The 56,084-nt window shown below is 73.0% G+C and carries 52 protein-coding genes and 3 pseudogenes (2 of these 55 only partly in view); 29 read left to right on the top strand and 26 right to left on the bottom strand.

Going from position 1 to position 56,084, the window contains the following annotated elements:
• Positions 1–1,021, bottom strand: partial view of a diaminopimelate decarboxylase gene (lysA, locus tag GXW83_RS23665; protein WP_182445064.1) — the 5' portion only. Its footprint begins 272 nt before the window's first position; the window shows 1,021 of its 1,293 coding nt (coding positions 1–1,021); the start codon lies at positions 1,019–1,021; its stop codon lies beyond the left edge, outside the window.
• A gap of 138 nt (positions 1,022–1,159) precedes the next feature.
• Here lysA and GXW83_RS23660 point away from each other — a divergent pair, with 138 nt between their 5' ends.
• On the top strand, positions 1,160–2,776 hold the full coding sequence (locus GXW83_RS23660) for a helix-turn-helix domain-containing protein (protein WP_182445063.1): 1,617 nt from the start codon (positions 1,160–1,162) through the stop codon (positions 2,774–2,776).
• A 10-nt stretch (positions 2,777–2,786) separates the two neighbouring features.
• Here the strand turns inward: GXW83_RS23660 and GXW83_RS23655 are convergent, their stop codons facing one another.
• From GXW83_RS23655 to GXW83_RS23645, 3 genes are all read right to left on the bottom strand, one after another.
• The gene (locus tag GXW83_RS23655; RefSeq protein ID WP_182445062.1) at positions 2,787–4,388 is read right to left on the bottom strand and encodes a serine hydrolase; all 1,602 of its coding nucleotides are present in this window, start codon (positions 4,386–4,388) and stop codon (positions 2,787–2,789) included.
• Positions 4,388–5,881 carry an APC family permease gene (locus GXW83_RS23650; RefSeq protein ID WP_182445061.1) on the bottom strand — a complete coding sequence of 498 codons (1,494 nt, stop codon included), beginning with the start codon at positions 5,879–5,881 and terminating at the stop codon, positions 4,388–4,390. The genes GXW83_RS23655 and GXW83_RS23650 overlap by 1 nt, the downstream gene beginning before the upstream one ends.
• A gap of 222 nt (positions 5,882–6,103) precedes the next feature.
• Positions 6,104–7,105 (bottom strand): alpha/beta fold hydrolase, encoded by a 1,002-nt coding sequence (locus GXW83_RS23645; protein WP_182445060.1) that lies wholly within the window; start codon positions 7,103–7,105, stop codon positions 6,104–6,106.
• A gap of 106 nt (positions 7,106–7,211) precedes the next feature.
• Here GXW83_RS23645 and GXW83_RS23640 point away from each other — a divergent pair, with 106 nt between their 5' ends.
• Complete coding sequence (locus GXW83_RS23640; RefSeq protein ID WP_182445059.1) at positions 7,212–7,649, top strand: cytidine deaminase; 438 nt, start codon at positions 7,212–7,214, stop codon at positions 7,647–7,649.
• A 15-nt stretch (positions 7,650–7,664) separates the two neighbouring features.
• Here GXW83_RS23640 and GXW83_RS23635 read toward each other — a convergent pair whose 3' ends face one another.
• Positions 7,665–8,591 carry an NADP-dependent oxidoreductase gene (locus GXW83_RS23635; protein WP_182445058.1) on the bottom strand — a complete coding sequence of 309 codons (927 nt, stop codon included), beginning with the start codon at positions 8,589–8,591 and terminating at the stop codon, positions 7,665–7,667.
• An 82-nt stretch (positions 8,592–8,673) separates the two neighbouring features.
• Between GXW83_RS23635 and GXW83_RS23630 the strand changes: the two genes are divergently transcribed.
• Positions 8,674–9,243: a TetR/AcrR family transcriptional regulator gene (locus tag GXW83_RS23630; protein WP_182445057.1), complete on the top strand. Its 570-nt coding sequence runs from the start codon at positions 8,674–8,676 to the stop codon at positions 9,241–9,243.
• Here GXW83_RS23630 and GXW83_RS23625 read toward each other — a convergent pair.
• The 3 genes and pseudogenes from GXW83_RS23625 to GXW83_RS23615 form a co-directional block, all read right to left on the bottom strand.
• Positions 9,236–9,415 (bottom strand): annotated as a pseudogene (locus GXW83_RS23625) (aldo/keto reductase); the annotation flags it as partial. The gene GXW83_RS23630 and the pseudogene GXW83_RS23625 sit on opposite strands and share 8 nt — an antisense overlap.
• Positions 9,416–9,456: 41 nt before the next feature.
• Entirely contained in the window at positions 9,457–9,876 is a 420-nt protein-coding gene (locus GXW83_RS23620; protein ID WP_182445056.1) for a cupin domain-containing protein, read from the bottom strand.
• A 52-nt stretch (positions 9,877–9,928) separates the two neighbouring features.
• A pseudogene (locus GXW83_RS23615) lies at positions 9,929–10,174 on the bottom strand (aldo/keto reductase); the annotation flags it as partial.
• Between the two features lie 210 nt (positions 10,175–10,384).
• Here GXW83_RS23615 and GXW83_RS34375 point away from each other — a divergent pair.
• Positions 10,385–10,544 (top strand): annotated as a pseudogene (locus GXW83_RS34375) (transcriptional regulator); the annotation flags it as partial.
• 119 nt (positions 10,545–10,663) lie between these two features.
• Positions 10,664–11,698 carry a GNAT family N-acetyltransferase gene (locus GXW83_RS23610; protein WP_182445055.1) on the top strand — a complete coding sequence of 345 codons (1,035 nt, stop codon included), beginning with the start codon at positions 10,664–10,666 and terminating at the stop codon, positions 11,696–11,698.
• A 31-nt stretch (positions 11,699–11,729) separates the two neighbouring features.
• Here GXW83_RS23610 and thpR read toward each other — a convergent pair whose 3' ends face one another.
• Positions 11,730–12,317, bottom strand: a complete 588-nt coding sequence (gene thpR, locus GXW83_RS23605; protein ID WP_225447208.1) for an RNA 2',3'-cyclic phosphodiesterase — start codon at positions 12,315–12,317, stop codon at positions 11,730–11,732.
• A gap of 426 nt (positions 12,318–12,743) precedes the next feature.
• Here thpR and GXW83_RS23600 point away from each other — a divergent pair, with 426 nt between their 5' ends.
• Positions 12,744–13,577 carry a hypothetical protein gene (locus GXW83_RS23600; RefSeq protein WP_182445054.1) on the top strand — a complete coding sequence of 278 codons (834 nt, stop codon included), beginning with the start codon at positions 12,744–12,746 and terminating at the stop codon, positions 13,575–13,577.
• A gap of 98 nt (positions 13,578–13,675) precedes the next feature.
• Here the strand turns inward: GXW83_RS23600 and GXW83_RS23595 are convergent, their stop codons facing one another.
• The 11 genes from GXW83_RS23595 to GXW83_RS23545 all read right to left on the bottom strand — a co-directional run bounded on the left by GXW83_RS23595 (position 13,676) and on the right by GXW83_RS23545 (position 26,558).
• Positions 13,676–14,557 carry an aldo/keto reductase gene (locus GXW83_RS23595; RefSeq protein ID WP_225447207.1) on the bottom strand — a complete coding sequence of 294 codons (882 nt, stop codon included), beginning with the start codon at positions 14,555–14,557 and terminating at the stop codon, positions 13,676–13,678.
• Positions 14,554–14,799: a response regulator transcription factor gene (locus GXW83_RS23590; protein ID WP_370466756.1), complete on the bottom strand. Its 246-nt coding sequence runs from the start codon at positions 14,797–14,799 to the stop codon at positions 14,554–14,556. The genes GXW83_RS23595 and GXW83_RS23590 overlap by 4 nt, the downstream gene beginning before the upstream one ends.
• A gap of 218 nt (positions 14,800–15,017) precedes the next feature.
• Positions 15,018–15,914, bottom strand: coding sequence for a glycosyltransferase family 2 protein (locus tag GXW83_RS23585; protein ID WP_182445052.1), 897 nt, complete (start codon positions 15,912–15,914; stop codon positions 15,018–15,020).
• Between the two features lie 55 nt (positions 15,915–15,969).
• On the bottom strand, positions 15,970–16,638 hold the full coding sequence (locus tag GXW83_RS23580) for an LmbU family transcriptional regulator (protein ID WP_225447206.1): 669 nt from the start codon (positions 16,636–16,638) through the stop codon (positions 15,970–15,972).
• A gap of 47 nt (positions 16,639–16,685) precedes the next feature.
• The gene (locus GXW83_RS23575; RefSeq protein WP_182445051.1) at positions 16,686–18,476 is read right to left on the bottom strand and encodes an AMP-binding protein; all 1,791 of its coding nucleotides are present in this window, start codon (positions 18,474–18,476) and stop codon (positions 16,686–16,688) included.
• Positions 18,473–20,389, bottom strand: coding sequence for an AMP-binding protein (locus tag GXW83_RS23570; RefSeq protein ID WP_182445050.1), 1,917 nt, complete (start codon positions 20,387–20,389; stop codon positions 18,473–18,475). Before GXW83_RS23570 ends, GXW83_RS23575 begins: the two co-directional genes overlap by 4 nt.
• Before the next feature lie 4 nt (positions 20,390–20,393).
• Positions 20,394–20,672: an acyl carrier protein gene (locus GXW83_RS23565; RefSeq protein WP_182445049.1), complete on the bottom strand. Its 279-nt coding sequence runs from the start codon at positions 20,670–20,672 to the stop codon at positions 20,394–20,396.
• Positions 20,669–22,018 carry a condensation domain-containing protein gene (locus GXW83_RS23560; RefSeq protein ID WP_182445048.1) on the bottom strand — a complete coding sequence of 450 codons (1,350 nt, stop codon included), beginning with the start codon at positions 22,016–22,018 and terminating at the stop codon, positions 20,669–20,671. The genes GXW83_RS23565 and GXW83_RS23560 overlap by 4 nt, the downstream gene beginning before the upstream one ends.
• Complete coding sequence (locus GXW83_RS23555; protein WP_182445047.1) at positions 22,015–24,303, bottom strand: peptidase domain-containing ABC transporter; 2,289 nt, start codon at positions 24,301–24,303, stop codon at positions 22,015–22,017. The genes GXW83_RS23560 and GXW83_RS23555 overlap by 4 nt, the downstream gene beginning before the upstream one ends.
• Positions 24,304–25,027: 724 nt before the next feature.
• Positions 25,028–25,963 (bottom strand): JmjC domain-containing protein, encoded by a 936-nt coding sequence (locus GXW83_RS23550; RefSeq protein WP_182445046.1) that lies wholly within the window; start codon positions 25,961–25,963, stop codon positions 25,028–25,030.
• A 106-nt stretch (positions 25,964–26,069) separates the two neighbouring features.
• Positions 26,070–26,558 carry a hypothetical protein gene (locus GXW83_RS23545; protein WP_182445045.1) on the bottom strand — a complete coding sequence of 163 codons (489 nt, stop codon included), beginning with the start codon at positions 26,556–26,558 and terminating at the stop codon, positions 26,070–26,072.
• Between the two features lie 345 nt (positions 26,559–26,903).
• Here GXW83_RS23545 and GXW83_RS23540 point away from each other — a divergent pair, with 345 nt between their 5' ends.
• The 14 genes from GXW83_RS23540 to GXW83_RS23475 all read left to right on the top strand — a co-directional run bounded on the left by GXW83_RS23540 (position 26,904) and on the right by GXW83_RS23475 (position 41,295).
• Positions 26,904–27,911 (top strand): LD-carboxypeptidase, encoded by a 1,008-nt coding sequence (locus GXW83_RS23540; RefSeq protein ID WP_225447205.1) that lies wholly within the window; start codon positions 26,904–26,906, stop codon positions 27,909–27,911.
• Positions 27,895–28,365, top strand: coding sequence for a hypothetical protein (locus tag GXW83_RS23535; RefSeq protein WP_182445043.1), 471 nt, complete (start codon positions 27,895–27,897; stop codon positions 28,363–28,365). Before GXW83_RS23540 ends, GXW83_RS23535 begins: the two co-directional genes overlap by 17 nt.
• Positions 28,358–29,602, top strand: a complete 1,245-nt coding sequence (locus GXW83_RS23530; protein ID WP_182445042.1) for a hypothetical protein — start codon at positions 28,358–28,360, stop codon at positions 29,600–29,602. The genes GXW83_RS23535 and GXW83_RS23530 overlap by 8 nt, the downstream gene beginning before the upstream one ends.
• Positions 29,603–29,655: 53 nt before the next feature.
• Positions 29,656–31,731 (top strand): aminotransferase class III-fold pyridoxal phosphate-dependent enzyme, encoded by a 2,076-nt coding sequence (locus tag GXW83_RS23525; protein WP_182445041.1) that lies wholly within the window; start codon positions 29,656–29,658, stop codon positions 31,729–31,731.
• A complete protein-coding gene (locus GXW83_RS23520) occupies positions 31,728–32,327 on the top strand; it encodes a trans-aconitate 2-methyltransferase (protein ID WP_182445040.1) in 600 nt (199 codons plus the stop codon). The genes GXW83_RS23525 and GXW83_RS23520 overlap by 4 nt, the downstream gene beginning before the upstream one ends.
• Positions 32,324–33,115, top strand: coding sequence for a carbohydrate deacetylase (locus GXW83_RS23515; protein WP_182445039.1), 792 nt, complete (start codon positions 32,324–32,326; stop codon positions 33,113–33,115). The genes GXW83_RS23520 and GXW83_RS23515 overlap by 4 nt, the downstream gene beginning before the upstream one ends.
• Complete coding sequence (locus tag GXW83_RS23510; protein ID WP_225447204.1) at positions 33,106–34,164, top strand: asparagine synthetase A; 1,059 nt, start codon at positions 33,106–33,108, stop codon at positions 34,162–34,164. Before GXW83_RS23515 ends, GXW83_RS23510 begins: the two co-directional genes overlap by 10 nt.
• Positions 34,165–34,172: 8 nt before the next feature.
• Positions 34,173–35,054, top strand: a complete 882-nt coding sequence (locus GXW83_RS23505; RefSeq protein WP_225447203.1) for a phytanoyl-CoA dioxygenase family protein — start codon at positions 34,173–34,175, stop codon at positions 35,052–35,054.
• Between the two features lie 123 nt (positions 35,055–35,177).
• On the top strand, positions 35,178–36,020 hold the full coding sequence (locus tag GXW83_RS23500) for a class I SAM-dependent methyltransferase (RefSeq protein ID WP_182445038.1): 843 nt from the start codon (positions 35,178–35,180) through the stop codon (positions 36,018–36,020).
• Positions 36,017–36,784, top strand: a complete 768-nt coding sequence (locus tag GXW83_RS23495) for a class I SAM-dependent methyltransferase (protein ID WP_182445037.1) — start codon at positions 36,017–36,019, stop codon at positions 36,782–36,784. The genes GXW83_RS23500 and GXW83_RS23495 overlap by 4 nt, the downstream gene beginning before the upstream one ends.
• A gap of 54 nt (positions 36,785–36,838) precedes the next feature.
• Entirely contained in the window at positions 36,839–38,098 is a 1,260-nt protein-coding gene (locus tag GXW83_RS23490; RefSeq protein ID WP_182445036.1) for a cytochrome P450, read from the top strand.
• Positions 38,095–39,078, top strand: a complete 984-nt coding sequence (locus GXW83_RS23485) for an aminoglycoside phosphotransferase family protein (RefSeq protein WP_182445035.1) — start codon at positions 38,095–38,097, stop codon at positions 39,076–39,078. The genes GXW83_RS23490 and GXW83_RS23485 overlap by 4 nt, the downstream gene beginning before the upstream one ends.
• A gap of 194 nt (positions 39,079–39,272) precedes the next feature.
• Positions 39,273–40,823, top strand: coding sequence for a methionine--tRNA ligase (locus GXW83_RS23480; protein WP_182445034.1), 1,551 nt, complete (start codon positions 39,273–39,275; stop codon positions 40,821–40,823).
• 265 nt (positions 40,824–41,088) lie between these two features.
• A complete protein-coding gene (locus GXW83_RS23475) occupies positions 41,089–41,295 on the top strand; it encodes a hypothetical protein (RefSeq protein ID WP_182445033.1) in 207 nt (68 codons plus the stop codon).
• Between the two features lie 27 nt (positions 41,296–41,322).
• On the opposite strand, the gene GXW83_RS23470 is transcribed toward GXW83_RS23475, so the two are convergent.
• From GXW83_RS23470 to GXW83_RS23460, 3 genes are all read right to left on the bottom strand, one after another.
• Positions 41,323–41,769: a hypothetical protein gene (locus GXW83_RS23470; protein WP_182445032.1), complete on the bottom strand. Its 447-nt coding sequence runs from the start codon at positions 41,767–41,769 to the stop codon at positions 41,323–41,325.
• Between the two features lie 74 nt (positions 41,770–41,843).
• Positions 41,844–42,929: a helix-turn-helix transcriptional regulator gene (locus GXW83_RS23465; protein ID WP_182445031.1), complete on the bottom strand. Its 1,086-nt coding sequence runs from the start codon at positions 42,927–42,929 to the stop codon at positions 41,844–41,846.
• A gap of 378 nt (positions 42,930–43,307) precedes the next feature.
• Positions 43,308–44,906, bottom strand: coding sequence for an AMP-binding protein (locus tag GXW83_RS23460; protein ID WP_182445030.1), 1,599 nt, complete (start codon positions 44,904–44,906; stop codon positions 43,308–43,310).
• 560 nt (positions 44,907–45,466) lie between these two features.
• On the opposite strand from GXW83_RS23460, the gene GXW83_RS23455 reads away from it, so the two are divergent.
• The 3 genes from GXW83_RS23455 to GXW83_RS23445 all read left to right on the top strand — a co-directional run bounded on the left by GXW83_RS23455 (position 45,467) and on the right by GXW83_RS23445 (position 47,654).
• Positions 45,467–45,964, top strand: coding sequence for a helix-turn-helix domain-containing protein (locus tag GXW83_RS23455; RefSeq protein WP_182445029.1), 498 nt, complete (start codon positions 45,467–45,469; stop codon positions 45,962–45,964).
• Between the two features lie 116 nt (positions 45,965–46,080).
• Positions 46,081–46,605, top strand: a complete 525-nt coding sequence (locus GXW83_RS23450; protein WP_182445028.1) for an SRPBCC family protein — start codon at positions 46,081–46,083, stop codon at positions 46,603–46,605.
• The gene (locus GXW83_RS23445; protein WP_182447518.1) at positions 46,605–47,654 is read left to right on the top strand and encodes an LLM class flavin-dependent oxidoreductase; all 1,050 of its coding nucleotides are present in this window, start codon (positions 46,605–46,607) and stop codon (positions 47,652–47,654) included. The genes GXW83_RS23450 and GXW83_RS23445 overlap by 1 nt, the downstream gene beginning before the upstream one ends.
• 455 nt (positions 47,655–48,109) lie before the next feature.
• On the opposite strand, the gene GXW83_RS34920 is transcribed toward GXW83_RS23445, so the two are convergent.
• Positions 48,110–48,244 carry a hypothetical protein gene (locus GXW83_RS34920; RefSeq protein WP_255431319.1) on the bottom strand — a complete coding sequence of 45 codons (135 nt, stop codon included), beginning with the start codon at positions 48,242–48,244 and terminating at the stop codon, positions 48,110–48,112.
• Positions 48,245–48,418: 174 nt separating this feature from the next.
• Here GXW83_RS34920 and GXW83_RS23440 point away from each other — a divergent pair, with 174 nt between their 5' ends.
• The 4 genes from GXW83_RS23440 (at position 48,419) to GXW83_RS23420 (ending at position 52,012) form a co-directional block, all read left to right on the top strand.
• Complete coding sequence (locus GXW83_RS23440) at positions 48,419–49,294, top strand: MmgE/PrpD family protein (protein WP_225447202.1); 876 nt, start codon at positions 48,419–48,421, stop codon at positions 49,292–49,294.
• Positions 49,295–49,356: 62 nt separating this feature from the next.
• A complete protein-coding gene (locus GXW83_RS23430) occupies positions 49,357–50,052 on the top strand; it encodes an MBL fold metallo-hydrolase (protein ID WP_182445026.1) in 696 nt (231 codons plus the stop codon).
• Positions 50,053–50,128: 76 nt separating this feature from the next.
• Positions 50,129–51,097, top strand: a complete 969-nt coding sequence (locus GXW83_RS23425) for a LysR family transcriptional regulator (RefSeq protein ID WP_182445025.1) — start codon at positions 50,129–50,131, stop codon at positions 51,095–51,097.
• A 180-nt stretch (positions 51,098–51,277) separates the two neighbouring features.
• Positions 51,278–52,012, top strand: coding sequence for an HNH endonuclease family protein (locus GXW83_RS23420; protein ID WP_225447536.1), 735 nt, complete (start codon positions 51,278–51,280; stop codon positions 52,010–52,012).
• Between the two features lie 219 nt (positions 52,013–52,231).
• Here the strand turns inward: GXW83_RS23420 and GXW83_RS23415 are convergent, their stop codons facing one another.
• Entirely contained in the window at positions 52,232–52,966 is a 735-nt protein-coding gene (locus tag GXW83_RS23415) for an oleate hydratase (RefSeq protein ID WP_255431318.1), read from the bottom strand.
• 14 nt (positions 52,967–52,980) lie between these two features.
• Positions 52,981–53,163 carry an oleate hydratase gene (locus tag GXW83_RS34915; RefSeq protein WP_255431317.1) on the bottom strand — a complete coding sequence of 61 codons (183 nt, stop codon included), beginning with the start codon at positions 53,161–53,163 and terminating at the stop codon, positions 52,981–52,983.
• A gap of 312 nt (positions 53,164–53,475) precedes the next feature.
• Here GXW83_RS34915 and GXW83_RS23410 point away from each other — a divergent pair, with 312 nt between their 5' ends.
• Positions 53,476–55,008 carry an amino acid permease gene (locus tag GXW83_RS23410; RefSeq protein WP_182445023.1) on the top strand — a complete coding sequence of 511 codons (1,533 nt, stop codon included), beginning with the start codon at positions 53,476–53,478 and terminating at the stop codon, positions 55,006–55,008.
• A gap of 64 nt (positions 55,009–55,072) precedes the next feature.
• On the top strand, positions 55,073–56,084 hold the 5' portion of the coding sequence (locus tag GXW83_RS23405) for an arginine deiminase (protein ID WP_182445022.1). Its footprint extends 221 nt past the window's final position; the window shows 1,012 of its 1,233 coding nt (coding positions 1–1,012); its start codon is at positions 55,073–55,075; its stop codon lies beyond the right edge, outside the window.

Raw genomic sequence — 56,084 nt, 5'->3', positions numbered from 1 at the left:
CGGCTGCCTCGAAGCGCTGCTGGTACAGGGAGACTTCGAGGTTGTCGCCCATGCCGCCGTCGACGGCGACGAAGGTGTGGCCTCCGCCGCGCTTGACGGAGACGACCCGGTACAGCGAGACGCCGGACTCGGCGACCATCGAGCGGCCCGGCTCGATGAGGATGCGGGCGTCGGCGGGCAGCAGGCGTCGGGCGGCGTCGGTGACGGCGTCGAGGTACGCCTCCACCGTCGGTGGTCGGTCGGCGTAGGTGTAGCGGGAGCCGAGGCCGCCACCCAGGTCGTAGACGGCGAACTCGCCGAGTTCGGCGACCGCCTCGACGGCCTGCGCGAAGGGTGCGAGGTCCACGATCTGCGATCCGACGTGCACGTGGATGCCGTCCAGCCGCAGCCGGTCGCTGCCGCGCAGCCGCGCGATCGCCGCCCGGGCCTGTGGCAGGGGCAGACCGAACTTGGAGCCGTTCTGGCCGGTGGACACGGCCTCGTGGGTGTCGGGGCGGATGCCGGGGGTGACCCGGACCAGCACTCCCTGCTCCGCCGCGGTACCGGCGAGGATCTTCTCCAGCCGGTCGATGTCGTCGAAGTTGTCGACGACGACCGTCCCGGCGCCGGCCTCGACGGCGAGGCGCAACTCCTCCTCGGTCTTGGCATTGCCGTGGACGACCAGGCCGGCCGGGTCCGCGCCTGCGGCGAGGGCGAGGGCCAGCTCGCCGCCGCCGGCCACGTCGATACCGAGGCCCTCCTCCGCGAGCAGCCGGATGACGGCGGTGCAGGGGAAGGCCTTGGAGGCGAAGACGGCGCGGGAGTTCGGCCAACGCGCGGCCAGACCGTCGGCGTACCGGCGGGCGCGGGCGCGGACCGACGCCTCGTGCAGGATCAGCGCGGGAGTGCCGTAGGACTCGGCGAGTTCGGCCGCCGGTACGCCGCCGATCACCAGTCCGCCGTCCGCGTCCCGGGTGGTCCCGGGCGGAAACAGCCCCAGCAGTTCCAGTTCCCGGCCTGCCTGCGTCTGCGTCGTTGCCATCCGCGCTCCTTGTGCCACTCGTCCGTCCCGCTCTCCCGCCATGCTCCCGCTACGATCACTCCGGATCATCGTTGACATCGTCAATACCGCTCTCCCACACTTGACGCCCACAACAGTCCTTCGAGTCGGGAGTGCACCATGCGGGAGTCCGGCGCCCGGGGCCACCTGCCCGTCCGTCAGCTCGTGGACAACATCGGCCCGGCGCTGCTGCGCCTGGTCCAGGAGGGGACCCGCAACGGCGGGCCGCTCACCGACATCGTCATCCACGCCCCGGGAGCGCCGGCACAGCTCGGACCCGGGTGCGTGGTGCTGGGGGTCGGCGTGACCACGGAGGCCGAACTGCGCGAGCTGACCGCGGCCATGCGGCAGGCCGGCGCGGAGGTGCTGGCGGTGAAGGCCCCGGTACCGCCGTCGGCCGACGACAGGCCGGCGATCATCGAGGTCAACCGGGACGCGTCCTGGATGCACGTGGCGACGACCGTCCGTGAGCAGCTGCTCGAGCACGCGAGGACCCGCGTGCGCTCGGCCGGCAGCGGCGCGGAGCTGTTCGCCCTGGCGAACGCGGTCTACGAGGCCGTCGGCGCCCCGGTCACCATCGAGGACCGTTTCTCCGCGCTGGTCGCCTGGTCGGCGGGGCAGGACCGTACCGACTCCGAGCGGATCGAGACCATCCTGGGGCGGGCCGTGCACCAGCGGACGCTCGCCGAACAGCGCGAGCGTCAGGAGTTCGAGCGGCTCCACGCCAGCACCGAGCCGGTGTACATGGAGGCGACCGGGGCGGATCAGCTGGCAAGGGTGGCGATCGCGGTCCGGGCCGGTTCCGACGTCCTGGGGTACATCTGGGCCGCCGTCACCGGGCCGCTCGACGAAGCGGCCACAGCCCGGCTGCGCGAATTCGCGCCCGTGGTCGCGCTGCAACTGGTCGGCCTGCGCACCGAGACCAGCTACGCCCGCCGCCAGCGCGGCGAGCTGGCCGCCGCCGTACTCGGCGGGGCGGCCGACCCGGTGGAGGCGAGCCGGCTGCAGCTGGGCTCCGGCCCGGTCTGCGTCCTGGCGGCGGCCCCGCGGCTGGTCGGAAGCACAGGCTCGGACGCGCTGGACGCCGCCGGGCTGCGCCGCTTCGCCGACACGCTGGAGTACTTCCTGGCGGCCGTGCACCCCCGCTCAGCCCTGGTGGCGGGCACCGGAGCGGTGTACGTTCTGGCCGCCTGGCCTCCGGGACACGCCACGGCCCTGGAGTCGGCCGTCGCCCTGGCCCGCGACTTCCTCGCGCGGACCCCGCTGGCCGGTGACTACGTGGTCGCCGTCGGCGGCCCGGCCGGATCGATGGGCCGGATCGCCGACGTTCGGGCGCAGGCGGACGCCGCGCTGCGGGCGCTGAGGCACCCCGCCGTCTGCGGACCGGCCGTGCGCACCGTGGAGGACATGGCGCTGGCGGTGCTGCTGCTGCACCTCGCCGACGCGACCGAGGCGCTCGGCCTGCCGGACGCCGGCGGCGCGCTGCACCGGCTGCGCCAGGAGGAGGGCCAGGACGGTCCGCTGGCGGCGACCCTGGCCGCCTATCTCGCCGCCGCGGGAGCCACCGACGCCGCGGCGGAGGTCCTGCACATCCACCCCAACACCATGCGCTACCGGCTGCGCCGTATCCGCGAGGTCTCCGGGCTGGACTTCGCCGACGCCGACGCCATGCTGCTGGCGCACCTTCAGCTCCGGGTGCGCGAGCTGCGGACGGGCGCTGCCCAGAGCTACGGCTGATCGCGGAAAGCTACGGCTGATCCCGGAACGAGCGCGTGTAGCGGCACCCGTCCAGGTCGACCCAGAGCACCGCGCCGTCCAGGGCGGGGCCGGGCGTCAGGCGCTCCGGCAGCCGGGGGTCGGCTCCGATGCGGAACGTCCCGTCGTCGAGCGGGACGAGTTCCGGTTCGTCGCAGGGCGCTTCCACGCCGGTCGCGGCGATCATGTGCAGTCGTCCCGCCCGCTGCACGATGCTGAAGCTGGGATACCAGGGGGTGTAGCTGCGGTAGTGACCTGCGAGTGCATGCGGGGGAGCGGTCGGCGCGCAGGGGCCGGGGCCCAGTGACTCGGGTCCGTGGAGCCAGCGTCCGTCCAGGCGGTGGTGGTAGGCGGACCAACCTGGGTGATCGCACACCAGCCGTCCGTCCCCAGCGTCGTACAGCCTGCCGGTCACCCCGCCCGAGGTGAGCGAGAGACGGCCGTCCCCCGTGGCCTCGACGCGGATCCGGCGCGGCGCCGTTCCGTGGACCCCGACGTAGCGCCGGGCGTCGGGGATCCGCTCCGGGTCGAACAGCGCCGGGTCGGCCGGTGCTCCCTGGACGACGGCGAGCACATGGCGGGCGAAGCGGTCGATGATCTGACACTCGCCGGGTGCGTTGGTCAGCACGGCGACGCCGTGCCCGCCGTCGGTGTCGACGGCGAGGTACGAGCGGTATCCGACCATCCCGCCGGCGTGCGTCAGCCAGGTGCGGCCGTCGACCACTTCCACGTCCACGCCGAGCGCGTAGCCGGAACCGGCGGCTTCGGCAGGCACCGTGATGATCTCCCGGAAGCGCTCCGGCCCGATGATCCTGGTGCCGTCCAGGGTGCCCCGGCCCAGCAGCATGCGGGCGAACAGGCCCAGGTCGGACGCGGTCGCCAGCACGTTCCCATCGGCCGCCGAGTACTCGAAGAAGCCGGCCGGCGCGAGCGGGGCGGACGGCAGCGGCGGCCGGTCGTCGCGCAGGAACCGGTACCCGGTGGCGAGTCTGTCGATGTCCCCGTCGGCGATGTCCTCGTGAGTGATCCGCGCCGCCGAGTCGCGCATGCCCAGGGGCCGCAGCAGCCGTCCGGCCATGGCGTCCGCCAGCGGTTCCCCCGTCACCTGCTCGATGATCAACCCCAGCAGGTTGTAGCCCTCGTTGGAGTAGTGGAACAGCTCACCCGGTTCGGCCCAGGTCCTCGCGTCGCGCAGCGCGTAGCCGCGTGCGGCGGCGTCGGGCAGCGCGTCGGCCCCGGCCACCAGGCCGGAGGTGTGCTGAAGGAGGTGCCGGACGGTGATCGCGCGGGAGCCGCCGTTCGGGGCGAACCAGGGCAGGTGGTCGGCGACCGCCGCGTCGAGGTCCACCTTCCCCTCGTCCGCGAGGATGCCGAGCAGGAAGGCGGTGAAGGTCTTGCTGATGGAACCGATCTCGAACCGCGTGCCACGGGAGACCGGCGTTCCGGACTCCGCGTTCGAGAATCCCGCCGTGACGAACGCGGACTCGCCGCCCCCGTCGACGACGCTGATCGCGATCCCCGGCACCGGCCACCGGGACCGCAACCGCTCCGCAAGCCCGGAGAGCACCTCGTGCACATCCCGTTGCACATCCATCAGACGCCCGCCTTCCGCGCACCGAATCCCGCGAACCGGTCCGGACCCAGCTCGACCTGGGAGGAGTCGATCTCCGCATCCGGCCGGTCGCCTTTGACGAACCGTCGGCACAACGGGTACAGCAGCACGGCCAGCAGCGCCACCGCGAGACTCGTGCCGAACATCGCGGCGTCGTCGACCGCCGTACTCCACGCCATGTACACGATCATCGCTGTGGGCAGCATGACGACCAGGACCGCGCCGGGCCAGCCGCCGGGAACCCGAAACGGCCGGAGCATCTGCGGATACCTCCAGCGCAGGACCAGGAAGGCCGCGAATTCCAGCAGGATCGAGGCCAGGCTGAGCAGTACCGTGGCCTGCAGGATCGAGCTGAAGTCGACGGCGGAGAGCACGATGACGACGCTGGTGCTCGCCAGCAGCGCACCCACCGGCGTGCGGAACCGTCTGCTGTCCCGGGCCACCCAGCGCGGCAGGTACGCGTCCGCGGCGAGCGCCCGTGGAACCCGGGTGGTCGTCAACAGGATCGCCATGAACAGCCCCACCAGGGAGAGCGCCGATCCCAGGGAGATCAGCACCTTCAGCCAGATTCCGCCCAGGATGTCGCCGACCACGACGAAGTCGCCGTCGACCCAGTCGGCGGGCGAACCCCGGTGCAGCCCGCTGCCGATGGCAGCCATGGTGGGCAGCAGGTAGGCGGTGATGATCAGCGGAACCGAGACGAGCAGCGCCCGGGTGTAGGTCCGGTGCGCGTCGGCGATCTCGCCCAGCACGGTGCTCGGGCCGTCAAAGCCGAGGTACAGCCACACGATCACGCTGAGCGCGCCGGCCACCGACTCGTGGACGCTCTGCCCCGGCACCATGAAGGGCGAGAGCACGTTGATCCCGTTGCCGACCGCATGCCAGATGCCGAGGACCGTCAGCACCGCGAACGGTGCGAGGATCAGCAGCATCATCCCGACCGAGTACTCGCTCACCGCCTTGGAGCCGCGGTAGTTCAGGTACGCCATCGGCACGATGAGGGCGACGGTGACGATCCAGTGCAGGTCCACGACGAAACCGCCATGGAACAGGTCCACGATCACCAGCCCCTTCCCGCGGGCGATGTCCGGAACCCAGGTGGCCAGGTAGTCGACCAGCATGATCGGGTAGAGGGCGAGGTTCAGCACCGACCCGATCGAGTTCCAGGCCCCGAACACGAAGGCCGCACCTCTGCCGAGCGCGATCTTCACCCAGTAGTAGTAGCCGCCGTCGACCGGTATGGCGGCACTCAACTCCGCTGCCACCAGCGCGTTCGGCACGCCGAAGACCACCGGCACCAGGACGATCATGAGCAGGGTCATGCCCGGACCGGCACTGGAGAGCGAGGCTTCGAGCCCGAAGGGGCCTCCGGACACCGTGAAGAAGAAGATTCCGACCAGGGGCAGCACACCGAGCGTGCGCCTGCCCACCCCGGGCGACGACCGCGTGATTTCCGACGGGATCAGTTCGGTCATCCTGAGCTCCACTCTCCGTTCGCGCCTGGTCGGCACAACGTACGGGGCGTCACCGGGACCGTCCTCGTCGTGCGCGCCAAAGCCGCGACCCGTCGATTGTCGCTGCCACCAACGCCGAGCTGATCCACCCGGCTCCAGAGGCCGCTTGCAGTGCCGAGCGGCGTGCGGTGTGCGGCTGTCGTGAGTGACCCGGAAACGGGACGGGTTCGGTTCCGGTTCCCGCTACCGCGGGGGTGTCGCCACGGGCAGTGCCGCCAGCCAGGAGATCAGCAGTTCGTTGACCTGCTGCGGGCGTTCCTGCTGGATCCAGTGGCCGCAGTCGTCCAGGAGCGTCGAGGAGACCAGGCCGGGCAGCGTGGTCGCCTGGGCTTCGATGGCGCGGGACACCGAGGCGCTGGAGGCGTCCTGGGCGCCGCCGATGAAGAGGGAGGGCTGGGTCAGCGGGGCGCCCTGGTATCCGGCGAGCTCCTCCCAGTCGCGGTCCATGTTGCGGTAGCGGTTGAGAGCGCCGGTGAAGCCGGTGCGCTCGAACTCCCCGGCGTAGTGGTCGAGGTCGGCCTCGGTGAGCCAGGCCGGGAGGCCGCCGGAGGGGAAGCGGTCGCGCATGGTCCCGCCGCGGGCGACGAAGGTCGGGGCAGGTCGGTCCGGGCCCGGCGTGGTATCGGCGGACAGGGCGGCGTAGATCCCCGCCAGCCAGCCCCGCACGTCCGGCTCGATCTCGGCCTCGGCCCGGCCGGGCTGCTGGAAGTAGGAGACGTAGAACTCCTCCTCGCCGCCCATCCGCGCGAACACCTCGGACGGCCGAGGACCGCCCGGCGGAATGTAGGGGACGCTGAGCAGGCCCACCGCGCGGAACACCTCGGGGTGTAGCAGTGCCGACACCGCGGCGATGGCGGAACCCCAGTCGTGGCCGACGATCACCGCCGTCTCCTCTCCCAGCGCGTGGACCAGGGCGAGGTTGTCCTCCACCAGGGCGCGCATGCGGTACGCACCCACCTCCGCCGGCTTGGAGGAGCGGCCGTAACCGCGTACGTCGAGCGCGACCGCGCGGTACCCCGCCGCGGCCAGGACCGGCAACTGGTGCCGCCAGGAGTACCACGACTCGGGAAAGCCGTGGACCAGCAGGACCAGTGGCCCGTCGCCCTGCTCCACCAGGTGCAGCCGCCCCGCAGGCGCGTCGACAGTGCGGTGCCGCAGGTCGCCGGACGGCTTGGGCTGATGCATAGTTGCTCCTTCTCGGGTTCCACGGTGACCGCTGTATCCGTCGATCATGCAGTGTCAGCACCCCGGGAGGGCCAACGCCGCCTGAAACGACATGAAGGCAGAGAAGATGACCGCACAGACCGACTCCGTCGACCATGAACTGATCCGGGCTGCAGCGCATGTCGCGGCCACCCGCTGCCGGGGCGACAACCACACCATGGCCGCCGCGGCCCGCAGCCGGGACGGTCGGATCGTCACGGCGGTGAACGCCTACCACTTCACCGGCGGCCCCTGCGCGGAGCTGGTCCTCATCGGCACAGCTGCCGCGCAGGGCTGCTACGACCTGGACACCGTCGTTGCCGTGGGTGACCGCGACCGAGGTGTGGTGCCCCCGTGCGGCCGTTGCCGCCAGGTCCTTCTCGACTACTTCCCCGCCCTCAAGGTCATCGTCGGCACGAGGGACGGCCTCCGCACCGTCGCCATCGCCGATCTGCTTCCCGAGAGCTACGTCTGGGCGGAGCACCAGCTCGATGCCGCGGAGAACGCACCGCTCAGCACGAGTTGACGCCCCTGCGCGGACTCAGCTCGACAGGGCGATCACGATTTTGCCGTGGACGTGCCTCTCGGCCTGCGTCGTCACGGCTTCGCGGATCTGCTCGACCGGGAAGGTCGCCGCGATCGGCACCGTGATCTGGCCGGAACGGATCGCGTCGGCGATCCGCTCCAGCGTGCCCGGACGCGCGTCGAGCGCACCGGTCCGGCGCACGCCGGGCGGCGTGGCGGGGCCGTCGGCCACGACGGAGATCCGCTCGGGTGCCACGCCGAGCTTGAGCGCGGTCTCGGCCGCCTCCCTTCCGAACAGGTCGGTGGCGGCGGTGATCCCCTCGGGCGCCAGGGCCCGCACCCGGTCCGCCAGGCCGGGGCCGTACGCCACGGGTTCGGCGCCGAGCCCGCGCAGGAACCCGAACGTGCGCTCGGAGGCGGTGCCGAGCACCCGGGCGCCCGCGAGCTTCGCCAACTGCACGGCGAAGATGCCCACGCCGCCCGCCGCGCCACCGATCAGGACGGTGTCCCCGGCGCGGAGCCCGATCGCGGCGAGCGCGGCGGAGGCCGTCAGAGCGGACACCGGAAGCGTGGCCGCCACCTCGTCGGCAACGCCCTCCGGGGTGGGCCACAGGTGTGCCGTGGGCGTCTTGACCAGCACGAAATCGGCGACGGACCGGCCGATCGCAGCCCCGTGCACCCGGTCGCCGACCGCGAATCCCGTGGCTTCGGCGCCCACCTCGTCCACCACGCCGGCGAAGTCGCTGCCGAACCCGGCCGGCAGGGTGATGCCGAACCGCGCCGCCATGTCGGGCTGTGTGGTGATCTGCCAGTCCATCGGATTCAGCCCGGCGGCCGTGACCCGGACGCGAACCTCGTCCGGCGCGGCGTGCGGCTCGGGTATCTCCTGTACTTCGAGTACCTCGGGACCGCCGAATCGCCGGTAGCGGACAGCTTTACTCATCGGTGACTTCTCCTGGCCAGTGATGGGACTTGGTCTTATGACCGTACACCAGTGATGGGACGAAGTCCCGTACACTGCTCCCATGGCTCGCTGGCAACCCGACGCACCAGGACGACTCGAGGCCGCCGCCCTCGACCTCTTCGAGGAGCACGGCTACGAGAACACGACCGTGATCGAGATCGCGGAGCGCGCGGGTCTCACCAAGAGCACGTTCTTCCGGTACTTCCCGGACAAGCGCGAGGTGCTCTTCGGCAGGGGCGCGGTGACCGGTCTGCTCGTCGAAGCGATCGCGTCGGCGCCGCCGGCGGCCGGGCCGCTCGACGCGGTGGCGGACGCTCTCGATGCGCTCGGCCGGACGTTCTTCACCGCCGACCGCCGCGAGTTCAGCGGTCGGCGCCAGGCCGTGCTCAACGCCCACACGGAACTGCGTGAACGCGAAGCCCTGAAAAGGATCGACCTCACCGCCTCGATGATCGAGGCCCTCAACCGCCGCGGAGTCCCGAGCCTGGCCGCGCGCGTGGCGGCGAGCCTGGGCACGCTCGTCTGGGAGATCGCCTACGACCAGTGGATCGACACCGGCAACAGCGAGGGCTTCGGCCCGCTGGCACGGCAGGCGCTCGCCGACGTACGCGCGGCCGCAGCCGTGCGTTAGTGACTGCCTCGCCGACTTCGCGTTCGTTGCCGTAGGCGGCAGCGGTGTCGATCAGCCGGTAACCGGCTTTGAGTGCCGCCTCGACGGCGTCGGCGGTGACGTCCGGGGGTGTCTGGAACACCCCGAAGCCGAGGGCGGGCAGCTGCACGCCGTTGTTGAGGGCGAGGTCCATGGCGGTGTGCCTCCCGGCAGCAGTGAGGATGGTCGATTCAGTCAGTGGCTGCGGGTGCGATCGGCGTTGTACTGCTGGTCGGTGATGTGCTCCAGCCAGGTGGTCTCGGGGCGGTCGTCGCCGGGCGCGGTGCCGTCCCACAGGGCGAGGTGCTGCATGAAGCGGTCCTCGGTGGCGCCGTGCCAGTGCTCCTCGCCGGGCGGGCAGGTGACCGTCTCGCCGGGGTGGGCCTCGATGACGGTGCCGTCGCGGGTGCCGATCAGGGCGGTCCCGGCCACGATGTGCAGCGTCTGGCCGACGGCGTGGTGGTGCCAGGCGGTGCGGGCGCCGGGCGCGAAGCGGACCATGTTGGCGCGGATGCGGGACGGCTCGGCACCGGCGTGGATGACGTCGAACCAGACGTCACCGTTGAACCAGTCCTCGGGCCCCTTGCCGGTCGGCTGCGGCTTGACGAACTCCATGGGGTGCTCCTTGCTCTCGTACGGACGGGGGTGCCTGCGATGCGCAGGGAGGTCAGCGCTCCATCATGCGCAGCTGGGCCTCGTTGTGGGTGTCCCCGGCGGCCGGGGGGAGGCTGCTGAGCTGGGTGAGCTGTTCGGCGGTGAGCCGGACGGCGTCGGCGGCGGCGTTCTCCTCGATCCGGGCCACGCGCCGGGTGCCGGGGATGGGGGCGATGTCGTCGCCCTGGGCCAGCAGCCAGGCCAGGGCGACCTGGGCGGGGGTGGCGCCGATCCGGGTGGCGATGGCGGCGACCTGGTCGTCGTGCCAGGTCGGTCATTCCCCGGCGGGGAAGTCGGTGGAGGCGGCCAGCTCGCGCTGCGCCTCGAAGCCCTCGCGTCACACCGTCCAGACTGCCCCGTCGTGGCCGTGCCAGGCAGGCCGAGTTCTGCCGGGAAGCCGCCAGCGGGGGGTATGACAGGGCCCCCTGCGCGGGCGTGTCGCTGGGGCGCCGGCGGGACACTGGGAGGCATGGCACCCGAGCAGCACAGCAGCGGCGAGGAGCTGGGACGCTTCCTGCGCGCCCGCCGCACCCAGACCAGCCCCCAGTTCCGCCGGCCTGACCCCCGGCCCCGGCGTACGGCGCACCCCCGGCCTGCGGCGCGAGGAACCGGCCACGCTCGCCGGAGTCGACTGATCATGATTGTCTCGGTGCCGGCCGCCTGTGCGGAACAGTCGGCCGACCGCCCGGCTCGTCGCCGTACTCGGCAGGAGCCTCCGCCCGAAGCGACTACGGAAGGCAAGACCGCCGTGAGCCTGGAGACAGCACCGTTCGTGGCAGGACTCGCCTCGCCCGACGACCTGCGTGCCTGGTACGAGGTCGCCGTCGCGGTGATCGCGGACCTTCCGGGCGCCTCGATACCGCCGTACGAGACCTACGCGCGGCAGTTGCTGCAGACTGCGTCACACCAGGGGCCGGTGCTGCGGCGGGGGGCCTGGCTGGGCGGACGGCTGCTCGGCACCGCGACCGTCCGCCTGCCGACGGAGGACAACCGCGAGCTGGCCTTCGTCACGGTGGGCGTGCCTCGTCAGAACCGCCGGGCCGGCGTCGGCACGCGCCTGCTCCAGGCCGTGCTGCCGGAGATCCGCGAAAGTGCTCGATCGAAGCTCTTCGGCACGGTCGAGGCCGGTGCGGACGGGGAGAAGTGGGCGCATGCGCTCGGCTTCCGGACGGTCCACCAGCGCTGCACGCACCACCTGGACATCGGCGCCACGGACCCCGCGCGGTGGCAGGCGGAGCCGGCCTCCGGATTCCGGCTCCAACGGTGGACGGACGCCGCGCCGGACGACCTGGTGCACAGCTTCGCCCGGGCGCGCAACGCCATCGCCGACGCGCCGCTCAGCGAGTCGAGCTTCCGGCACCCCGTGTGGACCGTGGAGAAGGTGCGGACGTACGAGGCCGGCATGCTCGAGCGCGGGGAGACCCACCGCTATGTCGCGGCCGTCGACGAACGCAGCGGTGAGCTGGCCGGCTTCACCGAGGTCGCCGTCGTCCCCGGGCAGTGGAGCCACTGCCGCCAGGAGGACACCGCGGTGCTGTCGCAGTTCCGCGGGCTCGGGCTGGGCCTGGCCGTCAAGGCCGCCATGATGCGCTGGCTCACCGCCGACCTGCCCCGGCTGGAACAGGTACGCACGGTGACCGCGGCCGGGAACCTGCACATGATCCGCGTGAATGCCCAACTCGGCTACCAGACCGACTCCACCACGGCCTACGTGGAGTCCGACCTCGGCGCACTCGATGCGCTCCTGGCCCCGTCGCGTGGGGGACTCCGGCGGGAGCGGTAGCCACGAGGAGCGGGCGGTCGTGGCGGACCGGTCAGGTCGTGCCGCCGAAGGGCCATGCCTCGATGTCGCGGTAGCGGATGGCTCCCGGGCCGCGGCCGATGTTGCTGCCCACCAGGTGGAGGCGATCCGCCTGCCAGGGGTGGCCGACGAAGTCGGCGAGGCCCGCAGCCGCCGACGGGATGTCCGCCTGCTCGCTCCGACGTGCCCGCGCCAAGGTCAGGTGGGGGCGTAGCGGGCGCCCCTGGAACGTGACACCGCAGGCCCGCGCCAGGTTCCGGACATCGGCGGCGAGCAGGTGGAGTCCGCCGAGGTCACCCTGGATCCCACTCCACAACAGGCGTTCGTCGAAGTGGCCGCCGCCGTGCAGGCCCAGGTTCAGAGGTGGGCGGGAGGCGGCCAGCTGGGCGAGCGCCGGCCGCAGGAGCGGGACGGCCGTCACCGGCAGCTCGCCGAGAAACGCCAGGGTGATGTGCCAGTCCTCGATCCGGTTCCACCGCAGGTGGGGGTACTGCTCGTAGGCGGGCCGCAGGGCACCCGCCAACTCGTCCTTGGCGTCGTCGGGCGGCGCGAGCGCAACGAACACGCGTACGGTCGAGGGCTGCTGAGGATGATCGGTCACCAGGGCTTTCTAACACAGCGGCGCGAGTGGCCGGCGGGCCTTCGCTGACCCGCGCAACGGCATCGCCTACGGCTGCACCCGGTGCCGCACCCCCTTTCCCGCCGCTGCCGGTTCGGAGAACGACCGTCTGATCCGTGCCCTGTACGGAGCCGAAGTTCGGAGGGAACCTTCGGTCGGGTGCCGGACACAACTAGGTATGGAACTGAACGACGTTGGTCCGGCCGCGCTGGTCGAGGGGAGCCGGTGGGCGGCCACGCCGTCCGCGTGGGGGCCGAGCCCGTCGGCGCGCGCACGGTTCGGACGTCGTTCGGTTCCGACCATCCTGTCCATGTGGGGAGGCCGCACGATGAACGTCCCACCGGGCGTCCGGGCGGCTTCCCCGATCGTGTTCCGCCGAACCGTCGGCGGGACCGAGAGGAACTGCTCATGAAGATCAACCCTGAGTCCACGCCCGCTTCGTCGCGCCGCAGCTGGCGGCTGCCGCTGGGCGTCGCCGCCGGTGCCGCCGTGGCGAGCGTGGCGGCGGTGACCGCCTTCGGCGGCCAGGCGAACGCCGCGCCGGTGTTGGCCACCACCGCCCTCAGCGCCGCAGCCCACAGCAGCAGCGCCTCCGCGGCGTCCGCTCACAGTGTGGTGGTGCGAGGCGCCGGGACGGGCGCGGGCGGCTCGGCGTCCTCGGGCCCGGTGACCTCCCCGCCCGTCTCGTGGACGTTCGTCAGCGGCAAGACGACCCCGATCCCCGCGGGAGCTGTCTCCAAGATCCTGGCCTCCTGCCTGGGCTCGGACGCCTCGCAGTACCGCGCGGTGATCGCCGTCCGCACCCCCGTCGCCTCGAAGGACTGGGACGGCACCGTCGTCGCCGTCAACTCCGCTGCCCAGTACGTGCAGTGCGAGACCAAGGGCGACCAGGGCACCAGCCCGGACTCCCCGCCGACCTTCATCAACAACCGCCTGTGGAACGCGGGTCACACCATCGAGTTCTTCGACTCCTTCGGTGAGTCGGCCGGCCACGGGCAGTACCTCTCGCTGGGCGCCGGGCACTACACCTCCGCCGTGGCCAAGGTCACCGTCAGCTACGGCTCCAACCCCACCGAGTACCCGGCGACCATGGCCGGCGGCGCGTTCTTCTACGCCTCCGACATGACCGCCGGCGCGTCGGGCTCCTCCGGCCCGGGCTCGGTCGTCGAGGGCCCGACCCCGTACATCCACGCCTACAACGCAGCCGGTCAGGAGATCTACAACCAGGTGAAGGACTCCTGAGTCCTCCTTCCCGGCAACCCGCCCGCTGCTGTCCCGGCACGACGCCGGGGCGGCAGCGGGCGGGCCCTGCCTGCCGTGGGCTCACTCCGTGCGGGGGCCTACGGCAGCGGGAGGCGCTTCTTGGCCGCTTCGTAAAGGTCGTCGGGCAGCGGCCCCTTCTGCGCGACGGCGATGTTGCCCGCCAGGTGGGCCGGGTCGGAGGTGCCGACGATCGTGGTCGTCAGGCCGGGGTGGCTGAGCGTGAAGCGCAGGACGAACTCCATGTTGCTCATGCCGGCCTCGCTCAGCAGCTCGGCGATGCCGGAGGTCTCCCAGTTCCGCCGGCCGGTCCCGGGGGCCTGGCTCAGCGGCCCGCTCCGCCAGTTCTTGTCCTCCGACGCTGCGCCGCGCGCCGCGCCGCCCCGGATCAGCGTGCCCGCGCCCGCCTCGGCAGCCCGGGTGATGAGTGCCTCGTGATCGCGCTGCACCGCCGAGTACGGGATCTGGAAGACGTCGAAGACGCCCATCGCCAGGTGATCGGGCAGGTTCGGCAGGATGCCGGACATGCCGATGAAGCGGATCTTGCCCTCGGCCTGGAGGTCCTTGAGCGTCTCGACCGTGCGGTCCTCCCGGAGCGTCGCCGCGCTCGGCGACATGTGCACCTGGACCAGGTCGAGGCGGTCGGTGCGCAGCCGCCGCAGCGACCGCTCGACGTTGGCGCGGACGTTCCCGGGACTGAAGTCGTGCGGGTAGGGCGGCGGCGTGTCAGCCGGCGTCTCCAGCGGGCAGCCGCACTTGGAGGAGAGGAAGAACTCGTCCCTGCGGTGCCCGAGGTGCGTGCCGATCAGTTCCTCGCTGCGGCCGTAGTCGGGCGAGGTGTCGATCAGGTTGATGCCGCCGTCGAGGACCGCGTTCAGCAGACGGCCCGCGTCGTCGTCCGCAATCTCGGGGCCACGAGGCACGCCCCTCAGCTCCATGGCGCCGTAGCTGAGGATGGTCACATCCTCGCCGGTACTCCCGAGGGCTCGCTGCGGGAGCTGTCGCGCAGTTCGAGGGCGAGCACCACCATCTCGGTGCGGTTCATGGCGCCGGTCTTGAGCCGGATGCGCCGGATGTAGGTGTCGACGGTGTGCTTGCTGAGCCCCAGGCGCCGGGCGATGGCGTTGTAGGTCGCCCCTCCCGGCAGCTCGGAGAGGATCTCGTGCTCGCGGGGGGTCAGGGTGTCGGCGGATGCGGTGCTCACTACCATGCCTGACCGCCCGGGGCACGGCCGGTCGTTGGCTTCAAACGGTTCACGAAGGGTTCCCTCACGCTTGTCCGGACGGGGCCAGGAGCCCTGCTGTCGTTACCCCCAAGCGTGCCCACCCCGGGCACCCGGGTCCAAACCGCACGCCCCTCAACAAGCTGACTGGCAGCAAGGCGGTAGGAGACATAACGGACGGATGCGGAACGTCCGGACGGTTACCCGGTTACCCGGCGGACCGCCGGGGACGGTTCCCGCAGGAAGGCCGCGATCTGTCCGGCGTGCGCCTCCAGCTTGCGCCGGTCGTCGTCCGGCAGCAGCGCCAGCAGGTGGGTGTGCGGATGCGCGGCGGCTGCGGGGTCCTCGTGCAGGGCGGCGAACAGCGAGCGGTACAGACCGGCCAGGGTGTCGTCGATGGCGTTGCGCGCCGGGCTCCCGTTGGCCGTCTCCGGCCGGGTGGTCAACGAAAACGGACGCCGCAGCCGGTTGTACAGCGACTCCTCGACGTAGGTGATCTCGCCGAGCGCGTGCGAGGCCGCCATGATCAGCCCGTCGTAGGAGTAGCGGAACCCGCCGTAGTACCCGCCCAGTCGGCGCAGGTAGTCGGTGCGGAACAGGCCGTGGTGGTTGCAGGGCATGTAGTACTCCTCGGTGGCCGCCCGGTGCAGGCGGGTCGCGGAGTTCTCGATGTGCGTGCCGCGCGGCGATCCGTCGCGGTAGTGGCGGCCGTCGGCGTAGTGCACCTTCTGGGCGGACGCGGCCATGCCCCTGCCGCTGCGCCGCAGCGCGTCCAGCAGCACGCGGACCCGGCCGGGCTCGCTCCAGTCGTCGGCGTCCTGGATCAGCAGGTAGTCGGCGCGCGCGGCGAGGAGGACCGCGGAGATGGCGAAGTAGGCGCCGCTGTTCCGGGTGAACTCCACGCGCCACAGCCGGGGGTCGTCGATGTCCGCGAGCAGCGGCCAGGGCGCCTGCGGGTCGGCGTCGTTGACGACCACCACCCGTACGTTCGGATAGCTCTGCCCGAGCACGCTGTCGACCGCCCGGCGCAGGTAGTCCGGACACCCGTAGTACGCGACGGGCACCAGGACGGTCGGCCCGTCCTCTTCGTTCGGCACTGAATCTCCTTCCACGCAACGGTGTTGAACACGGAACCGGGGGCGGCCGGCGGCCTCACGGGCTGCCGTGGGCGGCCCGGTCGGCGAGGGCCGTGAGCCACGCGGCCACGTCCTGGCCCTCCCGTTCGGCGGCGCGGCTCCAGACGGTCCAGCGCTGCTCGGGGATCTCCAGGCTGAGCCGGGCGCCGCCCCCGGAGGGCGCGCCGCCGCCTGCCTGGTCGGCGCGCAACCGTCGACGCAGCTCGGCCTTGGACCAGCCGTGCTCGATCGACCGGTCGAGCCAGTGGTCCTGCTGCTCCGCCGACAGTGCGGCGACCTCCTGGTGGTGCTGGAAGCTGAGCTCCTCGCGCCGCCGGTGCGGCGCGAACTTCCGGGCCACCCAGGCGTAGTTGCGCAGCGTCTGGTAGTCGAGCGCGGTGCTGCGGATCGCCTCCCGGTAGCGCTGGGGATAGCTCGCGCTGCCGAAGACGAGCCAGTCGCCGGCCCACCAGGCGGACGAGTCCAGGACCGCCAGCAGCTGCTCCCCGATCCGCACCCAGGTGGTCAGCGGCAGACCGCTGGGCAGGTGCAGGGCGGTGGGCTGCGGGCGGGCACAGCGGTCCAGCGGCAGCCGTCCGGCCTCGCGGGCGGCCGGAGGGGCTGCAGCGCGGACGGTCGCGGGGACGGCGGAGGCGCCGTTCGGCCGCTGCCGGGTCGCGGCGCCCCGCGCGGCCGGAGGCGGCACGGCGGTTCCCCGGTTCGGGCCGGAACGGTCCGGCGTGGCTCGGATGCTCACTGCGCACCGGGCGTTCGGCTCTCGAAGCGGGCCCTGGCCCCGGCGACCACGGGTTTGCCGCTGGTGGTCACCGGCAGGTCCCCGCGCGGCACCAACTCGACGTGGTGGACGTAGAGTTCGAGCTGATCGACCAGCTGCCGCCGCACGTCGGCGGTCAGTTCGGCGGGCGGTCGGGGCGTGGCGGTGTCGACCTCGGCCACCACGCACACCCGAGCCGGTTCGGACGCGGGGGATCCGGCACCGCCGGTGGTGAACGCCACGCAGCGGCCGGGCCGGAGCCCGGGGATCCCGGCGCAGACGGCACGGACGTCTGATGCGTGGACGTTCCGCCCGTTCTGGATCACGGTGTCGTCGCCGCGCCCGAGGACGAACAGTCGGCCCTGGTGGACGAAGCCGAGGTCTCCGGTGGCATGCCAGCCGTCGACCGGGCCGCCGTCGACCGGGGCGCCGCCGACCGGGCTGCCGTCGACCGGGCCGCCGTCGACCGGGCCGCCGTTGGGGCCGGAGCTGCCGTCGGGCCCGGAGCTGTGCCAGTAGCCGGAGAACAGCTGCGGGCCGGAGATCCAGACGGGGCCGACCGCGTCCTGCGGCCTCTCGGTCCGGCCGCCGGGGCCACCGATCGCCACCTCGGTGCCGGGCAGCGGCCGACCGGAGGAGAGCAGCACCGAGGTGCGCCGGCCCGGTTCGGCCGGGTCCGTCACCGGCACCACCCGGTCGGCCTGGAGCGCGTCGTGGTCCACGACCAGCCGCAGCGGCGGATCCTCCGGGGTGCTGGTGGTCACGGTGAGGGTCGCCTCCGCCATGCCGTAGGAGGGGCAGAAGCCGCCGGAGCGGAAGCCGACCGGGCGGAAGTGCTCGGTGAACCGGTCGGCGGTGTCGGCCCGGACCACCTCGCCCGCGTTGCGCGCCACCCGCCAGGACGACAGGTCGAGCCGGGGCAGCTGTGCGGCGGGGACTCTGCGCACGCAGAGGCGGTAGGCGAAGTCGGGCGCGCTGGACAGCGTCCCGCGCACCGCCGTCAGCGCCTGCAACCAGGACAGCGGCGCGCGGGCGAAGTCCTGCGGGCTCAGCAGCACGGACGCGTACCCGCTGAACAGCGGGCGCAGCACGCCGGTGACCAGGCCCATGTCGTGGTGGAGCGGCACCCAGGTAACGGCGGTGTCCTGGGCGCTCTCGCGGTAGGCGCGGGCGGCCTGGGCGCAGCTGGCCCGGATCGCCCGGTGGGTGATGACGGCGCCCTTGGGCGTGCCCGTGGAGCCGGAGGTGTACTGGAGCAGGGCGATCTCGCCGCCCGTCGGCCGGCGCCTGCGGCGGAGCGGGCCGTCGGCGGAGGTGACCAGGTCGTCCCAGGCGACGACGTGCCGGACCCCGGCGATCGGGCCGCTGGCCCACGCGTTGCCGTCCTGGCCTCCGCAGCCGATGACGAGCGCCGGGCGGCAGTCCGCGACGATCCCGCGCAGCCGCGCCAGCACGGCCGGTGTCGGGCTGGCCGTCAGCGGCGGGGCCGGGACCGCGATCAGGCCCGCAGCCAGGCAGGCCAGCAGGGCGGCGGTGAAACAGGCGTCGTTGGGCAGCGCGAGGACGACGCGGTCGCCGGGGTCCGGGGCGTAGCGGGGGAGGGCCGACGCGGCCCGGTCGACCAGGGCGGACAGGTCGGCGAAGTCGAGGGCCGCGCGCACCGCGCCGTGCCGCCAGACGGCCACCGCGGAGGCGTCCGGCCGCGACCGCAGGTGGTGGTGCAGCCAGTCGTGCGCCGTGCCCTCCAGCGCCCGCCGGTCGCTGGTCACCCGGACCGCCGATCGGCCGCCGCGCCGTGCGTGAGGTCCACCGGGGCGCCAGTGCGGCCAGCCGGGTCGCCCGTGGGGCCAGCCGGGGCCCCCGTGGGGTCCGCCAGGCCGTCCGTGAGGTCCGTCGGGGCGTCCGTGGGGTCCGCCGCGCGGCCCGTGGGGCCAGCCGGGGCGCCGGTGGGGTCCGCCAGGCCGTCCGTGAGGTCCGTCGGGGCGTCCGTGGGGTCCGCCGCGCGGCCCGTGGGGCCAGCCGGGGCGCCGGTGGGGTCCGCCAGGCCGTCCGTGAGGTCCGTCGGGGCGTCCGTGGGGTCCGCCGCGCGGCCCGTGAGGCCCGCCGGGGCGTCCGTGAGGCTCACTGCGCTGTCCGTGGGGTCCGCCGGGGCGTCCGTGAGGCTCGCCGCGCCGTGCGTGGTGGCCGCCGCGCCGTCCGTGGGGTCCGCCGCGCTGTGTGTGGGGCCAGCCGGGCTGTCCGTGGGTCCGGCCGGAGCGCTGCCCGGAGCCTTCTGGGCTGGACTGTGCGTGGTCAGGGCCGAGCGGCGGATCTTGCCGCTTGCGGTGCGGGGCAGGGTGCCGGTTGTGTGCAGCACGATCCGGGCGTGCGGCAGCCCGTGCGCCTCGGCCGCCGCGCCGATCGCCGTCGCCAGGGGCTGTGCCCGCTCCACGGCCCGGGTTTCGACGTGGCAGACGGGTTCCGTCTCGCCGACCACCGCCGCGTCGGTGACGTCCGGCACCTGCCGGATCACGTGCTCCAGCAGTGCGTTCCGGTGGGCGCCCGGTGTCGCCGCCCGGCCGACCACGAAGAGGTAGCCCTCCTCGTCCAGGTAGCCGACGTCCCCGGTGCGCAGAATTTCGTCGCCGTCGCCCCCGCTGTCGGCCGCGCGCAGCCGCGCGGTGATCTCGCCCAGCTCGCCCGGGCCGGTCGGCGCCCCGTCCCGTTCGACGGTCAGGACGATGCCGGGCAGCGCGCGTCCGACCGAGCCGGGACGGCGGAGCCAGTGGGGCGTGTCGATCTCGGTCAGGATGCTCCGGGAGGTGCCGTAGTACTCGTGCAGGACGGGCCCCAGCAGGTCGATCGCCGCGCGCTTCGCGTGGGCCGGGCACGCGTCGCCGCCGTGGAAGACCGCGCGCAGCGGCTGCGCGGGGGCCCGGCCCGCCGCCACCACGTCGACCAGCAGGTCGGGGCTGAGCATGGTGCTGGCCACGCCGTGCCGGTCGGCCAGCTCCACGAAGGACGCCGCGGACCACTGCTGCTGCACGACCACGGCACTTCCGGCCTGGAGCGCGTACAGGGCGGGGCCGAGCGTGCCCAGGTGGTAGCTGGGATTGGCCATCAGGTGCGGGCCGACGTCCGCCCCTGCGGCGTAGCGCTGCTCCACCGCGACGCCCCGGTAGGGCCGGGGCGGCCGTACCCGGGGAACGGCCTGGGGCTCGCCGGTCGTTCCGGAGGTGGCGAAGGCCAGGTAGCCGGCCGCGACCCGGGCACCGGGGCCGCTGCCGGGCCTGTCGGGGCCGGGCCTGCCGGTGTCGGCGATCGACTCGTCGTCGGCCGTCGGGCAGGGCAGTGCGGGGGCGTCCGAACCCGCCTGCGGTGCGGTGCCCACGTGCAGCGCCACCCGCATGTCGGTCAGCAGCCGTGGGCCTGCGGGGGACCGCAGCAGGCCGGACTCGACGGGAAAGAGCCCGTACCCGTGGGCGAGCGCCGCCAGGGCGAGGGCGAAGAAGCGGGGGCCGGTGGCGATGTCGGTGGACAGCACGCTGCCGTCCGGCAGGCCGCGCAGGCGCAGCCCCCGGCCCAACGCGTCGGCGCGCGCGGTGAGTTCGCCGAAGGTGCAGCTGTCGTCGCCCGCTGCGACGGCGAGCCGGGCGGGGTCGGCCGCAGCCGACCGCCAGGGACTCCAGAGGTAGGGCCGCACGGGGTCAGCCCCTCTCGACGTCGGCCGGTGCGGTGGCCGTGGCGGTGGCCAATGCGGTGGCCAGCACGTCCGCCATCGCGGCGAAGCTGTCCGCATGCAGCACCAGGGGCAGCTCGACCTCGACGCCGAGGCTGTCCTCCAGCAGATCGGCGAGCCACACGGCGGCGACCGAGTCGCCGCCGACCGAGAAGAAGCTGTCGTCGGGCCGCACCTGGTCGCCGAACACCTCGGTGACGGCGGCCATCACGTGCGGCAGCGGTGATTCAGCAGGCGGTCGGCTCATGGCAGGGCCTTTCCGGAGGAGGCGGGTGGGTGGCGGACGGCGGCTGCGTCCCCGACGATCCGGTCCACGATCGCCCGGGCCAGCGGTTCGCCGATGCGCCGCCCGTCGAACACCAGCTCGACGAGGACGGCGTCGCGGTACTCGTCGCACCGCAGGTGGAGCGCGGCGGACTCGACGAAGGTGATGCGCCGCAGCGGGTAGGCGTCGGCGGTGATCCGCAGCCCGTCGCCGGGCGCGTGGACCGGCCGGTACGCCCCGGCGAAGCTGCGCAGGTTGACGTAGACGTCGCGGATCAGCGGTCCGTCGGCCGAGCCCGGCGGGTTCTCCAGCAGCTCGGCCAACTCCCGTGCGGGCAGGTGCTGGTGGCGCAGGGCGTCGACCATCGCGTGCCCGACCTCGGCCACCACCTCGGGCAGCGCGGCGCCGGGGGCGCCGACCGCCAGCGGCGCCGCCCCGGCGAACATGCCCACGACCTCGCGCTCGTCGGAGCGGCGGGAGTCGACCGAGGTCCACAGGCTCACCCTCCGCTGCCCCGCGTGCTCGGCCAGCGCCCGCACGAACGAGCCGACGATCCAGTGCAGGACGGTGCACCGGGCCTGTCGGCAGTGCTCGCGCAGGGCCCCGACCACGGACGCCGGGATGTCCGCGTGGATGCTCCCGTCCGCCGTCGGGCGAACGCCGTCCAGCTCGCGCCAGCGGTGGCGTCCGGCGAACTCCAGCCGCCGGTGCCAGCTGTCGCGGGTCCGCTCCAGGCGCCGCGGCGAGCGGCCCTCGCGCTGCCTGCGCGCCGCCCGGGCGAACGAGGGCGCGTCCGCCGCCGGGGCGCTGCCGGTGTCGCGCAGCGCGGCGTAGTCCCGCCACACCTCCCGGCCGAACAGCTCGTGGGCGCGGCCGTCGAAGAAGAGGTTGTCGAAGGTCGCCAGGAAGGCGTGGTGCCCGGCGTCGTGGCGCAGCAGCCGCAGGGTGAAGGGCCGTCCGGCGCCGGTGAGCGGGGTGATCACGTCCCGGGAGAGGACCGCCGAGGCGTAGTGCGAGAACTGCCGCTCGGAGGCGGCCGTGACGCACTCCCCGTGGACCGGCCGGTCGTCTGGCCGGACGGGCAGCACCCGCTGGGCGGCGGCCGGTCCCGCGTCGGCGCCGGGCAGCAGCGCCATCCTCAGCGCGTCGTGCCGGACCGTGAAGAGGCGTACGGCCTCCTCGAACAGTTCGGGATCGAGCGGGCCGAGGATGCGTTGGGAGAACCGGACATTGCGCCGCGTGCGGCTGCTGCGCCGGACGTTGGCGAGGTACCACTCCTGCTCGTGGGTCAGCGGCGCGGTGTCCCCGGTGGGGCCCGGTTCGGTCACAGGAGGCACAGGTACTCACCGCCGTCCGCCTTCAGCGCGTCGGGTGTGCCGGACTGGACGATCCTCCCGTCCTGGACCACCAGGACCTGGTCGGCCGCGTCCAGGACGGTGAGGCGGTGCGCCACGGCGACGACGGTGGTGCCGGCGGTCAGCAGGCCCTGGAAGATCTCCCGCTCCAGCGCGGGGTCGAGCGCGCTGGTCGCCTCGTCCAGGATGAGCAGCCGGGGTCTGCGGGCCAGCGCCCGGGCGAGCACGATCCGCTGGCGCTGGCCCCCGGACAGGCCGTGCCCGCCGGGGCCCACCAGGGTGTCGTAGCCCATCGGCAGGGCGGCGATCTCCTCGTGGACGCGGGCCAGCCGGACCGCCTCGATCAGGTCCGCCTGGGCGATCTCCCCGGCGCCGAAGGCGATGTTGTCGCGGATCGTCCCGCTGAACAGGTGGGCGTTCTGGTTGACGTAGGCGATCTGGCGCCGGTACGAGGGCCCGTCCAGTTCGGTGAGGTCGCACCCGCCGACCGTGACCGTGCCGGAGGTCGGCAGGTGCAGCCCGGCGAGGAGCATGCCCAGCGTCGACTTCCCCGATCCCGAGCGGCCCAGTACCGCGGTGAACTGCCCCGGCTCGATCCGCAGGTCGACGTCGGCCAGCGTCGGCCGGGGCGCGCCCCGGTAGCGGAACACCAGGTCGCGGACGGTTATGCCGAGCGGGCCGCCGTCCGCACCGCCCGGCAGCAGCCGCCCGGCCGGCTCCGGCGCGGTGGACAGGATGTCGTCGAGCCGCACCAGCGCCGGGCGGACGGTGGCCAGTTGGGAGGCAGTGTCGAAGACGCTCTCCAGCGGGGCGAAGAGGGAGGCGGTCAGCGCCATGAAGGCCAGCGTCGCGCCGGGGGAGTCGTGGCCGCTGAGTACCCGCCAGACGCCGACCACCAGCACCACCATCGGGGCGCAGAACTGGATGGCCCGGCCGGCGGCGGTGGTGGCGGCCAGGCTGCGCCGGGCGTGCGAGCGCTTGTTGACCTCGGTGACCAGGGCGTGCGACCAGCGCTCGGCCGCCACCGCCTCGGTGCCCGCGGACTTCAGGCTGGTGATGCTCTCCAGCAGCTCGACGAGTTCGCCCTGCGCCTGGGTCTGCCGCTCCAGCACCTCCTGACTCAGCTGGGACTGCCGCCGCCAGGCCACCGCCATGACTGCCGCCTGGAGTGCGACCAGGCCGATGACGACGGCGGCGAGCACGGGGTTGGCGATGACGACGGCGACCAGGTAGACGACGATGAGCAGGCCGTCGAAGGCGGCCGAGACGGCGGTCATGCTGAGGATCTGGTTGAGGGTGCTGCTGGTCCTGACCCGCAGGGCCAGGTCGCCGGAGTTGTGGACGGTGAAGAAGTCGTAGGGCAGCGAGACCAGGTGCTCCACCACCCCCCAGGTCAGCCCGCGCTCCACAGCTGCCTGACGCTTCGTCAGCATGAAGGAGCGCACGGTCTGCAGGGCGAAGAAGAGCACGGCCAGCAGGCCGAGTCCGCCGGTGAGGAGCCACAGCGCCCCGGTGAGCCGGTCCGGGATGACGCGTCCGAGCACCAGGCTGACGGCGACCGGCAGCACGAACTCCAGCGCCATCAGGGCGCCCGAGGCGGCCAGGATGCCGCGCAGCTCCCGGCCGCGCGGCATGACGTGCCGCAGCAGCCGCCAGGGTCCGGCCTGCGCCGGTGCGTCGGACGACCGCGCCGGTGCGGATGCCAGGGGCGCCGTGAACTCCAGCGCCACGCCGGTGAACGATTCCGTGACGGCCTCGGGGCTCAGGCGCCTGCGGCCCGACGAGGGGTCGACGATGTCGGTGTAGTCCTCGGTCGAGCGCTCCAGCACCACGAAGTGGCTGAAGTTCCAGAACAGGATACTGCCGGGGGGCAGCAGGCGCAGGCCCGCGAGGTCCGTGCGCACGCCGCGCCCGGGCAGGCCGCTCTGCCGGGCGGTGTCCAGCAGGGTGCGGGCCGAGGCGCCGTTGCGGCCGGAGTCGGTCCGGGCGCGGATCCCGGCGAGGTCCGCCTCGATTCCGTGGTGGCGCAGCGTCATGACGAGGCAGGCGGGTCCGCAGTCGCTGACCTGGGTCTGCAGGCAGACCGGCACCCGGCTGCGCCCGCGCCGTTCGCGCAGGGCGGCGAGGACCGAGCGGGCACGGTCCCGCAGACGCTTGGGCCGGTGCGTCTCGCGCGTGCGGCCGAGTACCGGTCCCAGGCCGTCCCGCGTGTAGCGGTGAGCCAGGGCTTCGGCTCGGAAGCGTGGTCTGCTCGTCATCTCCTGCGTCCTTCTCGGCGACGCCGGGCGGACCGCGTTGGTCGGTCCGCCCGGCGTGGTGGGCTCACGGGCGGTCGTCAGTGCCGGGGGGTGCGCAGTGCCCTCCCGGCGGCCTCCGCCGCCCGTCCCGTGCAGCGCCCCTCCCGGGCCGCCGGACGAGCCGGGACGGTCCGGGAGGGCGTGCGGTCAGACGGGGGAGCCGTCAGATGCAGGCCTTGTCGACGTGCACGCCGTGGCCGCCGACGATGTCGTCGAGCTCCTCGTCGGACAGGGCGGCGATGTCGACCTGGGTGTTCTCCATGGCTTTCTCCTTCTGCTGGTGACTGGTTTCTCGCAGGCGCACGGAATCCAACAGCGGTTCCGGCCCGGCGAATGCACCGCCGCGGATTGCGGTCGGTGCTGAAACGACATTAGCGCCGGGTCTCGAAAAGAAACAAGTGGCACTTCGAGAAAGGGACTCCGCCCGGTTTCTTTCGGGCGGCACCAAGCGTGCTCACAGGGTGTCAAATGGGACATAACGGGTCAATAAAAGGGATGTTTCGGTCCTGTCCGTCTCGCCGGCGAGACAGTCGGAATGGGCCCATCGGAATGCGGCCGAGGCATTTTCTGGAAACACGAAAAAGCCTCCGACTGCGCAGGCCGAACGCTTTCCAGGAAAAGGGAGAGGGTTCGGTGTGCGCGGTCGGCGGCGCCGGTGGTCGTGCAGAAAGCGATGGGCGGGGAATCAGGGCGTCGAATCGCGGTCCGCCCAGACCTGGGCGGCGGCGGCCAAGGTGAGCCGGGGCGGCGCGGGCGGCGCGGTGTCGCGGTGCCGGGCGCGGTCGAGCAGGTCGCGCGGGGTCAGTTCGGCCAGCGAGCGGCGCGTGTGGTCGAGCAGTTGCTCGGCGACGGCCAGCAGGGCGTCCTCGCCGAGCGGCCGGGGCGCCAGTCTGAGCCCCGCGAACAGCAGCCGCTGCAGTGCGCGGTGCAGTTCGACGGTGCCGGCCTCCCGGACGGTCAGCGACAGGTGCACCGACAGGCCGCCGTCGCCGACCGCCTGGTGGGCGAACCCCCGGGGGATGTAGAGCACTTGGCCCTGGCGCAGGGTGGTGCGCAGCACCTCGGCCGGCTGCGGCCCGTCCTCCAGGACGGAGCCGGGGCCCCAGGCGGCGTCGCCGGGCCCCTCGTGCACCCGCCAGCTCTTGCTTCCGGCGACCTGGAACACCAGGACGTCGGCGTCGTCCCGGTGCAGCGGCAGCCCCTGGTGCCCGGCGGGGGTGACGAAGTAGAACGCCTCGATGGGGCGCCCCAGTTCTCCCGAGAGCGCCCCCAGCATCGCCGCGGTGGGGGGATGCCACTGGTCGATGTTCCGCAGCAGCAGGGTCGCGCCCTGTTCCAGCAGGGCGCCGATCCTGGCAGGGTCGGCGAACCCGGCGTGCGCGGTACGGCTCACCTGGCGGGTGGTGGTGTAGGCGTCGGCGGCCAGCGGCGTCGAGGCGTTGGTCATCTCGATGTACGGCTCGCGCAGCAGGCCGCTGGACAGGGCGCCGTCGGCATCGGCCAGGGTGAACGGGCTCAGGTCCCGGTCCGGCGGGTCGAAGACGCCCGGCAGACGGTTCCAGTACGAGGCCAGGAAGGTCTCGGTGTCGCCCACCCAGCGGGCAAGAGTCGGCGCGTGCAACAGGGTCTCCTCGGGTGTGTCGGCTCGTTCATGCTTGTCCGGGCGCCGGCCCGTGCCCAGTCACGGATGCGCGGTACCGCCTTGCCGGACGGGCTCCCGGGGCAGGTCAGGTACGGCCCCAGCGCTCCTGCGCGGTGTGCAGCGGCGCGCTGGACGCGGCCCAGCGCGCCTGCTCCACCGGCCAGCCGGCGGCGCGCAGCACCGCGACGACCGCGTCGTCGTCCTCCACCACCAGGGCGACCTGCCGGAGCCGGGCCAGCTCTCGCAGCCAGCCGGCCTTGAGGGCGCTGGCCGGGCTGTCGTCGTCGTCCGGGCGCATGTACAGGCGTCCGGCGGGCAGTCCCTGGGCGGTGAGCCAGGCGGTGGTGGTCGCGCGGATGCGTTCCGGCCGCCCGGTGAACCAGACCACCTCGTGGGTCCGGCGGGCCTCGGCCACCCGGTCCACGCCCTGCGGCAGCGGCGTGTCGCCCGCCGCCCGGGCGAAGAACGCCTCCCAGTCCGGCGGGGTGGCGGACAGGTGCGGCACGCGGTGGGCGACGTCGGCCACCACTCCGTCGATGTCGAAGACGGCCCACGCGGGGCGGGTCCGGGTCACGCGGCTCCTCCGGAGGTGTCGGGGCGGCGGTCGGCCGCGCAGTCCGGCGCGATGCCGAACCCCGCTCGCTCCGACGGTGCCATGCCGGGCGGTCGCCTCCCAGTCACGGAAAGCCGTGACCGTCCTTCCGGCACCCCGTCCGTGGCGTTCGCCGAGGTGACCGGCACTCCGGTACCACCGAGTCGGGACTGGGAGCGGAGCCCCGGCTGGCCAACGATGGTGGGGACGGCGCGAGCACCAGGCAGGCCGCTCGTCGCAGCCCCCGAACGGCGTTGATCTGGAGGAGTCATGCGTGTTCTCCCTGAGGCCGGTCCACCGCGACCGGATGCGGGGAGCCCCGCCCCCGTGGCGGGGAGTCCGCTGCTCCTCCCGCCCCGGCTGCGCCGGGGCGACCTGGTGGCCGTCGCCACGCCGTCGGCGGGCGTGGCCACACCCCGGCGGCTGGCACGCGGCGTCGAGGCCCTGCGCGGGCTCGGGTACGAGGTCCGGGTCGGCCCGCTGGCGGCCGACGGCGTCCGGGACGCGACGCCCGCACAGCGGGCCGAGGAGCTCAACGGGTTCTTCCGGGACTCCGAAGTACGCTGCGTTGTCGCCTCGTTGGGCGGCCTGACCAGCAATGCCGTACTCGACTCGCTGGACTACCAGGCGCTGCGCGCCGACCCCAAGATCATCGTCGGGTACAGCGACATCACCACCGTCCTGCTGGCGGTACGGCGCAGGACCGGCCTGGTGACCTTCCACGGCCCGACGCTGCTGCCCGAACTGGCCGAGTTCCCCGAGGTGCTCCCCTACACCCGGGACGCCTTCCTGGACGCCGTGGCCCGGCCGCGACCGCTGGGCCCGCTGCGGCCCGCCGGTGAGCGCACCGAGGAGCTGCTCTCCTGGGACCAGGCCGACGACCGACCGCGGCGGACGGTCCCGGGCGACGGCTGGCAGTGGCTGCACACCGGCACCGGCCCGGCCACCGGCCCGCTGGTCGGCGGCAACCTGGAGACGATCGGCCTGCTGGCCGGAACGCCGTACTTCCCCGACTTCTCCGGGACGGTCGTCTTCCTGGAGACCACCGCCACCGACCTGCGCGGCGTCGAACGGGCGCTGACCCAGCTGCGGATGACGGGAGCGCTCGACCGCCCGGCGGCCGTGCTGCTCGGCCGGTCGTTCCGCGCCCCCGACGGCTTCGAGGCCGCACTGCGGCAGAAGGTCGGCGAGGCCACCAGGCGCTGCGGCGTCCCGGTGGTGGCCGGACTGGACATCGGCCACAGCGACCCGATGCTGACGCTGCCGCTCGGCGTGCGGGCCCGGGTCGACGCACGGACCCAGACCGTCGAGGTGCTCGATGCCGCTGTCCGGTGACACTGCCCTGCGCGCGGTCGCCGACATCATGCGCCGGCACGGCATCGAGGAGATCCTCGAGGTGCCCGCGGTACCGGCCGCCAGCGGGCTGCGCTACCGCCGATCGGTCCTCCTCGACCCCGGGGACGAGCCCTGGTACCTGCGGACCTTCGGCACCGACTTCGAGATCGTCCCGGCCGGCCGGCCGCGCCGGGGCCCCAGCCGTTGCTACTCGGTCGGCCGCGACCTCGACGAGCAGGGCGAGCGCGAGGGGCTGCTGCTGGTCCAGGCGTTCACCGACGACCGGGCCGCGGCCGAGGGCCTGGCCAGGTCACTGGTCGGGGAGCTGTCCGCCCTCGCCGAGCAGGTGGAGGGCCGGACGGACCAGGCGCGGCAGCGCCCGTGCTGCTGGGTCGCCGCACGGCTCCCCGCCGACCGGCACCGCGCCGCGGAGGGTGGGGCGCCCGATGCATGACACCCTGTACCACCGCGCGCTGGTCGACGCGGGGATCGTCGCCCAGGGCGGCTTCGGCAGCGGCATCACGCCGTGGCGCGGCCTCGGGCTGGGCGTGGCCCGGCGGATGGTCGACACCTTCGTCGAGCAGGTCGGCCGGGACTTTCCGGTGGCCCGCACCGAGCACCCGTTCCTGAACCGGCGCGACGCCTACGAGCAGGTCTTCCCGCAGTACGCCAACATCTACCGGCTGCCCGCCCCCACGCAGGTCCAGCCCGACTGGGTGCTGCGCGCGGACAACCTCCACCTCAACGTCGAGTGGCTGCGGTGGCACCGGCACCAGGGGCCCGTGGTGGCGACCGGCGGCCTGCTGCGGCAGCTGCGCGGCTCCGGCACCCCGCTGTTCCGCGAGCGCTACATCTGGCCCGCGGTGCAGCTGAACCACCTGCTGCCGGCGGGCGAGGGGGCAGCGACGCTGGAGGCCTACCGGCAGGTGCTGGAGCGGACCTTCGCGGCCTTCGGGCTGCCGGTGCTGACCATCGCCACGGACGCGCTGTCCTCCTACGGCGAGGTGTGCCACCTCACGGTGTCCTGCCTGCGCGACGGCCGCCCGACCGTCCTGGCGACGACGTACCTGATGGCCTCCCGCTACCGCGAGGCGCTGGGCGTCACCGGCGATCTGGTGGACATCGGCTTCACCGGCAAGGTCCTCGCCCTGGTCAGCATGCACCAGCTCGACCGGGGCGGGCTCGGCCTGCCCTCGGTACTGGCCCCGGTGCAGGCCGGGATCCTGGCGCCGCAGGGCGCCGCGGGCCTGGACGCCTGGACCAGCAGCCTGGGCGGCATCCGCACCCAGCGGATCGCGGTGGCCGGCGACGTGCCCTTCCGCAGGCGGCGGGCCGAGCGCGGCCTCGCCCGCACCGGGACGCCGCTCGCGTACGGCGTACGGCCGGACGGCAGCTGGCGGGTGGGGCGGCGCGCGCCGTCCTGCTACGCGGCGACGCCGCCGTTCCCGGACGCCGACGCCGTACGGGCCGAGCTCGGCGCCTACGACCGGCGCCAACTGGACGCGGCCCGTGCCCGGTTGCGGCGCAGCGTGGAGGGCGGCGGACTGGTCCGCGGGGTCTGCGACGGCTGCGCCGCAGCGCGCCGGGTGCCCGTGTTCGGCCGGATGGTCCCGCGCCGACGGGCGCGCTGCACGCACTGCGCCGCCCCCGGCAGCGACCACTTCGTCAGTGAACAAGGCCGTTTCTACTAGCCGTGATCCGCGCCAGTACTCGCGGAAATCCCGCATACCGAAAGGAGGTTGTGATGCCCGAACCCGTAGCGGTCCCCGCGTCGGCCACGATCGACGTCACCACCACGTCGGTGGGGCGCGACACCGCGCTGCGCACCTTCACCAGTTTCTTCGAACACGTCACCTTCAGCGGGTCGTTCCGCGTCCTGGTCACGGTGGACCCGGCCTACGCGGTGTCGCCCGAGGAGCGTGCCCGTACCCTCGCCTTCCTGCGGGACCTGCGGGCGGCCGACCCCCGGGTCGCCGAGGTCGTGCTGGAGGAGTTCCCCCGCCAGGTGGGCCTCCCGGCCGCGCTCGGGGTGCTGCTCTCCCACCTGGCCTCGCCGGTCGGCGTCCACCTGGAGGACGACTGGGAGTTCACCGGCCCGATCGACCTCGACGGCCTGATCGAGGACCTGCACGCCTGCGAGGCGACCGAGATCGTCCTCGGCAACTCGCACACCGCCCGTGGCGGGACCTTCGAACGCCCCGGCGAGGCCGCCGGGGTGACCGGCACGCGGGTGCCGCTGGTCCGGCTGGACCGGTCGAGCTGGGCCGCGCACTACCTGCCGCTGAGCCCGCACGTCCACCTGACCCGGCGCTGGGCGCCGGTGGTCGCGCGGGCCCTGGCCACCACCGACCCCGGCCTGTGCGTCGACGAGCGGATCCGCGAGCAGGTGTTCGCCGAGGGCGGCTACGACCGGCACCGGGTCCACTGGACGCGCGCCGTGGTGGCCCACGACATCGGCCGGGCCTGGCTCGCCGGGCGGGGGCAGCACCGCTCGCTCACCCCCGAGCACCTGCGGGCGGTCCCCGGCGCCGAGGCGCTGCCCACCGCCCGCACCGCCCCGCTGGACCTGCGCCGGTCGGCCGAACTGCGCCGCCGCGCCGAGCTGGTGACCCCGGGCCTGACCCACACCTTCCAGAAGCGGCCGGAGAACTTCGCCGACGGCCACTACCCGGTGTACCTGGAGCGCGGCAGCGGTGCGCTGGTCCGGGACGTGGACGGGCAGGACTACGTCGACTTCGTCTCGGCCCTGGGCGCAGCGACCCTCGGCTACAACCACCCGGTGGTCACCAACACGGTCAAGGAGAGGGCCTCCCGCGGCCTCGTCCTGTCGCTGCCCACGCCCGCCGAGGTCACCGCCGCCGAGCTGCTGGCCGGGACGGTCCCGGGCGTGGAGATGGTCCGCTTCCTCAAGACCGGCGCCGAGGCCGTCGCCGCCGCGGTCCGGCTGGCCCGGCTGCGGACCGGCCGGGACGAGGTGCTGCTGGCCGGGTACCACGGCTGGCACGACCAGTTGATCGGGGCCAGCCCCGGAGTCCCGCAGTCGCTGCTCCCGCTGTCCCGCCGGGTGGAGCTGCACACCGAGCAGGACGACGCCCGGCTGCTGGCGGATGTGGCGGCCGCCGGCGGCAGGCTCGCCTGCGTGGTCCTGTCCACCCCCTACCACCGCAGGCTCACCGCCGGGTTCCTCACCGCGCTGCGGGACGCCTGCCACGGCAGCGGCGCGCTGCTCGTGCTGGACGAGGTGGTCACCGGGTTCCGGCTCGCCCCCGGCGGCCTCGGCCACCACCTGGGCGTCCAGGGCGACCTGGTCTGCTTCTCCAAGGGCCTGGCGGCGGGCGCGCCGCTGGCCGCGGTCGCCGGCCCCCGGCGGATCATGGCGGACTTCGCGCAGCTGCGGGTCTCCAGCACCTTCGCCGGGGAGACCGTCTCGCTGGAGGTGATGAAGGCCGCCCTGCGCCACTACGCCGCCAGCGACTACTACCCGCGCATCGCCCGGCTCGGCGAGCGCCTGCGCGAGGGCCTCAACCGCGCCGCCGAACAGGCCGGTCGGGGACCGGTCGCGGTCGGCTACGACCCGATGCCCTGCCTGCGCTTCTCGGCGGACCCGGCCGAGCACGCACGCAGCGCCGAGGCGTTCCTCGCCGGTATGGCGCGGCGCGGCGTGCTGCTGCGACGGGACGTCAACTTCCTCACCGACGCCCACCGGGACGAGCACGTCGACTTCGCGCTGGCTGCGGCCGCGGAGGTCCTGGCCACCGGGCAGTTCCGCGCGGCAGCCGCCCGCCCGGGCGGCGCCGCCGCAACGGGGCCGCGCTCATGACGCCCCGGGAGGCCGTGCGGCAGGTGCCGGAGACCAGCCGGGACGAGTGGGAGGAGCAGTACCGCTCGGGCCGCTGGGACTACCTGGCCGGGGGCCCGGAACAGGCCCGCTACGCCGCGCTGTGCGAGCACATCCTCACCGCCGGGGCCGCCGCCGTCCTGGACGTCGGCTGCGGCACGGGCGTCCTGCGCGACTGCCTGGGCACCCGGTTCACCGGGCGGTACGTGGGCGTCGACTGGTCCCACGCCGCACTGGCCTCACGCAACTGCGGCCCCGGCGAGACGCTGATCTGCGCGGACGCCTCCAGGCTGCCGCTGCGCGGACGCTTCGACGCCGTCGTGCTCAGCGAGGTCCTCTACTACCTCGACGAGCCGCTGGCCGCCGTCCGCCGGATGCTCGACCTGGTCGCGCCGGGCGGGCAACTGCTCATCTCGCTCTACCAGCCGCCCGCCGACCGGCACCCCGGCTGGCACGCGCTGATGGCCGACCTGGACCGGGGCGTGCGCTCGCTCAGCGGCACGGCGCACCAGTTGGTGACCGGCGGCGGCCGACGCCGCTGGCTGCTCTACGTGCTCACCCGGGAGGCCCAGTCATGACCGAGCGCACCGAACGCATCCTGGTCGTCCAGGCCGACGACTACGGCATGTGCCCCGCCGTGACCGACGGCATCCTGGCGGCCCACCGGGCCGGGGCGGTGACGCAGGCGTCGGTCATGGTCCCGGCGCCGGACGCGCACCGCGCGATGTGGCTGGCCCGGCGCCGGGGCCTGGTCCTGGGCGCCCACCTGGTGCTGGCCTGCGAGTGGGAGGGGCTGCGCTACCACCCGCTCACCCCGGCCGGAACGCTGCGGGCGCCGGACGGCGGATACCTGCCGGGGATCGCCGAACTGCGGGCCGCCGGCGCCGACCCCGGCGAGGCGCTGGTCGAACTGCGCGAACAGCTGAGGGTCATGGAGGCGGCCGGCATCCGGCCGCGGCACTGCGAGTCGCACGTGGGCGTCTTCGATCCGGACGTACTGGCTGCGGTCAGCGCGGAACGCGGGCTGCCCTGCCGGGACGACGTCCCCGCCCCCGGGGTGCCGATGGCGCTGGACTCGCTCTGGCACCTGTCCACCCGCCCGCTGGAGTCCAAGACCGACGACCTGCTGGCCCACCTGGCGGCCCTGCCGCCGGGGACGCACATGGTGGTCGCCCACCCGGCCGCCGACCGGCCCGAACTCGACACCCTCACCGACCCCGGCTCACGGCGGTGGAAATGGGCGCGGCCCATCCGGGTGAGCGACCTCGCCACCCTCCTCGACCCCCGCTTCCACGAGGCGGTCACGCGCCTCGGGATCACCCTCGCTCCCCTGCCGGCGAAAGGAAACCTGCCGCAATGTCCCTGAAAGCGATGTCCCCCTCGGCCGCGCCTCCCGAGGCGGCCGACGGAACGCTGACCCCGCCCGGCTCCTGGCGCGAACCCGACAGCCACTTCCTCACCGTGCTGGACAGTGCCTGGTACGCCGCGCTGCTCGACCTCCAGGACACCATCACCTCGGCCACGGTGGGCTTCTGGACCGAGCGCGGCGTGCGCTTCGGCCACCTGCCGGTGACCACCGGATCGGTGTCCTCGCCGATGGGCCTGGGCAGCGACTCGCTCCCGGTGAAGGTCGACCTCTTCGGTGCGCCGACGTACCTCGCCGACTCGATGCAGTTCAGCCTCGAATACCTGTGCCGGCTGTCGCCGCGCGGGGCCTACTACCTGATGCCGTCGTTCCGCGGCGAGGCCCCGGACGCGACGCACCTGTGCCAGTTCTTCCACAGCGAGGCCGAGGTCCCCGGCGGCCTGCCCGAGGTCATGACCCTGGTGGAGGAGTACCTGCGGCACCTGGTCGCGGAGCTGGCCGCCCGGCACGCGGACCTGATCCGCGCCGCGGCGGGCTCGCTCGACCACGTGGAGTCGCTGCTCGACCGTCCCCGCCCGTTCCGGCAGCTGACCTTCGACGAGGCGGTGGCCGGGCTGGAGGACGACCCCCGGTTCGTCGTCCACGAGGACGGCTGGCGCAACCTCACCCGGGCCGGTGAGCGCGCCCTGATGGACATGTTCGGCGACTTCCTCTGGATCACGCACTGGGACGCGCTGGCCGTGCCGTTCTACCAGGGGCAGGACGCCCGGGGCCGGGCCCTCAACGGCGACCTGCTCTTCGGCCCCGGCGAGGTCGTCGGGGCCGGTGAGCGGCACGTGGGCCCGGTCGAGCTCACCGACGCCCTGCGGCGCCACACCGTGCCGGCCGAGGACTACGACTGGTACCTGCGGATGAAGACCCGTGCGCCGCTGCGGACCGCGGGCTTCGGCATGGGCGTCGAACGCTTCCTGATGTGGCTGCTGGGCCAGCAGGACATCCGGAACCTCGAACTGCTGCCGCGCGTCAACGGCCGCACCATCCTGCCCTAGGAGCGGCCGTGCACCCGCTACGAGACTCCTCCGGCGCCCTGGCGGACGCCGGGGAACTGCGCGACCGGCTGGCCGACGACGGCTACCTCTTCCTGCCGGGAGTGCTCGACGCCGCCGAGATCGGCGCCGTCCTGGCCGAGCTGCGCACGGCGCTGCACGGCGCCGGGTGGCTGACCGACCCGCAGGGGCTGGTCGCGGAGCCGGGCCCCGGCTTCCGCGCCGAGTCCTTCGGGACGGTCTACCCGGCGGTGCTCCGGCTGGAGAGCGTCCACCGGCTGGCGTTCACCCCGGTGCTGTGGGGGCTCGTGGAGCACCTGTTCGGCGAGGAGGTCTTCTGCCATCCGGCGCGGGTCGTCCGGCTGGCGCGGCCGTCCGCGCGGCCGGGGGAGTACGCCACCCGGGCCCACCAGGACTTCGTGGTCCAGCACGTGAGCACCGACGCGCTGACAGCATGGATCCCGTTCACCGGCTGCGACCCGGGCAGGCAGGGGCTGCGGCTGATCCCGGGATCGCACCGGGAGGGGCTGCTGCCCACCGACGCCGCGCTCGGCGGGCGCCGCCCGCTCTACCTGCCGGTCGCGCCGCAGGACCCGCGCTGGGCCACCGCCGACTACGCGCCGGGAGACCTGGTGCTCTTCCACAGCCTGACCGTGCACGGCGGCGGCCCCAACGACAGCGGCGAGCTCCGGCTCTCCGCCGACGTCCGCTACCAGCCGCTGGACGAGCCGTTGCGGGCGGAGTTCGCGCACCCGCACGGCTGGCCGCTCACCCCGGACTGGGACGAGCTGGCCGCCGACTGGTCCACCGACGCGTGGTACCGGCTCGACGACCGGGTGCGCCTGCTGCCCATGCCCCCGGCGTCGACTACGGCGCGTACCTCGCCGGGCTGACCCCGCCGCCCTCCCGGCTGCTGGCCCGTCGCCCCCAAGGGCCGCTGGCCGCCGGAGCCTGAACCGCCCACCCCGGACCGGGACACGAAGCCCCGGTCCGCACCACCAAGAAGGAGAATCCCCATGTCCCTGATGACCCAGAGCGAATTCGACACGTTCTTCGAGCCCTACGCCGGCAACGTCGAGGGCTTCTACGAGGCCACCTACTGGCACCTCGCCGACGAGGTGATCAAGGAGCTGATCCGCCGCCACCTCGGCCTGCAGCCCGGCCAGCGCGTGCTGGACGTGGGCGGCGGCACCGGCCGCTGGGGCATCTGGCTGGCGGGCGAGTTCGGCGTGTCCGTCACGGTCGCGGACAAGTCGGCCGACATGCTCCGCCAGGCGGAGGCCAACCGGCTGGCCTCCCCGGTCGCCGACTCGGTCGAGCTGGTCCACTGCGACATCGAGAACGCGCCGGAGCTGGCCTCCGAGTCCTTCGACGCGGTGATCAGCACCTACGGCGTGCTCTCCTTCCTGGACGACCCGGCCGCCGCGTTCGCCACGATCCAGCGCGTGATGCGCCCGGGGGCGGCGGGCTTCCTGATGAGCCACTCGCTCTCCAACGCGCTGTCCTCCAAGATCCTGCGGGACGGCGCCGGGGCGGCGGAGCTGGCCGAGATCCAGGCCACCCGGACCGTGAAGTGGTCCGCGCACGTCCCGTCGCTGCGGCTCTACGACGCCGACGAGCTGCGCTCCCTCGCCGCCGGGGCCGGCCTCACCGGCGAGCGGGTCTTCGGCGTCACCTCGCTGGCCCTGCCCGGCGCCGAGGACTTCGGCTACCCCTACGACAGGATCAGCGACATCTCCCGCGCGCTGGAGGACAAGGAGTACTTCGCCACCGTGCTGGGCCTGGAGCTGGAGGCCAGCGAGCACGACAGCTGGGCCGAGCGCGGCACCAACCTGGCGATCAAGGTCCGGCGGCCGTGAGCACCACCGCACCGCTCGCGCCCTACGACGCGCTGTCGGCGGTCTACGACCGGTGGACCGCCGAGAACGACTACGCCCGGTGGGCCGCCCACCTGGCCGACCGCTTCCGGGCCCACGGCCGGGTCCGCCGGGTCCTGGACGTGTGCTGCGGCACCGGCAGCATCACGGCCCTGCTGCAGCAGCAGGGCCTGGAGGTGGTCGGCGTGGACGGCTCGGCGGGCATGCTGGAGCAGGCCCGCTCCCGGACCGCGGTCGGCACCGAGCTGATCGAGGCCCGGCTGCCCGGGGCCATTGCGGCCGCTGACGCCACGTTCGACGCGGCGGTCTGCTGCTTCGACAGCGTCAACTACTTCCGGCCGGAACACCTGGCGGAGCTGTTCGGCTGCGTCGCCCGGCTGGTGCGCCCGGGCGGGCTGTTCGTCTTCGACGTCAACACCCGGCACAAGCTGGAGAGCCTGCTGGGCAACAGCCACTACGGCGACGACCTGGGCGACTTCGCCTACGTGTGGCGCAACCGGTACCACCCGGAGGAACAGCGCTGCGACTTCTCGATCAGCCTGTTCACCCGGTCCGAGGAGGGCTTCGCCCGGCAGCCGGAGCACCACAGCCAGTGGTGGTTCTCCGCCGAGGAGATCCGGTCGGCTGCCCGGGCCGCCGGATTCGAGGTGGCCGCCGTCACCGACGACTACCGGGAGCAGGCCCCCGGCCCGGAGACGCTGCGCGAGACCTGGACGCTGGTGCGTGCCCCGGCCCCGTCCGGCTGAACGACCGACCTGCGCCGACGCCGCCCCACCGACCACCGAGAAGGGATCTCCCGTATGCCCCATCCCGATGACGCAGCGGCGTCGGCGCAGCAGGCGGCGACGCCCGCCGAGGAGGCGGGCCGCCCGTTCGTCCTGGACGACCCGCTCGGCTGGTTCGACCAGGCCAGGGACAGTACTCCGGTGCTCTGGCACCCCCGGACCTCCTCCTGGTACGTCACCCGCTTCGACGACGTCTGGAACCTGCTGCTCGACGACCGGTTGGGCGCCCGCAGCCCGGACCCGTTCCTGCGCACCCTGCCCGCCGCGCAGCGGGAGGCGGTCCGACCGCTGGTGGACTTCCTGTCCCGCTGGCCGATGTTCCTCGACCCGCCCCGGCACAGCGCGGTGCGCCGGGTGATGCGGCCGGCCTTCACCACCGCCGAGGTGACGCGGGTGGCGGGCGTCGTCCACGACAGCCTGCGCACCCACGGCGCCCTGCGCACCGCCCCCGGCACGGACCTGCTGGACACCCTCCTGCGGCCCTCCTGCCGGGCGGCCCTCAGCGCGCTGCTCGGTGTGGCCCCGGACGACTTCCCCCGGCTGGTGGAGTGGTCCGAGCGGCTGATGGGCTTCGTCGGCCGGTCCCGGATCGACGCGGCCCTGGTCGCGGCGGCCGAGGAGGCGCTCGCCCAGTTCACCGAGTTCACCGGGCAGACCCTCGCCGTCGAGGCCAGCCCGCTGGCCCGCGCCGTCGGCGCGGCCGTCCGCGAAGGGCTGCTGGAGCCCGCGGACGCGGTCGCCGTCTACGCCCAACTGGTCACCGGGGCCCTGGAACCGACGGTCACCGCGCTCGCCACCGCGCTGGCGGCCCTGTGCCGGGGGCCGGAGTACCGGCGCGGCTACCGCGCCGACCCCGGGGGCTTCGTCAACGAGGCGGTCCGGCTGGCGACCCCCTTCCACTTCGCCGCCCGCCGCGCGCTCTGCGACCTGGAGCTGCGTGGGCAGCGCATCCCCGCCGGGGCCCGGGTGGTCCTGGTGCTGGCGGCGGCCAACCGCGACCCGCAGCGGTTCCCCGACCCGCTGGACTTCCGCTGGGACCGCGGGGGCGCGCACGTGGCCTTCGGCCGTGGCCGCCACGCCTGCCTGGGCGCCCTCGTCGCCCACCACACCATCCGTCCGGTGCTCGACGCCTACGTGGACGGCCTCCCGGATCCGCAACCGCTGGACATCCGCTGGCACGTCACCATGGGCATGCGCTGGCCGCTGGACGTCACCGTCCGGCCCGCCGACCGCCCCGGCCCCGAGGCGTCGCCCAACCGGGAGGCAGCACGATGAGCCCCCACACCGGGGGCGCGGCGGACGCCGGAATCCCGCTCGCGCACACCGTCCGCCGTCCGTGGACGGACCTGCCGGCCGAGGTGCGGGCCGCCGTGGAGCAGCGGCTGGGCTCGCGGGTCACGGCCGCGGTCGACCAGACCGGGGGCTTCTCCCGTGGCACCGCCGCCCGACTGCGCTGCGCCGACGGCTCGCGGGCCTTCGTCAAGGCGGTCACCCGCGAGGGCGACCCGTTCACCGTCGCCCTGGCCGAGCGGGAGGCGTCCGTCGCTGCCGCGTTCACCCCCGAACTCGGCCTCCCGGCACCCGCGTTCAGAGGGGTGGTCGACCAGGGGGGCTGGCTGGCGCTGCTGTTCGACGACATCGAGGGGCACATTCCGGCGGTCCCGTGGCGTCCGGACGAACTGGCCCTGACGCTGACCGCCCTCACCGCGCTCAGCGAGCGGGCCACGCCGAGCCCGGTGCCCGACCTGCCCGTATGGGGTGGCGCGCTGGGGGAGTGGCACGGCTGGAACCGGCTGCTCGCCGACGAGGACCCGCTGGCGGACGTCCCCGCGTGGGCGCGCCGCAACAGCGCCCGGCTGGCCGCCGCGGAGCAGTGGTTCCCGGCCGCCACGGCGGGCGACACGCTGCTCCACTCCGATCTGCGCTCGGACAACATCCTGGTCTCCGGCACCGAGGTGACCTTCGTCGACTGGGCCTGGGCGGCCCGGGGACAGCCCTGGATCGACCCGATGGTCTTCGCGCTGTGCGCGGCCGTCCAGGGCCACCCCGACCCGCAGTCGGTCCTCCTGGCCCACCCCGCGGGCCGGGCCGCCGACCCGGCCGCCGTCGACAGCGCGCTCGCGGCCCTGGCCGGCCGGTTCGTGGTGAGCGCCCGGCAGCCCGCCACCTGGCAGACCGCTCCGGTGCGCGCCTTCCAGCGGGCCGAGGCAGCCGCCTGCGTCCGCTGGCTGCGCGCCCGGACCGGCTGGTCCTGAGCGCCGGTTCCGAAGGCATCAGCCGTCTGCGCCGGGCGGCAATCGCGCCCCTGGGCACGGGATTGGGCTTTTCAGCCAACGAGTTGCCGACCGGTAGGATCGACCGCGGTCGGGTCGAAGTGCCCGCGCGCAGCCGCGTCCCGCCCCCGTTCCGTCAGTGGCTGGCCTCAGCCGTTTCTTTCCCAGAGGAGACCATGTCCGCCGCGGCGTTCATCTCAACGACCATTCCGTACGTCAATGCCCGTCCGCACCTCGGACACGCGTTGGAGTACGTCCAGACGGACGCGTTCGCGCGGCACGCGAGGTACCGCAAGGACGTCTTCTTCCTCAGCGGCTCGGACGAGAACAGCCTCAAGAACGTCCTGGCGGCCGAACGTGAGGGCGTGACCACCCGCGAACTCGTCGACCGCAATGTGCAGTACTTCGAAAAGCTGCTCGCGGCGTTGAGCATCGACACCAGCGACTTCATCCGCACCAGCGTCAGCGCGAAGCACATCGCCGGAGCCACCGAGTTCTGGCGCCGGATGGACGAGCGCGGCGACATCTACACCAAGGACTACGAGGGCCTCTACTGCGTCGGCTGCGAGCAGTTCTACAGCCCGGCCGAGCTCGTGGACGGGAAGTGCCCCGACCACCTGACGGTTCCGGAGCGGGTGAAGGAGCACAACCACTTCTTCCGGCTGTCGCGCTACGGCGACCAGCTGCTGGAGGAGCTGACGGCGGGCCGCCTGAAGATCTACCCCGAATCCCGGCTGAACGAGGTGGTCGGCTTCCTGCGGTCCGGGCTGGAGGACATCAGCATCTCCCGCTCGGTCGAGCGCGCCCGGGGCTGGGGCATCCCGGTGCCCAAGGACGAGGACCAGGTGATGTACGTCTGGATCGACGCCCTCACCAACTACATCAACGCGCTCGGCTGGAACGACGACAGCGACGAGTACCGGCGCTTCTGGGCCGAGGCCGACCAGCGGGCCCACGTGGTCGGCAAGGGCGTCCTCCGCTTCCACGCCGTGTACTGGCCCGCGATGCTGCTCTCGGCCGGACTGCCGCTGCCCACCGAGGTGGTGGTGCACGGCTACATCACCACCGGCGGCCAGAAGCTCAGCAAGAGCCTGGGCAACGCGATCGACCCGATGGACCTGCTGGAGCAGTACGGCCAGGACGCGCTGCGCTACCTGCTGCTGGCGGACTTCTCCCCGTTCGGCGACGGCGACTTCAGCGAGGAGCGCCTCGTCGTCCGGTACAACACGGATCTCGCCAACGCGCTCGGCAACCTGCTCAGCCGGATCACCGCGATGACCGTCCGCTACCGCGACGGAGTGGTCCCGGCGTCCGGCCCGCTCGGCGCGCCCGAGGAGGCGCTGCTGGAGCAGGGCCTCGCCAGCACCCGCGAATCCGACGCCGCGATGGAGCGGTACGACCACCGCGAGGCGCTGGCCCGGATCTGGGACCTGGTGCGCCGCGCCAACGCCTACGTCGACGAGCGGGCGCCGTGGCACCTGGCCAAGGCCGCCGAGCAGGGCGACCAGCAGGCCGCCCAGGACCTGGACACCGTGCTGCACCACGGCTACCGGGTGCTCCAGCGGCTGGGCGTGCTGCTGCGCCCGTTCATCCCGAACGCGGCCGAGCGGATGCTGCTGGCCCTCGCCGAGGACCCGGAGGCGCTGATCGCGGACCTGGCGGTCGACCCGGCCGGCCGCAGCGTGGAGAAGGCGCCGCCGCTCTTCCCCAAGCTCGAACTCGCCTGATCGGGGCGACGGCCGTCCGCGCCGCAGGCCCAGGGTGTCCTCAGCCCCTGGGCCTGCGGTTTCGACGGCGGCCCACCGCCGAGCGGGGTGATCTGTCGGATTCGTCGGTCTTCATGCTATCTGTCCCCCTGCCGCCTTCGTGCCAGGCAGGTTGTTGAGGCCGGGCAGTCGTGGCGGTTTCGTTCGTACCAGGTCAAGCTTGCCGGCAGACAGCACGTACCGGCTCTCCGCAGGAGCAGCCGTCCGATGATTCAGGAGAACTGTGATGGCGCGTCCGTCCTCGACCGCGCGGCTGATGGTGGCCGCAGTACTCACCGGCCTGCTTGCCTTCACGGCGCCGGCAGCGGTGGCAGTTGCGGAGACCCCTCAGCCGAACTCCTCCCGGACGAGCCCCGCCGCCGTGGAGGGACATGACGTCCTGTCCCACTGCCTGCCCGGCCACCAGTGCAAGGACACCTCCTGGGGCGGCTGAGCCCGGTGCGGGCGGCCCCGAAGCGGCTCAGGCCGGGACGAGCCGGGTGATCAGCGAGCGCGAGCGCGTGGCGGGCTCGCTCTGCCAGGCCCAGTCGACCGGCACGTAGAGCACCTCGCCCGCCCGCAGGCACCACCGCAGGGCGGCTGAACGGCCGCCCCCGGCACGGACGTCCAGCCGCCACAGGGTGCTGCCCCCGGTCTGGTGGACCAGCAGGTGCCCTTCGGCGACCCCTCTGCCCGACGGGTCGTGTCCCCCCTGCTGCAGGGCCAGGCCGGTTAACCGGCTGATGCCCGAGGCCAGTTCGCGGTGGAGGAGCGGGTCGGCCCGGGCTCCCAGCGCCGGGTGGTCGTGGTCGGGCCACAGGACCCCGGGGGCCCGGTCCAGGTGGACCGAGAGGAAGAAGGCCAGTTCCTGCAGATGAAGCGCTGCCGGGTCGCCGTCCGGCTTCCTCGCTTCCTGCCCCATGTCCATCCGGCTGCCCCTCCTGCTCGCGGGTTCCCAGCATGGTCCGCCTGCGACAGGCTGCCCAGCCCCGAGAAAGTGGTTCAGGATATCCGGGACACGGAGGCGGGCACAGGGAAGTCCGGAGACGGCGAGTCGGGGCAGGGCTGCTCGGAGAGGTCTGCGCCGAGCAGGCCCCGCAGGGCGGCCTGCGCACCGGCCTGGAAGCGGCTCGCAGCGTCCAGCTCCTCCATGATGCCGGCGATGTGCCGACGGGCCGTCCGCAGCGACATCCCCAGCCGACGGGCGATGGCCTCGTCCTTGAGGCCCGCTCCGAGCAGCTGGATGATGGTCTCGTGGATCTCGCGGGCGACCTCCTCCAGCCCCTGGCTGGCGGCGTCGGCGAACGGCGTGGCCCGCTCCCAGGTCTGCTCGAAGAGGTCGCACAGGTAGTCCACGGTGCACGGCTCCCGGATCATGACGGCGCCCCAGCTGTCGCCTCGGACCGGGATGAAGGCCAGCTCGCGGTCGAAGACGATGAGCCGTCCGAAGAGTTCGTGCGCGGTGCGGTACTGGCCGCCGAGGGCGGTCGCCGCCGCCACGTAGGCCTGGCTGGGCCCGTTGAAGCGGGCCGTGTGGTGGTAGAGGGTGCGCAGCTGGATGCCGCGCTCCAGCATCGCCCGATCCCGTACCAGCGCCTCCTGCATCGCTTCCGGCACCCGGGCGCCCCCGCCGGGCTGGCAGGCGAGCACCTCCTTGCTGCACTCGTCCGAGGCCCGGTTGAGGGCGTTGCGCACATCATGGACGTTGGCGAGGACTTCGAGGGACTCGGTGCGCGAGCGGTGCCGGTGGTAGGACGGCACGAAGCCGCCGAGCCGCTTGCGCATCGCGGCGAGCTGCTGCTCCTGCTCCCGGATCTGCGCCTCCACGGGAGCCGCGAGGCGGCCGATGGCGGTGTCGGGCCCCACCGCGAGGACGATCGCCGGGTTGGCCGGGCTGACGTGCAGCAACTGGCTCCGCAGCAGCCGGTCCACGCTGAGTTCCACCGCCGACGGCGTGACGCCGACGGCGGCGGCGACCTCGTCCGGATCGGCCGACTGGTGTTCGAGCGCCCAGCCGTAGACGGCCAGGTCGACCTCGTCAAGCGCGTGCGCGGCGCGAAGTGCCGCCGTGTAGTCCGGATCGTTCATTCCTGCCTCAGTTGCTCTGCGTCAAGTCGTGCGGCGCGAGGCTCGCATCCCGTGGTCGATCGTCCCCGCCTCCTTGTCTGTCGGCACAGAGCACACGGAGCGGGCACGCGGTTTCGTTCAGCGACGGGCCCTCGGATCGGGCAGACCCTGGGGCACGTAACCTAGTGCACAATTATCTTGTACACAATCTACTCCTTCCGGTCGAGCGGCGATCGCCCCGCGCGACAGCGGCCCGGCCCCGTGGGAAACCGGGGCCAGGCCGCTGTCGACCACAAGGGTGGCCCATGGGGTGGGGGGAGGTATATCCGTCACATGACTGGAAATGCCCGGGGCCTCTCCTACGCGGTCAGCAGACCCGCGGAAGGACCCTGGCGCCGGTCATGGCGTCAGCTCCCTTTCCCGCAGCTCGCTGCGGAGTATCTTTCCGGCCGGCGACTTCGGGATCCGGTCCAGGAATTCGACGAGTCGGATCTTCTTGTAGGGGGCGATCCGCTCCGCGACGAATGCCTGGATCTCCTCGGCGCAGAGGCCGGGCTGCGCCGGGTGGCGGACGACGAATGCCTTGGGCACCTCCTCGCCGTCGTGCTGCGCCCCGATCACGGCGGCGTCGGCGACGGCGTCGTGGGTGAGCAGCAGCGCTTCCAGCTCGGCGGGGGCGACCTGGTAACCGCGGTACTTGATCAGCTCCTTGAGGCGGTCGACGACGTGGAAGGCCCCGTCGGCGTCGACGGTCACGATGTCGCCGGTGTGCAGGAAGCCGTCGGCGTCGACCGTTTCACCGGTCGCCTCCGGGTTGTTGAGGTAGCCGCGCATGATGTTGGGTCCACGGCACCACAGTTCGCCCCGGGCGCCGGGCGGGACGTCCTCGCCGGTCTCCGGGTCGACCACCCGGGCTTCCAGGCTCGGCATCAGCAGGCCGATCGATCCCCGGTCGAGGTCGGGCCGGTCGACCGGGATGCCGTGCAGGACCGGGCTGGACTCGGTCAGGCCGTACGCCTGGATCACGGTGGTGCCCATCCGCGCGGCCAGCGCCCGGGCCGCCTCGCCGTCCAGGGGGGCCGCGGCGCTCATGACCAGCCGGACGCTGCTCAGGTCGTGCTCGTCCACCAGCGGGCTTTTGCGCAGGGCCAGGGCGATGGGCGGGGCGATGTAGAGGTGGTCGATCCGGTGCTCCTCGATCGCGGTGAGGAATCCGGACAGATCGAACCGCGGCATGGTCACGATGCGGGACCGGTGGTGCAGGGCGGAGTTCATGATCGCGGTGATGCCGTAGATGTGGGACAGCGGCAGGACCGCCAGGACCCGCGAGTCCGCGTCCTGCCGGTGCAGCGGCTTGGCTTGGAGCATGCTGGCGACCAGGTTGCGGTGGGTGAGCATCACCCCCTTGGGCAGGCCGGTGGTGCCCGAGGAGTACGGCAGCGCCGCGAGGTCGTCGCCCCCGATGAGGATCTCCGGGGAGGGCGCCGTGCTCGCCAGGAGTTCGTCGAAGCCGGTCTCGCGGACCGCTCCCGGTGCGCCCTCGCCCGGCCCGAGCACGATGATCTCGGCCACGCGGACGCCGTCCTCGGCCACCGCCGCGCGAGCCCGGTCCAGGCAGCCGGCGGAGGTGAACAGGAACCGGGCGCCGGAGTCGCGGAGCTGGTGGGCCAGTTCGGCCGGGGTGTAGAGCGCGTTGGCGGGCGAGGCGACGGCGCCGGACGCGAGTACGCCATGGAAGACCACCGCGTAGTCCGGACAGTTGGGCGCGAAGATGGCCGCCACATCACCGCGACCGGCTCCCCGCTCGGCCAGGGCTGCCGCGACCCGGTCGACGGCGGTGGCCAGTTGGCCGTAGGTGTAGCCGCGTCCGTCGGTGTCGATGACGGCCGGACGGTCGGCGAGCCCGTCGGCGGCGTCGGAGCCGAGACCGCCGAAGAGGAACGCCGGCAGGCCGGTGTCCGGAACGGTGATATCGGGATAGGGACTGCGGATGACCATGGACGCTCCTGGGTCTGAACACATGCGGTGCGGTGGTGCACTGACGACGCGGTTGCGGGCACGGTGGCGGGGGAGGGGCGGGAACTCGTCGTCGTCCGAACCGAACGGGATGCCGAGCGCGGTGAACTCCCCGACCGGGAGCCCCAGTTCCTGCGGCCCGAGAACGCTTGACCTGCTCGGTGCCCCGTGGTTGCACCAAGCCCCTCATGGTGGCCGCGTACCCGCTCTGAGCTGAATAGTTGCGTAGATGGATTCACTCGTCAAATGTGAGACCGGCGGATTTTCATGTGAACCGAAGAGGGTCCGCCATACGTTGCGTTGACCGTCGAACAGCTCGAACTGGCCCGGACGGTCGAGGCGGCATTCCTGTCTGACGTCCAGTCATATTGCTTTTCTCCGGCCTGGGACGCCTGCCCGCAGACCCTCGACCGCACGTGATGCCGCCGAGGCGGCGACGGCCGACTGCAGGTCCACGGCGGTGTCGGCTTCGCCTGGGGGCACCCCGTTACCGGCTCCGGCCTGCTGGGTTTCGTCGTGATACGGACCGTATGCTGGTATCCATGAAACGGACATCCTTTGCGCACTGGCCCTGCTCGATCGCGCGCACCATGGATCTGCTCGGCGACTGGTGGACGCCGCTGGTGCTGCGCGAGGTGTCCTACGGGATCCAGCGGTTCGACGCCCTCCAGGAATCCCTGGGCATCGCCCGCAACACGCTCAGCGACCGGCTGCGACGCCTGGTGGACGAAGGACTGCTGGAGAAGCAGCCCTACCAGACCGACCCGGTGCGCTACGACTACGTGCCCACCGAGAAGGGCCGCGACTTCTACACCGTGCTGCTGGCGATGAACCGCTGGGGGGACCGCTGGCTCTCCGGCGAGGCGGGGCCGCCGGTGACCCACTACCACGACGTCTGCGGGCAGGAGAGCCACGCCAAGGTGGTCTGCGCCGCCTGCGGCGAGCCGATGACGGTCGAGAACGCCCACCCCCGGCTCGGCCCGGGCTACCCGCCCCATCTGGCCAGGCGACCGGAGATCCGGGCGCGGTTCGAGGACTGATCCAGGGCCCAGGAGCAGCGCCCTGGGTTCTTGACAAGTGAGTCTATCTAAACAACCTTTGTGGTCATGCCCCTATCTGATGGGGCCTTCGGCAGGGATGAGGAGGCCGGTCGACGATGGAATGGGCGGGCGCGCGCTATGCGGACAAGCCGACGGTCGAGGTGTCGATCCGGATCGGCGCCCCGCCGGAGCGGGTGTGGGCGCTGGTGTCCGACATCGGGCTGATGCCACGGCTGAGTGCGGAGCTGGAGTCGGTGGAGTGGTTGGACGGGGCGACCGGCCCCGCGCTGCGGGCCCGGTTCCTCGGCCGCAGCAGGCACGAGGCGCTGGGCGAGTGGGCGACCACCTCCCACATCGTGGAGTACCAGCCGCCGCGGGTGTTCGCCTGGGCGGTCCAGGACCCCGAAACCCCCTCGGCAATCTGGCGGTTCAGCCTCGAGCCCGAGGACGGCGGCACGCTGCTGCGCCAGTGGGTGCAGTTGGGGCCGGGCCGCTCCGGCCTGTCCTTCGCCATCGACCGGATGCCGGAGAAGGAAGAGAAGATCGTTTATGTCCGCCTGCGGGAGTTCGAGGCAGGCATGACCGCCACCGTTGACGCGATCAAGAAGCTGGCCGAAGGCGCCGGAGAGGCAGGGGCATGATGCGTACGGCGACCACGATCGAGGCGTCCGGCGGCAGTTGGCCGGAGACGGTGGACTTCGTCACCGAGGCCGAGAAGCTGGGCCTGGACATCTGCTGGGTGGCCGAGGCCTGGGGTTCCGAGGCGCCGTCGCCCCTGGGCTACCTGGCCGCGCGGACGGAGCGCCTGCTGCTCGGCTCCGGGATCATCCAGCTGGCCACCCGCAGTCCGGTGGCCATCGCCCGGGCGGCGATCACCTTGTCGAACATCTCCGGCGGCCGCTTCCTGCTCGGACTGGGACCGTCCGGTCCGCAGGTCATCGAGGGCCTGCACGGGGTGCCGTTCGCCCGGCCGCTGGCGCGGACGCGGGAGACGGTGGAGATCGTCCGGCAGGCGATCGCCGGTGAGAAGATCTCCCACATCGGACGGGAGTTCACCATCCCGCTGCCGGGCGGGGACGCCCGGCCCATGCGGCTGTCCATGCGCGCCGAGCACGACATCCCGCTCTACCTGGCCACGCTCTCGCCGAAGATGCTGCACCTGACCGGCGAGGTCGCCGACGGATGGCTCGGCACCAGCTTCGTGCCCGAGGGCGCCAAGGAGGCGTACTTCGACCACCTGGACGCGGGCCTGGCCGCAGCCGGGCGCACCCGGGCCGACCTGGACGTCTGCCAGGGCGCCGAGGTCAACTTCGCCAGGGACGAGGACGAGCTGCGGGCGCTGGTGGCCCCCCGGAAGAAGGAACTCGCCTTCAGCCTGGGCGGGATGGGAACGGCGGGCGCCAACTTCTACAACGACGCCTACAGCCGCCAGGGCTGGGCCGAGGTCGCGGCCGAGGTCCGGCAGCGCTGGCAGGCCGGCGACCACGACGGCGCGGCCGGGCTGGTCACCGACGAGATGGTGCTGGGCACCACGCTGATCGGCACCGAGGACATGGTGCGCCGACGGCTGCGGGTGTGGCAGCAGGCCGGGGTCGACACCGTCCGGTTCTATCCCGCCGGGGAGACCCTGGACGCCCGGCTCACCACCCTCGCCCGGGCCCTCGACCTCGTCCGCACCCTGCAGCACTGACCGGGGCGGGGCCCCGGGCCCCTGGGGCGGCCCGGCTCGGCCCCCGGGGGCGAGGAAGCGTGACGACCGGGGGCTGTGCCGCCCCATGGCCCCGACGCCGCCCGCCGAGGGGTAGTAGTCAGGCCCGGCCGACGACCCGGATCGGCCGGTTGGGGCCTGTCCTCCCACCCGCGTGCGGTGCGTGGGTAGGCCCCGCAGGGCTGCCCTGCTCCAGGGCCGTAAGGCTCTCCCGGTGCTCGCCCGGGATCTGCTGGCGCGAGCCCGTTCCCCGTTCGCAGCGGTGCGGTCCCGGCGCACCCCACGGCTGGTGTACGAAGCGCAGCGCCGGGCGTTGTCGCATCGCTCCAGCAGGGCGAAGTGGAAGGTCCAATGGGCGGTGATGGTGCCGTGTGCGCCCCCGGCCTCGGCGGCGGCACGCTGGGCGCGCGGAGCGCGGCGCACATGGCCGCGATGCCCTACGGACGCAGCGGGCCCGTGGCGAGCGCCTTGGCCTCGGCCGCCCGTAGTCGCCGGAATCGGGAGATCCCGTCCACGCCCTCGGGGCGCAGCTCGGCCACGGTGAACCCCTGTCGGGCCCGGTAGCTGACCATCCCCTCGCCGACCAGGGCGTTCAGCGCCGCTCAGACCTCCGGCGGCGGCGTTCCGCCGGACCGCAGTGGTGCCACCTCCGGCCGCCCGCCTTCCCTTCCCCTAAAAGTAGATGTTATAAATTGTAATGCTAAGCCTCGCAGTCGAGCCGTTCCGAACGGAAGGAAGTGAGCACGGTGACCGCGCCGACGACGGATCCGACCGCAGGACAGCCCACCGACCCGGCCGGTCCCACCGGGCAACTCGCCACCTGGCTGGCGGACACCACGCTGGAGGAGATCCCCGCCGCCGTCCGCGAGCGCGCGGCGCACCTGGTGCTGGACGGGCTGGGGTGCGCGCTGATCGGCGCACAACTGCCCTGGTCCCGGACGGCGGTGGACGCCGTACTGGCCATGGAGGGCGCGGGGGACACCCCGGTGATCGGCTGGGGCCGCAGCACCAGCGCGCCGGCTGCGGCCGTGCTGAACGGCACCTTCATCCAGGGCTTCGAGCTGGACGACTACTACCCGTCCGCGCCGCTGCACAGCAACTCCCTGGTGCTGCCCGCGCTGCTGTCCACGCTCTCCCAGCTCGGCACGGTCAGCGGCGCGGACTTCCTGCGCGCCACCGTCCTGGGTTTCGAGACCGGCACCCGGGTGGGGATGGCCCTGCACGGCTCGGAGATGCTCACGCGCGGCTGGCACTCGGGTTCGGTGTTCGGCACCCACGCGGCGGCCGCCGCCTCCGGCGTGCTGCGCGGTCTGGACGCGGCCCGGTTCGAGGACGCGCTCGGCCTGGCCGGTACGCAGTCGGCCGGGCTGATGGCCGCGCAGTACGAGGCCATGTCCAAGCGCATGCACCACGGCCTGGCCTCCCGCAACGGCTTCTACGCGGCGGGCCTGGCGCCGGCGGCTACACCGGCATCAAGCGGGTCTTCGAACGATGAGCCTGGACTTCCGCCAGGGCTGGGTCGAGAACACCGGCACCGGCACCCGGCTGGAGGGCGGCACCCTGCCGCCCCTGGTGCTGGAGATCGTGGCGGCCGGGGGCATCCTGCCCAAGCTCACCCGTGAAGGCTACGTCCCGCTCCCCGCCAAGTCCTGACCCCGCCCCGACTGCTAGAGCAGGTAATCCGATGCACCCCCTCGCACCCGGTGTGACCCACATCCCCACCAGCAAGCGCGACAACGCCTTCCTCGTCGACGGCGACGACGGCCTGACCCTGGTCGACGTCGGCTGGGCCAAGGCCCCCGGCGTGCTGCTGGCCGCCCTGGCCGAACTCGGCCGCAAGCCAGGCGACATCAAGCGCATCGTGCTCACCCACGCCCACCCCGACCACGTCAAGGGAGCCGCCGAACTGCGCGAGCGCACCGGCGCCGCCATCCTGATCCACCAGGCGGACGCCGCCTGGCTGGAGGCCGGACGCGTCCCCGCCGAAGGGCGCTCCGGGGCCGTGGGCCGACTGATCGACCGGATCCCCGCGCTGCACTGGACCCCGGTCACCCCCGACGGCCTGCTGACCGACGACCAGCTGATCGAGGGCTCCGACGGCCTGCGCGTCGTGCACACCCCCGGCCACACCCCCGGTCACATCGTGCTCGTCCACGAGCCCAGCCGTACGGTCCTGTTGGGCGACGCGGTCTTCCACCGCGGCGAACTCGCCCTGGGACCGGCCGCGTTGGCCGCCGACCCGCAGCTGCGCGGCGGCAGCCTCGCCAAGCTGCCGCAGGGCATCGCGGCCGCCGGCTTCGCGCACGGAGCCCCCTTGTCGGGGCCGGACATCAGCACCTTCCACGCGTTCCTGGAACCGCTGACCGCCGACCAGCAGTAGCCGTGGCGGCCTGGAGGAACATCCCCCACCGCGTGGCGTGACACAAGGCTGCCTTGTGGCCGGATATGCTGGCCGGATGGTCCTGAGTGCGCGGATGCCCGAGCTGGGCGCGTTGGAAGTGCTGCTGGCGGTCGCCCGGGAGGGCAGCCTGAGCGGCGCCGCCCGCGAGGTCGGCGTCACCCAGCAGGCCGTGTCCGCGCGGATCTCCTCGATGGAGGCCCAGACCGGGGTGCAGCTGGTCACCCGCTCCACGCACGGGTCGTCGCTGACCCCGGCAGGCGTGGTCGTGGTGGAGTGGGCCTCGCGGCTGCTCGACGTGGCCGGGGAACTCGACGCCGGCCTGGCCGCCTTGCGTCAGGACCAGCGCACACGGTTGCGGGTCAGCGCCAGCCTCACCATGGCCGAGCAACTGCTGCCCGGCTGGTTGGTGTCGTTCCAGGCCGCCGCCCGGAACCGGGTGCAGCCGGCGCCGGAGGTGGTGCTGACCGCGGCCAACAGCGACGCGGTGATCGAGCAGGTACGCGCCGGGCAGGCCGACGTGGGCTTCATCGAGGGCCCGCGCACCCCGCGCGACCTGCGCAACCGGATCGTGTGCCAGGACATGCTGACCCTGGTGGTCCGCCACGACCACCCGTGGGCCCGGCGGCGGAAGCCGGTCACCGCCGAGGAACTGGCCGGTACGGCCCTGGTCACCCGGGAGCCCGGATCGGGAACCCGGGACGCGCTCACCGCCGCCCTGCGCGCCGCCCTCGGCCCGGACCGCCCCCAGGCGCAGCCGGTCCTGGCGCTGTCGACCACCACGGCCGTCCGGGCCGCGGTCCTGGCCGGTGCCGGACCGGCCGTGCTCAGCGAACTGGCCGTCGCCGACGACATCGCCGCCCACCGCCTGCACCGCGTCCCGCTGACCGGCCTGGACCTGCACCGCGACCTGCGCGCGATCTGGCAGGGCCCCAGCCAGCCGCCCGCGGGCGCGGTCCGCGACCTGGTCGCCCACATCGCCGCCCACCCCGGCCGCACCCCGCGCCTGACCGGCGGACCGAAGTGACGACGCCCCGGCATGGGGTGCCACCTCCCGGGTAGGGGCCCGGTCGTGACGGATCCGAGCCTGATACCGCTGACCGCGAGCACGTCCCCGGGCCCCCCGGGCCTGGCCTGCGCGGCTTCGGCCAAGGCGGGGCACAGGGGCCACCAGGGCGTAGCCGGACGCGCGTTGGCAGGAGTGGCGCTGCTCGGCCTGCCCCTGCTCGTCGCCGGTTGCAAGGGCGTCGAGCCGTCGACCGCCTCCACGCCCTCCGGCTCGGCCGTGGCGACGTCCGGTGACGGCCGTGCCGTGAGCCCGCTCGACAATCCGGACGGGACGAAACCCGGGCTGGCGGCCATCACCTCGGCCGCCGACCAGGCCCGCGCCCGGGCCCTCATCGAGAAGGTGACGACCAAGGGACGCGGCCCCAAGACGGGTTACAACCGGGGCGAGTTCGGTGATGCGTGGACGGACTCGGCCCCCGGAAGCGTCCCCTTCGCCCACAACGGGTGCGACACGCGGGACGACGTGCTGAAGCGCGACGGGCAGCAGCTCGCCTTCCGCAGCGGGTCCGACTGCGTCGTGGTCTCGATGACCCTGCCTGACCCCTACACCGGCACGACGATCGACTTCACGAAGGCGAAGGCCACCGAGGTCCAGATCGACCATGTGATGCCGCTCTCCTACGACTGGCAGATGGGGGCATCCAGCTGGTCGAAGGGCAAACGGGAGGACCTGGCCAACGACCCGCTCAACCTGATGCCGGTGGACGGCCCCGCCAACGAGGCCAAGGAGGATGCGGGCCCGGCGTCCTGGCTGCCGCCCAACAAGGCGGTCCGCTGCTCGTACTCCGTGCGGTTCGCCCAGGTGTCGTTGAAGTACGCCCTGCCGGTCACGGCGGCCGACAAGGAGATGATGCTCAAGCAGTGCGGCGGCTGACGTTCGCGCCGGGGTCAGGCAAAGGCGGTCTGCAGGATGTGGAAGGCGCTCCTGGGGTCGGACAGGGCGTGGTGGATCGCCGGGACGGGCTTGTCGACGCCGAGGAGTCCGTAGACGGCGTGCATGGCGCCGCGGACCGAGTACTCGACGGTGAAGCCACGTCCTGCGGGATCTCCACGTACTGGCCCAGCAATGCGAAGTTCGCCGCGCCGTGCGGAATCACCTGCGGCCGGTCGCCTGCGGTACGCCGGGCGAACTGGCTGGTGATGTACGGCGCTCGGGCACGGTGTCGTCGCCGCCGTAGCCGGTGTCCCCGGTCATCGAGCCCAGGGTGATGAACGCCAGATCGCCGGGGCCGATCTCGCACACAGCCGGTGCGCTGTTGCGCAGGACATGGAGCCGCTCGGCCCGGCGGACGCCGTCGGTGGTGGTGAAGTCGACGTCGGCGACCTTGACGCCGTAGTCGAGGTGCACGCCGCGCTCGACCAGCCAGGCGCGCAGCGGCCGGATGATGGAGTCGTACTGGTTCAGGCGGGTGCGGCGGACCCCGGACAGGGTGTGGATGCGGGGGAACTCCTGCATGAAGCGCAGGAAGTAGCGCTTCAGCTCGATGGCGCTGTGCCAGTTCTGGAAGGCGAAGGTGGTGCGCCACATCGTCCAGAAGTTCGTGGCGAAGAAGTGCTCGGAGAAGAACTCGTCGATCCGACGCGCGCCGATCGCCGACTCGGGCAGTGCCAGCAGCCGGGCCCGTTCGAGGCGGTCGTGCTGGTCGAAGCCCAACCGCGCTGCGTCGACGATGCGGTGGTCGCGGTCGACGAGACGGGCACGGGCCTCGGTGGGCCACTTCTCCTTGAACGCCACAATGTCCTGACGGACCGTCAAAGTTTTGTCGTCCAGGGTCGGAACCGATTCCAGCAGGTTCCACAGGCAGGTGTACGCCTCCTCCTCCAACATCCGCCCGCCCCGGGTCAGGTACGCCCCGCCGGATCACCGCGGCCGTCCATCGACCCGCCCGGCACCGGTAGCTCCTCCAGGATGTGGATGTTCCCGCCGGGGAAGTCGGCATCGCGTATCGGGAAGGCCGCCGCCGCCAGGGAGGCGATGCCGCCACCGACCAGGTAGGCCCGATTCCCGCGCCTGCTGTTGTCCATTGCTGCTCCTGAAGGTGGGTCCGAATCCCGCTGTCGTCAGCGGGTGTTCCCACTCTGGGGCGGCGGCCGTACGCGAGGGCAGGGCCGGTCGACCCACCGGCGCGTACCGCAGGTCCCCGCCGAGAGTCCGCACGCCGTCCGTGCCGCACGCACCGGGACCTTCGGGCCCCCTCAGTGGGGACTGCCGGCACAGGTGGGGGCCCCGTGGCCCCTGTGCCGGGTGACGGTCCGCAGTCGAGGATCTTGTCTCAGCAGGCCGCACCGGGTGCCGCCGCCCGCCCCACTCTCTCACCGCAGGTCAGGAGCCCTTCCATGCCCGGATCAGACCACGACGCCCCCCTCCCCGGCGCCGAGCCGGCCACCGCCGCCGACGGCACGGCGGACCGCCGCTCGACGTTCGGCCTGCCCGCCGCGACCGCCCTGGTCATCGGAAGCGTCATCGGCACCGGCGTGTTCGCCCTGCCCTCCGCCCTCGCCCCCTACGGCCCGATCGCCCTGGTCGCGTTCGTGGTCGTCACCATCGGAGCGCTGGCGCTGGCGGTCACGTTCGGGTCGCTGTCCAAGCGGGTGGCCGGCAGCGGCGGTCCCTACGTCTACGCCAAGGAGGCGTTCGGGGAGTTCGCCGGATTCCTGACCGCCTGGTCCTACTGGATCACCGCCTGGGCCGGGAACGCGGCCATCGCGGTGGCCTGGGTCGGCTACGTCGAGGTGTTCATCGACAAGGGCCACCACACCTGGGGCTCCGTCGCCATCGCGCTGGTCGGCCTGTGGATACCCGCCGCGATCAACCTCACCGGCATCCGCAACATCGGCGCCTTCCAAGTCGTCACCACCGTGCTGAAGTTCATCCCGCTGGTGTTCATGGCCAGCGTCGGCCTGCTGTTCATGAAGTCGGGCAACTTCGGGAGCTTCAACGCCAGCCACACCTCCGCCGTCGGCGCGGTCTCCGCCGCCTCCGCGATCGCCCTGTTCAGCTACATCGGCCTGGAGACGGCCTCGGTGGCCGCCGGACGGGTCCGCAACCCCAAGCGCAACGTGGCCCGCGCCACCGTCTACGGCACCCTGGCCTGCGCCGTGATCTACATCCTGGGCACCCTGGCCGTCTTCGGCACCGTCTCCCACAGCGCGCTGGGCAGCTCGACCGCCCCGTTCACCGACGCCGTCAACAACATCGTCGGCGGCACCTGGGCCGGCAACGCCGTGGCGATCGCCGCCATCATCTCCGGGCTGGGCGCGCTCAACGGCTGGACCATGATCTGCGCCGAGATGCCCATGGCCGCCGCCCGCGACGGACTGTTCCCCCGTGCCTTCACCAAGACCATCGGCCGCAACCAGGTCCCCGCCTTCGGCATCGTCTCCGCCACCGCGCTGGCCTCGCTGATCACCGTCATCAGCTACACCCACTTCACCAAGGTCTTCACCGAGATCGTGCTGCTGAGCGTCCTGACCGCGGTCATCCCGTACCTGTTCTCCGCCGCCGCCCAGCTGTACTGGCTGGTGGTCAAGGGCCAGGCGATCCTCACCCGCCGCCGTTTCGTCCGGGACGTGGCCATCAGCGCGCTGGCGCTGGCGTTCTCCTACTGGTCGATCCAGGGCAGCGGCTACCAGACGGTCTACTACGGCCTGTTCGTGGTCCTGCTCGGTATCCCGGTCTACATCTGGCTCAAGCGCTCACGCGGCGAGTACGGCGAGACCGCCCTGCCCGCGCCTGCCGCGCCCGCACTGGCCGCAGCCACCCCCGCGCCGATCCCGGCCGTCGCGGAGACACCCGCGCAGGCTCAGCCGATCCACCTGCCCGCCATCCTGCTCCGCGCCGCCGCAGCGGGCCTGCACCGCCAGCACTGACGCACGCCAGGCCCGACGCCTCCACCTCCGCCATCCCGTTCCCGCACACCCCGAGGAGCCCGCCATGTCCCGCTCTCCCGCCCTTCGCGTCGACTCCGAGACCGGCCGCCTGCGCCAGGTCGTCCTGCACCGCCCCGGCCTGGAACTGTCCCGCCTCACGCCGCGCAACGTCGACGAGCTGCTCTTCGACGACATCCTGTGGGCCAAGCGGGCCCGCGAGGAGCACGACGCCTTCGCCCAGGTCCTGCGCGACCACGGGGTACGCGTCCACTACTACGCCGAACTCCTCGCCCAGACCCTCGAGCTGCCCGAGGCCCGCGACTGGCTCCTGGACCAGGTGGTCGCCCCCGGCACCGTCGGCCCGGCCCTGGTCGACCCGGTCCGCGCGTTGTGCGCGGACCTCGACGGCCGGACGCTGGCCGAGTACCTCATCGGCGGCGTCCTCAAGGACGACCTGCGGATCACCAACCCGCACAGCCTGGTCTGGGACAGCCTGGGCGAGCAGGACTTCGCCCTGCCGCCGCTGCCCAACCACCTCTTCCCGCGCGACAACTCCTGCTGGATCGGCGACCACTACACGGTCAACCCGATGGCCAAGCCCGCCCGTCGGCGCGAGACCCTGCACAGCGCCGCGATCTACCGCTACCACCCGCTGTTCGCCGACGCCCCCGCCCCGCTGGTCGACGGCATCGCCGCCGTCCCCGGCACCACCCTGGAAGGCGGCGACGTCCACTCCCTGGCGCCCGGCGTGGCCATGGTCGGCATGGGCGAGCGCACCACTCCCCAGGCCGTCGAGGAACTGGCCCGGCGTCTCTTCGCCACCGGCGCCGCGCACCGCCTGATCGCCGTCCAACTGCCGCGCAGCCGGGCGTTCATGCACCTCGACACGGTGATGACGATGATCGACAAGGACACCTTCGCCGTCTACCCGGGGCTGGCCGACTCGCTGCGCTCCTGGACGCTCACCCCCGGCGCCGGATCGGCCACCGGCTTCGAGGTCACGCCCGACACCGACCTCGCCGCCTCCCTGGCCACGGCGTTGGAGCTGGACAAGGTCCGCTTCCTGTCGGCCACCC

Origin of the sequence: Streptacidiphilus sp. PB12-B1b, assembly GCF_014084125.1 — a bacterium.
Classification (GTDB): Bacteria; Actinomycetota; Actinomycetes; order Streptomycetales; family Streptomycetaceae; genus Streptacidiphilus.
The sequence above is the reverse complement of the archived record's forward strand: the minus strand, read 5'-3'. Positions and strand labels throughout refer to the sequence as shown.

Bases quoted from the DNA above. Each gene is read 5' to 3' on its own strand.
- GXW83_RS23660 (WP_182445063.1), top strand. From the start codon at position 1,160: ATGCGGGAGTCCGGCGCCCGGGGCCACCTGCCCGTCCGTCAGCTCGTG.
- GXW83_RS23655 (WP_182445062.1), bottom strand. From the start codon at position 4,388: ATGGATGTGCAACGGGATGTGCACGAGGTGCTCTCCGGGCTTGCGGAG.
- GXW83_RS23650 (WP_182445061.1), bottom strand. From the start codon at position 5,881: ATGACCGAACTGATCCCGTCGGAAATCACGCGGTCGTCGCCCGGGGTG.
- GXW83_RS23645 (WP_182445060.1), bottom strand. From the start codon at position 7,105: ATGCATCAGCCCAAGCCGTCCGGCGACCTGCGGCACCGCACTGTCGAC.
- GXW83_RS23640 (WP_182445059.1), top strand. From the start codon at position 7,212: ATGACCGCACAGACCGACTCCGTCGACCATGAACTGATCCGGGCTGCA.
- GXW83_RS23635 (WP_182445058.1), bottom strand. From the start codon at position 8,591: ATGAGTAAAGCTGTCCGCTACCGGCGATTCGGCGGTCCCGAGGTACTC.
- GXW83_RS23630 (WP_182445057.1), top strand. From the start codon at position 8,674: ATGGCTCGCTGGCAACCCGACGCACCAGGACGACTCGAGGCCGCCGCC.
- GXW83_RS23620 (WP_182445056.1), bottom strand. From the start codon at position 9,876: ATGGAGTTCGTCAAGCCGCAGCCGACCGGCAAGGGGCCCGAGGACTGG.
- GXW83_RS23600 (WP_182445054.1), top strand. From the start codon at position 12,744: ATGAAGATCAACCCTGAGTCCACGCCCGCTTCGTCGCGCCGCAGCTGG.
- GXW83_RS23565 (WP_182445049.1), bottom strand. From the start codon at position 20,672: ATGAGCCGACCGCCTGCTGAATCACCGCTGCCGCACGTGATGGCCGCC.
- GXW83_RS23555 (WP_182445047.1), bottom strand. From the start codon at position 24,303: ATGACGAGCAGACCACGCTTCCGAGCCGAAGCCCTGGCTCACCGCTAC.
- GXW83_RS23535 (WP_182445043.1), top strand. From the start codon at position 27,895: ATGCCGCTGTCCGGTGACACTGCCCTGCGCGCGGTCGCCGACATCATG.
- GXW83_RS23530 (WP_182445042.1), top strand. From the start codon at position 28,358: ATGCATGACACCCTGTACCACCGCGCGCTGGTCGACGCGGGGATCGTC.
- GXW83_RS23525 (WP_182445041.1), top strand. From the start codon at position 29,656: ATGCCCGAACCCGTAGCGGTCCCCGCGTCGGCCACGATCGACGTCACC.
- GXW83_RS23520 (WP_182445040.1), top strand. From the start codon at position 31,728: ATGACGCCCCGGGAGGCCGTGCGGCAGGTGCCGGAGACCAGCCGGGAC.
- GXW83_RS23515 (WP_182445039.1), top strand. From the start codon at position 32,324: ATGACCGAGCGCACCGAACGCATCCTGGTCGTCCAGGCCGACGACTAC.
- GXW83_RS23510 (WP_225447204.1), top strand. From the start codon at position 33,106: ATGTCCCTGAAAGCGATGTCCCCCTCGGCCGCGCCTCCCGAGGCGGCC.
- GXW83_RS23500 (WP_182445038.1), top strand. From the start codon at position 35,178: ATGTCCCTGATGACCCAGAGCGAATTCGACACGTTCTTCGAGCCCTAC.
- GXW83_RS23490 (WP_182445036.1), top strand. From the start codon at position 36,839: ATGCCCCATCCCGATGACGCAGCGGCGTCGGCGCAGCAGGCGGCGACG.
- GXW83_RS23485 (WP_182445035.1), top strand. From the start codon at position 38,095: ATGAGCCCCCACACCGGGGGCGCGGCGGACGCCGGAATCCCGCTCGCG.
- GXW83_RS23480 (WP_182445034.1), top strand. From the start codon at position 39,273: ATGTCCGCCGCGGCGTTCATCTCAACGACCATTCCGTACGTCAATGCC.
- GXW83_RS23475 (WP_182445033.1), top strand. From the start codon at position 41,089: ATGGCGCGTCCGTCCTCGACCGCGCGGCTGATGGTGGCCGCAGTACTC.
- GXW83_RS23470 (WP_182445032.1), bottom strand. From the start codon at position 41,769: ATGGACATGGGGCAGGAAGCGAGGAAGCCGGACGGCGACCCGGCAGCG.
- GXW83_RS23465 (WP_182445031.1), bottom strand. From the start codon at position 42,929: ATGAACGATCCGGACTACACGGCGGCACTTCGCGCCGCGCACGCGCTT.
- GXW83_RS23460 (WP_182445030.1), bottom strand. From the start codon at position 44,906: ATGGTCATCCGCAGTCCCTATCCCGATATCACCGTTCCGGACACCGGC.
- GXW83_RS23455 (WP_182445029.1), top strand. From the start codon at position 45,467: ATGAAACGGACATCCTTTGCGCACTGGCCCTGCTCGATCGCGCGCACC.
- GXW83_RS23450 (WP_182445028.1), top strand. From the start codon at position 46,081: ATGGAATGGGCGGGCGCGCGCTATGCGGACAAGCCGACGGTCGAGGTG.
- GXW83_RS23445 (WP_182447518.1), top strand. From the start codon at position 46,605: ATGCGTACGGCGACCACGATCGAGGCGTCCGGCGGCAGTTGGCCGGAG.
- GXW83_RS34920 (WP_255431319.1), bottom strand. From the start codon at position 48,244: ATGGTCAGCTACCGGGCCCGACAGGGGTTCACCGTGGCCGAGCTGCGC.
- GXW83_RS23430 (WP_182445026.1), top strand. From the start codon at position 49,357: ATGCACCCCCTCGCACCCGGTGTGACCCACATCCCCACCAGCAAGCGC.
- GXW83_RS23425 (WP_182445025.1), top strand. From the start codon at position 50,129: ATGGTCCTGAGTGCGCGGATGCCCGAGCTGGGCGCGTTGGAAGTGCTG.
- GXW83_RS23415 (WP_255431318.1), bottom strand. From the start codon at position 52,966: ATGTTGGAGGAGGAGGCGTACACCTGCCTGTGGAACCTGCTGGAATCG.
- GXW83_RS34915 (WP_255431317.1), bottom strand. From the start codon at position 53,163: ATGGACAACAGCAGGCGCGGGAATCGGGCCTACCTGGTCGGTGGCGGC.
- GXW83_RS23410 (WP_182445023.1), top strand. From the start codon at position 53,476: ATGCCCGGATCAGACCACGACGCCCCCCTCCCCGGCGCCGAGCCGGCC.